Origin of the sequence: Cellulomonas sp. GbtcB1, assembly GCF_019091725.1 — a bacterium.
Classification (GTDB): domain Bacteria; phylum Actinomycetota; class Actinomycetes; order Actinomycetales; family Cellulomonadaceae; genus Cellulomonas.
In genome coordinates, this window is the sequence record NZ_JAGXJG010000017.1 from 1 (window position 1) to 53385 (window position 53385).

Sequence of the window (53385 nt, forward strand, 5' to 3'; positions counted from 1 at the left end):
GCCAACCAGGCGGTCGCTCCGGCGGCGGCGCCGCGTACGGCGGCGGTCGTTCCGGCGGCGGCGCCGGGTACGGCGGCGGTCGTTCCGGCGGTGCGGGCCAGGGCGGCGGGCGGTCGGGCGCGGGCTCGTCCGGCGGCTACGGCGGGCGCTCCGGGTCCGGCGGTCAGGGCGGTGGCTACGGCGGGGGCCGTCCCGGCTCGGGCGGCCAGGGCGGTGGCTTCGGCGGCGGCTCCGGCCGGCCGTCCTCCGGCGGTCGTCCCGCCGCGGGTCGCCCGGGCGCGGCGTCCGGTCGCCCCGGCGCCTCCTCTGCCGGCCGCCCCGGCGGCTCCTCGTCCGGCCGGGTCGCGGGCGTGGGCCGTCCCGGCGGCGGCACCCGTTCCGGCGCCCCCCGCGGCGCCGACACCGGCCGCCCGGGCTCGGCCTGGCCGTCCCGGCCGCCGCAGTCGTACCGCACGCCGCCGCGCGGTCCGCGGTCCACGGACCTCGACGTGCACGACCCCGAGGGCGTGCGCCTGCAGAAGGTGCTCGCGCAGGCCGGCCTCGGCTCGCGCCGCGCGTGCGAGGAGCTGATCGCGGCCGGCCGCGTGACGGTCGACGAGCAGGTGGTGCTGGAGCTCGGCGTGCGCGTCGACCCGCGCACCGCCGTGATCCACGTCGACGGCCTGCGCCTGCAGCTCGACAAGGACGTCATCACCCTGGCGCTGAACAAGCCCCTGGGCGTGGTGTCGACGATGCACGACCCCGAGGGCCGCCCGTCGCTCGAGCAGTTCGTGCAGAACCGCGAGGAGCGGCTGTTCCACGTCGGCCGGCTGGACGCCGACTCGGAGGGCCTGATCCTGCTGACCAACGACGGGGAGCTCGCCAACCGGCTCTCGCACCCGTCGCACGGCGTCTCCAAGACGTACCTCGCCACCGTCGAGGGCCGGGTCCCCGCCGGGGTCGGCGCGCGGCTGAAGAAGGGCGTCGAGCTCGAGGACGGCGTGGTGGCGGTGGACGCGTTCCGCGTCGTGGACGCCACGCCGCAGGCCAGCATGGTCGAGATCGTGATCCACGAGGGCCGCAACCGCGTCGTCCGCCGGCTGCTGGAGGAAGTGGGCCACCCGGTGACCCGCCTGCTGCGCACCCAGATCGGCCCGATCAAGCTCGGCGACCTGCGCCCGGGCCGCACCCGCGTGCTCGGGAAGGCGGAGGTCGGCTCGCTGATGACGTCGGTGGGCATGTGAGCACGAACGGCACGGCAGCGGTGGTGACCCGCGGCCCGGTCCGCGTGGTCGGCACCGGGCTGCTGGGCGCGTCGGTCGGCCTGGCGCTGACCGCGCGCGGCGTCGACGTGACGCTGCACGACCCGTCCCGCACGGCGCTGGCGCTGGCCCGCGACGTGGGGGCCGGGCGGCCCGCGGCGGACGGCGACCCGGAGCCGGCGCTGGTCGTCGTCGCCGCGCCGCCGGACGTGACGGCGGACGTCGTGCGGGCGGAGCTGGAAGCGCACCCGGACGCGGTCGTGACCGACGTGGCGAGCGTCAAGGGCTACGTGCTCAACGAGCTGCGGGCCGCGGGCGCGGACCTGTCCCGGTACGTCGGGTCGCACCCGATGGCCGGGCGGGAGCGCTCGGGGGCGGCCGCGGCGGTTCCGGACCTGTTCGTCGGGCGGCCGTGGGTCGTCGTCGACTCGGGGGAGTCCCGGCCGGACGCGCTGCTCGCGGTGCGGACGCTGGCGACCGACCTGGGCAGCCTGCCGGTGACGATGGACGCCGCGGAGCACGACGCCGCGGTGGCCGTCGTCTCGCACGTGCCGCAGGTCGCGGCCAGCCTGGTCGCGGCGCGGCTGCGCGGGGCCGAGCCGGACGCGCTCGGGCTCGCGGGCCAGGGCCTGCGGGACGTGACCCGGATCGCGTCGTCGGACCCGGCGCTGTGGACGTCGATCCTGGCGGCCAACGCGGCGGCCGTGCGCGGCGTGCTCGCCGGGCTGCGGGACGACCTGGACGAGGTCCTGGGCGCGCTGGACAGCGCCGCCCGGGCGAGCGGGCCGGAGGACGTCGAGCTCGGCGCGCTGGCCCGCGTGGCGCGGCTGATCGCGGACGGCAACGCCGGCGTGGCGCTCGTGCCCGGCAAGCACGGCGGCGCGCCGCGCTCGTACGCGGTGGTGACGGCCCTCGTGCCAGACCGGCCCGGCGAGCTCGCGCGGCTGCTGACCGACGTCGGCGCGGCCGGCGTGAACCTGGAGGACCTGCGGCTCGAGCACGCGGCGGGACGGCCCGTCGGCATGGCGTCGGTGTCGGTCGACCCCGCGCGCTCGGCGCACCTGGAGGCGGAGCTGACGGCCCGCGGTTGGAGGTTGATTCGGTGACTGCGCACGACGCGCCCCGTCCCGTGGTGGTGGCGATCGACGGGCCCTCGGGCTCGGGGAAGTCGACGGTGTCCCGGCGGGTCGCCGAGCGGCTCGGCCTGGCGTACCTGGACACCGGCGCGATGTACCGCGCGGCGACCTGGTGGGCGCTGCACCGCGGGGTGTCGCTGACCGACGCGGACGCGGTGGCGCAGCTCGTCCGGGAGATGCCGCTGGTGATGGGCGTCGACCCGCGCGACCCGGGCGTGCACGTGGACGGGCACGACGTCGGCGAGGCGATCCGCGACACCGCCATCTCCGCCGCGGTGAGCGCGGTGGCGACCAACCTCGAGGTGCGGGCCGAGCTCGGCCGCCGGCAGCGCGCGGAGATCGCGGCGCAGGCGGCGTCCTCGGCGTTCTCGGGCGGCCGCGGCATCGTCGCGGAGGGCCGGGACATCACCACGGTCATCGCGCCGGACGCCGATGTGCGGCTGCTGCTGACCGCGAGCGAGGAGGCCCGGCTCGCCCGGCGCGCCCGCGAGGTGCACGGCTCCGACGACGCCGACGCCGTCGAGGCGACCCGGGACCAGGTGGTCCGCCGGGACGCGGACGACTCGACGGTCTCGCAGTTCCTCGTCGCGGCCGACGGCGTGGTGACGGTGGACTCCTCGGAGCTCGACCTCGACCAGACCGTGCAGGCGGTGCTGGACGTGGTGGCCCGCACCGCGGACCTGCACGCGTGACGGGCCCGGGCGTGGCGTCCGCCCCGCGGGTGGCGGAGGCGCTGCCCGGCTCCCGCCCCGTGCCCGGGTGGGCGCGCGCCATCGGCGTGTTCCTCGCGCACGGCGTCTGGGACGCCCGGGTCGTCGGCGCCGAGCACGTGCCGGCGACCGGTCCGGTGGTGTTCGCCGCCAACCACACCAGCGTGATCGACGGGCCGCTGCTGCAGGGCATCACGCCGCGCCCGGTGCACATCCTGGTCAAGCACGAGATGTTCCGCGGCCCGATCGGTGCGGTGCTGCGGGGCGCGCAGCAGATCCCGGTGGATCGGTCCGGCGGGCGGGCGGCCCTGGTCGCGGCGCTGGCGGTGCTGCAGCGCGGCGACGCGGTCGGCGTGTTCCCCGAGGGGAACCGGGGGCGCGGCGACGCGTCGTCGGCGCGAGCCGGCGTCGCCTGGCTGGCCGTGCACGCGGGCGCGCCGGTCGTCCCGGTCGCGATCCTCGGGACCCGCCGCACGGGGGAGTCGGTCGGCCACGTCCCGGGGCTGCGCCGGCGGCTGCACGTCGAGCTCGGCGCGCCGCTGGACCTGTCGCCGGCCGACGGGCAGTCGCGGCGCGAGGCGATCGGGGAGGGGACGGAGACGGTCCGCGCGGCGCTCTCGGCGCTGGTCCGCGACGCCGCGGCCCGGACCGGCGCGGCGCTCCCGACGGACTGACCCGGGGGCGTCGTCGGGCGTGGTTCGTCCCGGGCCGCTCGGTCAGGGAGAATGGTGCCCATGCGTGACAGCGAGCCGGCCCAGCCGACCACCTCCGAGGACCCCGCCGTGGAGCTCGACGACCTCCAGGAGGGCCCCGCCGAGCCGTTCGACGGCACGGACGTGACCGCGGAGGCGGAGGACGACGAGGCGCGCGAGCGCGCCCTGCGGGCCGGGCTGGACGACTACGAGCTCGAGGACGACGACGTCGCCCTGCTCTCCGGCGACGAGGGCGCGTACGACGAGGACGGCTCGCACCTGGCGCTCCCCGTGCTCGCCGTGGTCGGCCGCCCGAACGTCGGCAAGTCGACGCTGGTCAACCGGATCCTGGGCCGGCGCGAGGCCGTCGTCGAGGACAAGCCGGGCGTGACGCGCGACCGCGTGTCCTACCCCGCCGAGTGGGCCGGTCGCCGGTTCACGCTGGTCGACACCGGCGGCTGGGAGGTCGACGTCGCGGGCATCGAGGCGCGCGTGGCCGAGCAGGCCGAGGTCGCGATCTCGCTGGCCGACGCCGTGCTGTTCGTCGTGGACGCCACGGTCGGCCCGACGGCCACCGACGAGCGGGTCGTGCGCCTGCTCCGCAAGTCCGGGAAGCCGGTCGTGCTGTGCGCCAACAAGGTCGACGGCCCGCGCGTCGAGGCCGACGCCGCCGAGCTGTGGAGCCTCGGCCTCGGCGAGCCGCACCCGGTCTCCGCCCTGCACGGCCGCGGCACGGGCGACCTGCTCGACGCCGCGATGGCGGCGCTGCCGACGGTCTCGCAGCACGCCACCGCCCGCCCCGGCGGCCCGCGCCGCGTCGCGCTGGTCGGCCGCCCGAACGTCGGCAAGTCGTCGCTGCTCAACAAGGTGCTCGGCACCGACCGCGTGGTCGTCGACGACACCGCCGGCACCACCCGCGACCCGGTCGACGAGCTCGTCGAGCTCAAGGGCGTGCCGTGGTGGTTCGTCGACACCGCCGGGATCCGCCGCCGCGTGCACCAGACCTCCGGTGCGGACTTCTACGCCTCCCTGCGCACGCAGGCCGCGATCGAGAAGGCCGAGGTCGCCGTCGTGCTCCTCGACGCGTCGCAGCCGCTCACCGAGCAGGACACCCGCGTCATCCAGCAGGTCATCGACGCCGGGCGCGCGCTGGTCATCGCGTACAACAAGTGGGACCTCATGGACGAGGACCGCCGGCCGTACCTCGAGCGCGAGATCGAGAAGGAGCTCGTGCAGATCCAGTGGGCGCCGCGGGTGAACATCTCCGCGCGGACCGGCTGGCACACCGACCGGCTCGTCCCCGCGCTCACGCGGTCGCTCGAGTCCTGGGACACCCGCATCCCCACCGGCAAGCTCAACGCGTTCCTGGGCGAGCTCGTCGCCGCGCACCCGCACCCGCTGCGCGGCGGCAAGCAGCCGCGCATCCTGTTCGCGACCCAGGCGTCGACCCGTCCGCCGCGGTTCGTCATCTTCGCGACCGGCTTCCTCGAGGCGGGCTACCGCCGGTTCATCGAGCGCCGGCTGCGCGAGACGTTCGGCTTCGAGGGCTCGCCGATCTCGATCTCGGTCCGCGTCCGGGAGAAGCGCAAGCGGTGACCCGCGGCGCGGAGGTCGAGCGGACGGGCGACCGGACGGCCGAGGCGGACCGGCACCACGTGCGGCGGCGGTCGCCGGTGCTCGTGCTGGGGCTGCCGCGCGACCCCGCCGGGCCGCGGCACGTCGCCGGGTTCCTCGCCGTCACGGTGCTGACCGTGCTGGTGACCCGGGGGCTGCTCGCGCTGACCGGGTTCCCGCAGCTGGGCGGCGACGGCCTGCACATCGCGCACGTCCTGTGGGGCGGGCTGCTGATGGCGGTCGCGGTCGTCGCGGTACTGTCCTGGGCCGGTCCCGTTGTCCGGCCGCTGGCCGCGCTGGTCGGCGGCATCGGGTTCGGGCTGTTCATCGACGAGATCGGCAAGTTCGTCACGTCGGACAACGACTACTTCTACGAGCCGACCGCGTCGCTCATCTACGTCGTGGTGGTCGTGCTGGTCCTGGTGGGCGAGGTGATCCACGGCCGGCGGCGCGACCCGCACGAGACGCTCGCGGCCGCCGCGGACCTCGCCGTCGCCGGTCTGGCGGGCGGGTTCTCGCCGCGAGCCCGGCGCCAGGCGCGGGAGCTCGTGGCCGGCGCCGGCGACGTCCGGGGCGCGGCCGAGGTCCGTGCCCTGCTCGACGTCGTCGAGGACGACGCGCGGGAGCTGCCCGACCCCATCAGCGCCGTGGCCCGCGCCGTCGTCACGGCGTCCCGGCGCGTGGTGCGCGTCCGGTGGCTGCCGCGGGTGACCGTCGGCGTGCTGGCGCTCGTCACGCTGTACACCGTGGTGCGGGGGACCGTGCTGGTCGCGACCGGGGCGGACCTGCCCTGGTGGGCGATGGTCGGGCTGCTCGCCAGCGGGGCCGCGTCCCTGGTGTGCTCCGTGGTGGGCCTGCGGCTGGTCGGCGACGACCGGGCGCGCGGGTACGAGTGGTTCCGGCGCGCGGTGCTCGTCAACCTGCTGCTGAGCCAGATCTTCCTGTTCCGGATCGACCAGTGGAGCGCGGTCACCGGCCTCGTGGTCGATCTGCTGCTGCTCGGCGTCGTGGCGGCGGAGCTCGACGTGCTGCGCGGCCGCTCGGGGGAGCACGACGTGGCGGGCGAGGCGGCGGAGGCCACGGCGCCGGCGCGCTGACCGCGACGCTGTCTCGGTGGCGGTCAGCGGATGTCGCACGACGCGCACTCCCCGCGTCCTCGGCACCCGGTGCCACCCGCGGTGGAGGTCGCGGGCGGCACCGGGCCCGTCGATGGAACGGGCCCTCAGCGTGCCGCGGTCAGGGAAGCCCAGGTGAGCGGTCCGACGACGCCGTCCGTGACGAGGCCGTGCGTCCGCTGCCACTCCCGCACAGCGGCGCGGGTCCGGGGGCCGAAGATCCCGTCGGGCGCGGTCCCGACGAGCCGCTGGATCGACACCACCGCCTGTCCGTGCGCGCCGAGCGCCACCCCGCGCGCGAGGACGGCCCGCGGGACGGAGAACGCCGTCGTGCCGGAGCCGCCGTTGGCGACGTCGACCAGCGCGGCCCAGGTGAGCGGGCCGACCACGCCGTCCGGGACCAGGCCGTGCGCGCGCTGGAACGCGCGCACGGCTGCGGCGGTCCTGGGTCCGAAGACGCCGTCGGGCGTCGCGCCGACCAGTCGCTGGATGAGCACCACCGACGCACCGGACGAGCCGCGGGCGATGCCACGCGCCACCTGCGCGGCGGGCACGGCGTCGGCGGTGAGGGCGGGCGTCGCGGGGGCGGCCGCGGGCGCCGGGACGGGGGCCGGGGACGGCGCGGGGGTGGTGGTCGGCGTCGGGGTGGTCGGGGTGGTGGGCGTCGGCGTCACGACCGGGCCGTCCACGTTGAACACCCAGCGGTACCAGACCGTGTTGCCCGCGGCGTCCGCGGCCCAGACCTCGACGGCGTGCGGGCCGGGTTCCAGCCCGGCGAACCGGAGCACGGCGTTCCGCGCGTCCGTGCCTGCGAAGGAGGCGCGCGGTGCGAGGTCGAGGCTGTACTCCCACAGCGCGATGTCCTCGTCCATGGTGAACCGGAACGTCCACGCGCCGTCCTCGAACGTGCGGGTCGTGTCGAGCACGAGCGGGGGGACCGTGTCCGGGCCGGCGGCCTCGACGACGAACGGGCGCTCGATCTCCGCGACCCCGCCCGATGTGCTCGTGGCCCGCACGACGAGCGTGTGCTCTCCGGGCTCCAGGCCGGACAGGCGCAGCTCCGCGTTCCAGCCGTCCAACCCGGCGAACGCGGTCGGCTCGCCGCCGTCGAGGGCGTACTCCCACCCGGCGATCTCCTCGTCCTGGCTGGCGAACCAAAACGACCAGCCGCCGTCGACCGGATCGGCGCCGTCGACGAGGAGGGGAGGCACGGGCGACGACGTGTCGTCGGCGAGGGCCTGCCGGGGCGCAGCCTCGGGCGCCTCGGGAGCCTGCGCCGCGACGACGGCCGGCTCGGGCTCGGCCGTGGTCGCGAGCGCGGGCGCCCCCAGTCCAGCGGTCAGCGCGGTGACCAGGACGGCGCTCGCCGCACCGGCGGCGAGCGGACGTGCCGGCGCCCAGGCGCGGCGGGGGCGGGTGGTGCGTGCGGACATCGACGTCTCTCTCTGCAGCGGGGTGGCGCTTCGCCGCGCGCACTGTCCCACCCCCGGCAGCTCGCGCGGGCGGGTTCAGGACACAGCCGGCACACAGCCGGGTGAGGTTCACCCGTTCGGCCCGCCGACGACTCGGCCGTCTCGCTCGCGCCGCGTTTGATTTCTGGGATGCGACTGAGATACATGTAGGAACCATGCAGTCCCCGGTCCCCACCCCAGCACCGCCCGCTGCCGAGGTCGCCTACCGGCACGTCAAGGACGCGCTGCTCTCCGGGCGGCTGTCCGCGGGGGAGATGGTCAGCGAGGGCGACGTCGCCGCCGAGCTCGCGATGAGCCGCACGCCCGTCCGCGAGGCGTTCCTGCGGCTGTCGACCGAGGGGTGGCTCCGGCTGTTCCCGAAGCGCGGCGCGCTGGTGGTGCCGGCCGCGCCCGGCGAGGCCGAGGCGGTCGTCGAGGCGCGGCTGCTGCTGGAGTCGCACGCCGTGGACGTCGTGGTCCGGTCCGCCGCGTCCCGCGACGCGCTCGCCGCCGAGCTGCGCGGTCTGGTCGCCCGGCAGCGGGAGGCCGTCGCCGCGGGCGACCCGGAGACCTACGCCGAGCACGACGCCGCGTTCCACCTCGCGGTCGTGGCGGCCGGCGGGAACGACCTGCTCACCGGGTTCTCGGTGACGCTGCGCGAGCGGCAGCGGCGGATGGTCGCGCTGTCGGTCGGCGCCGCGGGGGAGCGCGCGCCGGGGTTCGTCGAGGGGCACGAGGCGCTGGTCGCGGCGATCGAGGCGGGCGACGCGGCCGCGTTCCGGGACCGGCTGCGCGAGCACCTGCACGGCGCGCACCTGGCCGCCGCGCACCCGCGCACCGTCGGCGCGGTCGACCGGGACGGCGGAGCGGCCACCCGGCCGGACGACCCCGGCGCGCCGGGCGCAGGCGACCCGTCGGGTGCGGAGCGGGACGGTGGCGCGCGGTGACCGCCACCGGCACGACCGCCCCTGGCGCGACCGCCACCGGCACCACCCCCGCCCCCCGGGACCCGGTCGCCCCGGCCGCACCGGACCCGCGCGCGTGGCTCCGCGTCGCGGCGCTCATGTTCGCCGTCGCGTGGGGCGGCAACGAGTTCACGCCGCTGCTGGTGATGTACCGCGAGGTCAGCCACCTGTCGGCGCTCACCGTGAACGTCCTGCTCGGCGCGTACGTCCTCGGCATCGTCCCGGCGCTGCTGATCGGCGGGCCGCTGTCGGACCGGTTCGGCCGGCGACCGCTCCTGCTGCCCGCCGCGCCGCTGGGCGTCGTGGGGTCGCTCGTGCTCGCGCTCGGCCCGGCGTCCGTGCCGGCTCTCGCGGCGGGCCGGGTGCTGTCGGGCCTCGCCCTCGGGCTGGTGATGGCGGTCGGCACCACCTGGGTCGCGGAGCTGTGCGCGGCCACCGGGCAGCCGCAGGCGGGCGCGCGGCGGGCGTCGCTGGCGCTGACGTCGGGCTTCCTGCTCGGCGCGGGCGTCGCGGGGGCGCTGGCCCAGTGGGGGCCGTGGCGCACCGGGACCCCGTACCTGCTGCACGCCGCCGTGACCGTGCTCGCCCTGGTCGCCGTGCTGGCCGTCCCGGAGACGCACCCGGCCCGCCCGGCAGGCGCACGCACGCGGCTCCGCGACGACCTGCGGGTCCCGGCTGTCGGCCACCGGCGGTTCCTCCGGGTCGTGCTGCCGCTGGCACCGTGGGTGTTCGGCGCGGTGGGTTCGGCGTACGCGGTGCTCCCCGGACTGATGCGCGAGCACGCGGGCGGGATGCCGATCGCGTTCTCCGCGCTGCTCACCGTGGTCACGCTGGCGGTCGGCTTCGCGGTGCAGTCGGTCGCCCGGCTCGTCGACACCCGGCACAGCGCCCGCGCCTCGGTGGTGGCGCTGGCGATCCTCGTCGCCGGGATGGCGCTGGCGGCGCGGGCGGCGGCGACGCTGTCCCTGGCGGTCGTGCTGCTCGCCGCCGCGGTGCTGGGCGCGGGCTACGGGCTCGCCCTGGTCGCGGGACTGTCCGAGGTGCAGCGCATCGCCACGCCGGAGGACCTGGCCGGGCTGACGGCCGTCTACTACTCGGCGGCCTACGTCGGGTTCTTCGTGCCCGCGACGCTCGCCTGGCTGTCGACGCGCTGGACCTACCCGGAGATGTTCCTGGCCGGGCTGGGCGCCGCGGTCGTCTGCCTGGTGGTGGTGGCGACGGCGTGGCGCGCCCATCTGCCGGCGGGGGACGGCGGGACCGTCCGGATACGGTAGAGTTTCCGAGGCTCCTGCGGGGGCCGCCGAGGTCCTCTCGAGGACCATCGGGCTGTGGCGCAGCTTGGTAGCGCACTTGACTGGGGGTCAAGGGGTCGCAGGTTCAAATCCTGTCAGCCCGACGTGGAAGCCCTGGTGGGAGAGATCCCACCAGGGCTTCGTCGTTCCCCGGGCCTCAGCCGGACCAGCCGCCGCACGGCCGCCAACCCCTCGGGCGAGCCCGGCCAGTGCCGGTCGAGCGCTTCGGGCCCCGCCCGACGCACGACCGACCGCAGCACCAGGGCCACGACGAGCGCGTCGTCCGCCCAGCCGAGCACCGGGGCCACGTCCGGCACGAGGTCGACCGGCAGCGCCAGGTAGCCGAGCAGCAACCACAGCCGGATGCGCACCCCGCGCGGCAGCGCGCGGTCGGTCGCCAGCCGTCGGACCAGGCGCACCACGTCCGGCAGCAGCCGGAGCACCTCGCGCAGCCGCAGCTCGTCGGGGCGGGTCGCCCACAGCACGGCGACCAGCGCGAGCCACAGCAGCAGCACGCCTGCCAGGAGCCGACCAGCGTCCACGCCCAGTCCGGCACGGCCCGTCAGCAGCGGGTGCCGTCGCGGGAGCCGTCGCGCGCGTCCGCCATCGCGGGCCCTCCCGACGTCGTCGGCCGGGCGGTGCGCCCCGGCCACCGGTGACGGTACCCGCACGAACCGCGCTCCGCGGCGCCCGCTCACGCCCCGGTCAGCACCACCAGCCGCTGCGTCGCCCGGGTCATGCCGACGTACCGGTCCACGGCCCCGGTGACGCCGGCGCCCCAGCGCTCCGGGCAGACGAGCACGACGAGGTCGAACTCGAGCCCCTTCGCCGCGGCGGGCGACAGCGACCGGACCCGGGGCTCCCCGGCGACCTCCCGGTCGGCGCCGATCACGCACGCCACGCCCTCCGGGTGCTCGTCGAGCCACGACCCGAGGAGGGCGTCCAGCTCCCCGACGGTCCCGTACGCCACAGGCACCCCGGTGCTGCGGACCGACGTCGGCACGTTCGCGTCGGGGAGCGCGGCCCGGATCACCGGCTCGGCCGCCGCCATGACCTCGGCGGGCGTGCGGTAGTTGATCGACAGCGACGCCACCACCGGGTCGCCCAGCCCGACGCGACGCAGCCGTTCCGCCCAGGACTCCGTGAACCCGTGCCGCGCCTGCGCCCGGTCGCCGACGACGGTCAGACTGCGGGACGGGGACCGGCGCAGCAGCATCTGCCACTCGGCGTCGGACAGCTCCTGGGCCTCGTCGACGACCACGTGCGCGAACGGGCCGGCCAGCCGGTCGGTGTCGGTGCGGGTGTCCTCGGCGTCGCCGAGCAGCGCGTGCTCGAGGTCGGCGCCGCGGAGCATGTCGAGCATGCCCTCCTGCTCGCCGTCGCGGTCGGCGGCGATCAGGTCGTCCGCGACGCGCGCCCGGTACTCGCGCTCGGCCGCCGCCTCGGCCTGCCGGCGGTGCCGGCGCCGCGACGCCCCGGGGTCGCCGAGGCGGTGCCGGCCGGCGTCGAGCAGCGGCAGGTCGGCGTCGGTCCACGCCCGCGGGTCGCGGCGCTGCAGCAGGTCGACCTGCTCCGGTGCCAGGCCCGGCGCGCACAGCCGGAGGTACGCGGGGACGGACCAGAGGTCGGCCACCAGGTCCGCCGCGTCGAGGAGCGGCCACGCGCGGTTCAGCGCGGCGACCAGGTCCGCGTGCCGGTGCAGGGCGCGGCGGAGCAGGTCGTCGGGGATCTCGTCGTCCTGCTCGCGGGCCTGCTCCGCGAGCAGGTCCACCAGGGCCTCCTCGATCACGTCGCGGGCCTCGTTGTGCGGCGTGCCCGGGTCGGGCGCGCCGAACGCCTCGGCCCAGTCCTCGGGGCCGAGCCACAGGTCGGCCCACGGCGTCTCGACCAGCAGGCCGTCGACCGGGGGCCGCTCGGAGAACCGCACGGCGGGCTCGATCGCGCGGACCAGGTCGAGGGTGCCCTTGAGGCGCGCGACCTCGGGGTCGGGCTCCGGCACCGCGGTGGCACCCTCGGCGACGAGGTCGCGCAGCACGCAGGTCCGCGCGCCGTCCTCGCCGAGGTTCGGCAGCACGTCGGCGACGTAGTCGAGGTAGGGCCGGCTCGGGCCGACGACGAGGACGCCTCCCCGGCGCTGGTCCACCAGCGGGTCCGCGTAGAGCAGGTACGCGGCGCGGTGCAGGGCGACGACGGTCTTGCCGGTGCCGGGCCCGCCGTCGACGACGAGGGTCCCGCGCGAGCCCGCCCGCACGATCGCGTCCTGGTCCGCCTGGATGGTCCCGAGCACGTCGCGCATCCGCGCCGTGCGGCTCGCGCCCAGGCCGGCGATGAAGGCGGACTCGTCGTCGAGCGCGGCACGGGCGCCGTGCCCTGCGGCGCCGTCCCCGGCGAGCACCTCGTCCCAGTAGTCGGTGACCCGCCCGCCGGTCCACCGGTACCGGCGCCGCGCCGCGACGCCCATCGGCCGGGCCCGGGTCGCGGCGAAGTACGGCTCGGCGGCGGGGGACCGCCAGTCGACGAGCAGCCGGCGCCCGTCGGCGTCGGTGAGCCCGAGGCGGCCGACGTACACGGGCTCGCCGCCGTCGCGCGGGGTGAGGCGGCCCAGGCACAGGTCCAGCCCGAACCGCCGCAGCGCGCGCAGGCGGCTCGTGAGCCGACGGACCTCGGCGTCGCGCTCGAGGGTCTGCTGGCCCCGGCCCGCGGGCTGCCGGCGGACGGCGTCGAGCCGCTGCGCGAGGTCGGTCGTCGTGGCGTCGAGGGCGGCGGCGATCTCGGCGAACCGGCGCTCGTCGTCGGCGATCAGGGCGGGGTCGGCCTTGGCGGCGAGGCGGTCGGGCAGGTGGAAGGCGGGGGTGGCGGTGGCGGTCACGGGGCTCCTCCGGGGCGCGCTGCGGGGCGGTGCGCCGAGGATTCTGGGCCCGGGAGGGGGCCTTGCGGCAAGACCCCCGCCGCGCTATACGTTGAGAGTGGCGGAGGCGGCCCCCGCGACGATGGCCTAGGGTTCCCTGGGTCTCGCCTGTGTCTGCACCAGGCACCTCGCCCCCGGAAGGTCTCCCCGTGCGCTTGCCGTCCCTCGCCGTGCCCGCTGCCGCCCTCGTCCTCGCGCTCGGCCTCGCCGGCTGCTCCGCGGACCAGCCGAAGGAGAAGGACCGCGAGCCCGCCGCCGGCGCCTCGGCCGCCGCGGGAGAGGCCGAGACCGGCCCGCTCGAGGTCGACTACGAGGTCGAGGCGGTCGACTTCGGCGCCGCCGGTGCCGTCACCGCACCGGGCACGGCGCTCGCCCTCGGCCAGCCGGCGTGGCTGAACCAGACCGAGACCTACGGCGAGGACGAGGTCAGCGGCGGGGTTGGCGTGGCCGTGCTGCAGGTCAGCGAGCTCGACGCCGCGCTGTTCGACCAGTTCAGCAACGCGGAGGAGTTCGAGGGCTACACCCCGTACGCCGTGATCACGCAGCACCAGTGGCTGTACGACACCCCGGAGGGCTACGACCCCGCGACGGTCGACCTGTTCCCGCTCGACGCGACCGGCGCCGACACCGAGTACCTCACCAGCGGGTTCTCGCTGAACTCGCCCGGCGACTCGTGCGGCCTGCTGCTCCCCGAGTACGACGAGGAGAACCGGGTCCTGGTGTCGTGCTTCGTCGCGCTGGCCAAGGACGGCGCCGTCGTCACCTCGGCCGAGTACAACGGCGAGTCGTACCAGTCGTTCATCGCGTCGTCGGACAACCCCTACTTCCCGTCGCCCGTCACCTGGAAGTGACCGCCGAGGCGCGGCGGGGGACCGGCACCCGGCCGTAGCGTGAGGCCGTGACCTCCGCACCGGGACCCGCGACCCCGCCCGCCGCACCGCCCGCCCCGGGTGCGCTCCTCCTGACCGGCACCGTCGGCGCGGGGAAGAGCACGACCGCGCACCACGTCGGTGAGCTGCTCGCCGAGCGCGGGGTGCCGCACGCGGTGGTCGACCTGGACGAGCTCCGCCGGTCCTGGCCCGCCCCGCCCGGCGACCCGTTCCAGCAGGACCTGGAACTGGAGAACCTCCGGGCGGTCGCGGCGGTCTACCGGCGCCGGGGCGCGTCGCGTCTCGTGCTGGCCGGGGTCCTCGAGGACCGGGCGTCCCGCGCGGCGTACGAGGACGCCGTCGGGGTGCCGCTGACGGTGTGCCGGCTGCGGCTGCCGGTCCCGGCGGTCCGGGACCGGCTCGACGCGCGGCACGCCGGGTACCCGTCGGTGCTCGCGTGGCACCGGCACCGCGCGGGCGAGCTGCACGCGATCCTGGAGGGCGCGCGCGTCGAGGACGCCGTGGTCGACGTCGACGGCCTCGCGCCGGCCGAGGTCGCCGCGGCGGCGCTCCGGGCGGTGAGCTGGGACGTGTAGTCGGCCCGAGCCGCCGGGCGTCCTCGCCGTGCCGCCGCGCGCGCCGCGTGGTCGACTGGCCCGGACCGCACGTCGCCGCACGGGAGGACCGCACCATGGCCGAGCCGATCCACGTCGGGGACCGGGTGTCCTGGAACACGTCGCAGGGCCGCACGCACGGCACGGTCGTCGAGCGGCGCACCGCGGACTTCCAGCACGACGGCCAGAAGTTCACGGCGTCCGACGACGAGCCCGCCTACCTCGTCGAGTCCGAGAAGACCGGCGCGCGCGCGGCGCACAAGGGGTCGGCGCTGCGCCGGCTCGCCTCGGACTGACCCCGGTCAGCGCGACGCGAGCACCTGGGCGAGCCCGACCCCGGACTTCCCCGCGTACTCGACCCACACGGTGTACGCGCGGCCGGCGGCCTGGTCGCCGACCCAGCGCTGCACCGCCGGCAGGTCCGGCGCGGCGAAGATCCGGAACTCCTCGGTCGCCCCGTAGGCGCCGACGAAGTCGACCCGGTACGTCGGCCGGTCGTCGACCTCGACCGCGTACCGGGGGTCGGTGTGCTCCGTGCGCATCGCGTCCTCCTCGCGTCGTGGGCCGGCCTGCCCCGGGGACGGGGCACGTCGGCCGCGGTGGCGGCGCCGTTGCCGCCCGCTCCCGATGCTGCTCCTCGGCCGCGTCGCGCGGGCGGGCCGTTGGTCGCACGCGCGTGTGCGGTGCGTCACAGGACGTGCCTCCGTGGTCGCGGGGGCGGCTGCGCGGGATCCGCACAGGATCGGCACAGGGACGGGCGGCGCCCGACGCGGCGCCGCGCCTACCGTCGGCGTGGACGCCCTGGTGAGGGGCGCGGCAGACGGGAGGGGACCCATGCGGGCAGGTCGAGGGCGTGCGGCCGTCGGGGTCGTCGTGGGGACGGGGCTGCTCGCCCTCGCGGGCTGCGCCTCGGGCGCGGACATCGAGATCGTCAACCGCGCCGACGCGGACGTCACGGTGCGGCTCGGGGACGACGAGCAGACCGAGGTGACCGACGACGGCGGCGCCCTGCTGCTCGACGTCACGGAGTGCTACGCATCGCCGGTGGTGGTGACCTACTCCGACGGCCGGGTCGTGGAGCTCGACGACGACGTGTGCCCCGGCGACCTGCTCCGTGTGACGGACGACGACGTCGTGCTCGTCCGTGCGGCCGACCGCGTCGAGGCGGGTGCGTAGCGCGCGGGGCGTTCCTGCCGCCGCCCGCACGCGTCAGCGCCGCAGCCGCCGCAGCTGCGCCGCCACGTAGGCGCGCGCCCGGCGCTGGCCGCCCCGCTCGGCGATCGCCGCCGCGAGCGCGTCCAGCGACCGCTCGACCGCCGCCACGTCGGGCTCCCAGCCGCGGCGCGCGCACTCCTCGAGCCACTCGACGATCCCGCGGTGCCCGCGCTCGGCGTTGCACCGGCGGCAGGCCGGCACCTCGTTCTCGAGCCACGACGGGCCGCCCTTGGCGCGTGGCACCAAGTGCTCGCGGGTCGGCGGCACGAGCGGGCCGAACGCGCGCCCGCACCAGACGCACCGGGCGCCGTCCCGCTCGACCGCGAGGCGCAGCCGCTCGGTGCGCGGGGCGCGACGCGGGCCGGCGGTGGTCATGCGACCGACGGTACGTCCGGCGCGGCGCCGGGGCGCGGCCGCCCGCACGCGGGCGCTGGTCCCGGGGTCAGGGGCGGTCGGAGAGGCCGTGCACGATCGCGTGCACGGTCGCGGCCACCAGCGCCCGGTCGGTGGGCGCCGCGTCGAAGCTGCGGTGGATCGGCCAGCCCTCCACGAGCACGTCGAGCGCGCGGCAGACGTCCTCGGGGAAGTGCCGGGACAGGCTGTCGCGGCTCCGCAGCACCCAGTCCCGCGCGAGCGCCTGCACCTCCGGGTCGTGGTTGGCGTAGGCGTACATCTCGAAGATCAGCGTCATCTCCCGCTCGGACGCGTACGCCGGCCCGCAGATCAGCTCGACGACCGCGGCCTCCGCCTCGTCGCGGTCCCGCGCACTGACGAGCGTCCGGCCGTAGAACGCCGACATCGCGTCGACGAGCCGGGCGAAGGCCGCACCCAGGATGTCGTCGAGCCCGGAGAAGTAGTAGGTGAGCGAGCCGAGCGGGACGCCCGCGCGCGCCGCGATGCGCCGGTGGGTGGTGCCGTGCACGCCCGCCTCGGCGACGACGTCGAGCGCGGCGTCGAGGATGCGCTCCCGACGCCCCGGGTCGTTGGGGACCTCCCGCCGCGTGCCGCTCACCCGCCCATCTTCCCCGACGGGCGCGCATCCCGAAGTGTGTACGCTTGTACAGTCTCGCTCAGCCGCCCGAGGAGCCCCACCCGTGCCCGCCAGCCTCACCGCGCGCCGGAACGCCCTGTTCCTGCTGTTCTTCCTGCCCGGCCTCACGATCGCGTCCTGGGTCACCCGGACGCCGGACGTGCGCGACCTCGTCGGCGCCTCGACGGCCGAGATGGGGCTGATCCTGTTCGGGCTGTCCGCCGGGTCGATGGTCGGCATCCTGTCGTCCGGCGCCCTCGTCGCCCGGCGGGGGACCCGTCCCGTCATGCTCGCGGGCACCGTCTCCGTCGCGGTCGGCGCCGCCGTGATCGGCGTCGGGGCGGCGCTCGGCTCGGGTCCGCTCGTCGCGGCGGGGCTGGCGCTGTTCGGGCTCGGCATGGGCGGTGGGGAGATCGCGCTCAACGTCGAGGGTGCGGAGGTCGAGCGCGGGCTCGGGCGGTCCACGATGCCCGCGATGCACGGCTGCTTCAGCCTCGGGACGGTGGTCGGCGCCGTGGCCGGCATGGTCCTGACGGCGGTCGGGTTCCCGGTCGTCGCGCACCTGGCCGCGGTCGCAGTGGTCGTCGCGGTCGCGCTGGTGCCCGCGATCCGGGCGATCCCGGCGGGCGTCGGTGTGCGGGCGCCTGTGGCCGCCGTGCCCGCGGACGGGGCAGTCGTCGCGGCGCGGCGCCCCGTGTGGCGCGACACCCGGCTCGTCATGATCGGCGGCATCATCCTCGCGCTCGCGCTGGCCGAGGGCACCGCCAACGACTGGCTGCCGCTCGTCATGGTCGACGGCCACGGGTTCGACGCCGCCCTGGGCTCCGCGGTGTACGCGGCGTTCGCCGCGGCGATGACGCTCGGCCGGTTCGTCGGCGGCCGGTTCGTCGACCGGTTCGGGCGCGCCGCCGTCCTCGCCGTCAGCGCGGTCGTCGGCGCGGTCGGGCTGGCGCTCGTCATCTTCGTCGACCACCAGGCGGTGGCCGCGGCGGCCGCGGTGCTGTGGGGCCTCGGCGCGTCGCTCGGGTTCCCGGTCGCGCTGTCGGCGGCCGGCGACACCGCGGCGCCCGGTGAGGACGCGACCGCGCGCGTGTCCCTCGCAGCGACCATCGGCTACGTGGCGTTCCTCGTCGGACCGCCGGCGCTCGGCTTCCTCGGCGACCACTTCGGCCTGCGGCACGCGCTGATCCTGGTGCTCGTCCTGGTGGCCGCCGCGACCTTCCTGACCCCGGCGGCCCGGACCCGTGCCGCCCAGCACGGCGCCGACCCCGTGCCCGGCCGGCCGGCCGAGCGCGCCGACCTGCCGGCCTGAGCCACCCGCGAACCCGAGGAGCACCCCGTGACCAGCACGCACGTCCCTGGCGTCCCCTTCGCCCTCGAGCCCGTCGGCGACGTCCGGTGGCGCGTCGGGGACCACGCGGTCGCGGCGACCGCCGCCCCGCGGACCGACGTCTTCGCGGACCCGGCGGGCAGTCCGCCGGTCCTCAGCGCGGCGCGCCTGGTGGGCGAGCTGCCCGACGGCGACTTCCAGCTCCGCTGCCGCGTGACGGTCGACGTCAGGAGCACGTTCGACGCCGGGGTGCTGCTGCTCTGGTTCGACGACGCGCACTGGGCCAAGCTCTGCCTCGAGGGCGCACCGGGCGGGCAGCCGATGGTCGTGTCGGTGGTGAACCGCACCGTGTCCGACGACGCGAACGCGGTGGACGTCGCCGGGCGGTCGACCTGGCTCCGGGTGTCCCGGACCGGGTCGGTGTTCGCCTTCCACGCGTCCGTCGACGGCACCACCTGGCGGATGGTGCGGCTGTTCGCGCTCGACGTGCCCGGCGTGCGGCCGCGGCTCGGCTTCGAGGTGCAGTCCCCGACGGGCGACGGGTGCGAAGTCGCGTTCTCCGAGATCGAGTTCGCGGCCGTCACCCTCACGGATCCGCGGAACGGCTCCTGACGGCGGGCCGTGGCCGCTAGGGTCGCGACCATGACCAGGGGACTCGCCGCCCGCACCGGCGCCGCGCTCGTCGTCGTGCTGGCCGTCGCCGGCTGCTCGGGCCCGCCCGGGCCGTCGCAGGACGACGTCACCGCCTGGATGGACGCGCAGGACGACGCGGAGGTCGACGGGCTGCTCGGCAGCGCCACGGGTCGCGTCGACCCCGGCGACCCCGAGCCGTCGGACGCGACCACGGGGGAGATCACCCTGTCGTTCCCGGCCGCCGCGCGGCTCGACGGCGTGCGGCTGTCGTGCCTCGGCGACGGCGTCCTCGACTTCGACGTGTTCGTGACGACGGCCGCGGGCGCCGGTGCGACGCGGACCGAGGTGGTCGCGTTCCCCGACGTGCCCTGCGGGACGGACGCCCACGACGAGCAGATCACCGCGACCCACGTCGTGAGCGTCGGCGTCACGGGCTCCGGCGCGGAGCGCGCGGGGGCGTGGCACGCGCTCGTGCTGGGCTCGGCGCCGGCCTGACCCGCCCGGCAGCGGTCCTCAGGCGTCGGGGTGCGGCGCCGAGCCGGCGTACGCCGGGCGGCCGGCGGGCTCGTACGTCTGCACGGTGACGCCGCCGGGCGTCGTCCGGGACGCCACGAGCGTCAGCCGCAGGTCCGGGCCGTCCTGCGGGAACAGCCGCGTGCCCTGGCCGACGACGACCGGGTAGACCAGCAGGGTCATCCGGTCGACGAGGCCCTGCGCGAGCAGCCACCGGACCAGCACCCCGCTGCCCGGGACGAGCAGGTCGCCGTCGCCCTCGGCGCGCAGCCGGCCGACGGCCGCGGCGTGGTCCCCCGCCAGGACCGTCGTCCCGGACCAGGCCGGGTCGGTCAGCGTCGTCGAGGCGACGTACCGCGGCCGGTCGTGCAGCGCCGCGGCGATCGGGTGCGACCCGGGGTGGGTGAACGCGCCCCAGTACCCCGCGAAGTTCTCGTACGTCCGCCGCCCGAGCAGGAACGCCGCCGCCGCGCCGTACTCCTCGGCGACCAGGTCACCTACCGCCGGGTCGCCGGAGCCCAGCGCCCACCCGCCGCGCGTGAACCCGCCGCGGGTGTCCTCGCCGGAGCCGCCCATGCCCTGCATCACGCCGTCCAGGGAGACGTGCGTGCTCGTCGTCAGCCTCATCGTCGCGGCTCCTCCCGTGCTGCGGGCCGTCCCGCCGACTGTAGGCCTGCTCGGCTCGCCGACGCCGAGGTCGGTGGTTCCCGCCGAGGTCGGTGGTCGCAAGCACCGACCTCGGCCAGAAGCACCGCCCTCGGCGGCGGGCGTCCGTCGCCCGGACCCCGCACCGCCCTCGGTCGCCGGAGCCGGCCGCCCGCGCCACGATGCGGGCACGTGCTTCCGGAGCCGAGGAGACCGCCGTGACGTTCGACCCGTGGGGCCTGCTCAGCATCGTCGTCATCTTCGGGGTCGTCCTGCTGACGCGGGTCGTCGTGCGCCGCGCGACCGCGAGCCGACAGCCGGACTACCACGAAGAGGGGCGGCGCATCCGCGACATGACGCCGCTGGCGAAGGCGGTCGCGGTGCTCGCGGGCATCGCCCTCCTCGGCGTGGTGGTGACGCGGTCGCTCGACCCGGTGCCAGGGCTGTTCTGGGTGTGCGTGACCGTCGTGATCGGGTGCGGGGTGGTCGTCGGCATCAGCGAGCACCGTCGGGTGCGCCGTGACCCCGGCTGCCCGAGTACCGCGGGGAGCGCCCGCCGACCTGAGACGGCCCTGCGGGTGGTGGTCGCCCCCGCGGGCTACGGGATCTCGGGGTGCGCCGCGAGGTAGGCCTCGGCGACGGGGACGACGGCCCGCATGTGCGCGATCCGGGCCTCCAGCTCGTCGCGGAACAGCATCAGGACCGGTGCCTGCGCCGTGGCTTCCGCGTCCGCCATCCGGGGCACGAAGTCGACCTCGGTCTTGCACCGCACGTCCGTCACCGCGAGCGCGACGCTGTCCCGGTCCCACCGGCTGGTGGTCGCGCCCGCGACGGCGTAGCCGCTGTCGCCGCCCGCCGGCTCGAGACCGTGCCGCGCGAGGCACGCGGCCCAGTCGGCGACCGCGCTGCGGCTCTCCTCGGACGCCGCCGCGAGCTCGTGCGCCTGGAGCAGGGCGTCCGCGAGCTCGTAGCTCCCGTCGAGCTCCGGGCTCATCGCGCGCACGGCCTCCGTCCGACCGCACGCCTCCCACACGGCCATGGGCACGTCGGGGTCCACGGCGCCGGCGGCACGGCCGCCCTCCGGCGGCACCGCGTAGCCGTACGTCTGCGCCTCCTCGAGGTCCCACACGCCGAACGTCCTGTCGCTCGGCGGGTCGCCGGGGATCGCCGTCTCCCAGGCGATCGGCCGGCCGACCTCCGCCTCGGCGCAGCGCTTCATCTCCCAGCTCCTGGCCAGGCCCACCGTCGCCCACTCCTCGGCGGTCAGGTCGTACCGCGCCATCGGGAACGTGATCGTCCCCGCCTCCGGGTCGACCTGGGCGTGCAGGTCGGCGTCGGCAGGGCTGGGCGAGGGGGTCGACGTGCCAGCCGGCTGGAGGTCGCCGGGCGGCGCGTCGAGCGCGCGGACCCCGGACCACGCCCCGGCGACCGCGAGCGCCGTCGCCGCCACGACCGCGCCCCCGCGGGCAAGGCGTCGCCGCCGGCCCCCGCGGACCACCGCGGCGACGTCGACGGACATCGCGGGCACCTCGGCGTCGGCCCGTGCCCGGAGGCGGCGGGCGAGGTCGTCGTCCTGGGTGCTCATCGGTCGCTCCCGTCCCGGGCGGCGCCCGTGTCGGTCTGGTCCGGGGACTGGTCCGCGGAGAGGACGACGCGGAGCGCCGCCATCGCCCGGGAGGCGGTCGACTTCACGGTCCCCGCGCTGACGCCCAGGTCCTCGGCGACCTCGGCCTCGGACAGGTCGAGGAAGTGCCGTAGGACGACGACCCGGCGCTGGCGCGGCGTCAGCGTCGCGAGCGCCCGGACGAGCTGGTCGCGGTCGCCGGTGCGATCGCCCGGTGATCGGCCGTGCAGCGGGGTGCTCTCGGGCGAGACGTCGTCGGGTGCGACGAGCACCTCCCGCCGCCGACGGCGCCAGTGGTCGACGCGCAGGTTGGCGAGCACCCGGCGCGTGTACCCGAGCGGGTCGCGCTGCCGGACGTGGCCCCAGCGGCTGTAGGTGCGGACGAGCGCCTGCTGTACGAGCTCCTCGGCCTGGTGCCGGTCCCCGCAGAGCAGCCAGGCGGTGCGCAGCAGGTCGGTCTGGTGCTGCCGGACGAACTCGGTGAACTGCCGGTCGCGGTCCAGGGCGACGGGGGCGACCTCGTCGGCGGCGGAGCCGGGGGCGGCCGGTGCCGGTGGCGCGTGCCCGGCGGCCTCGAACCTCTCGCGCAGGAAGTCCACGCCGTCCGCGCTGCTCATCGTGGTCACACCGTAGAAGACGCAGCGGCGCGCGGTTCGGTTGCGTCGGGGCGCGCGCCTCGTCGCCGGGGGCGGCGGTCGTGCCTCGGACGTGGGGGCCAGCGCGGGGGTCTGCCGCGCCGGCGGTCAGGACGCGATGCGCGCGCCGCCGGCCACGAGGGCGGGCTCCTCGGTGCGGCGCAGCTCCGCCCACACCGCGTCGAGGGACAGCCCGAGCACCTCCGCCACCGCCGCGACCGTGGGGAACGCCGGGGTGGCGACCCGGCCGGACTCGATCTTGCGGAGCGTCTCGGGGGACACCCCGGCGTCCAGCGCGACGGCGAGGACCGTCCGCTCGCCGCGGGCCCGCCGCAGCAGCGCGCCGAGCCGGCGGCCGCGCTCGACGTCGTCCGGGGTGAGCGGGAGCCTGACCATGCCCGGGATTCTAGTACCGGGATAGTATGGACGGGATAGTTATCCGCAGGATGCTGGAAGGCCGCACCATGATCGAGATCCTCAGCCCCGCCGAGCTGGACCGCGCCCGCGCGACCGGCACCCTGGTGGCGTCCATCCTGCGCACCATGCAGGAGCGCAGCACCGTCGGGACGAACCTGCTGGAGATCGACCGGTGGACGAGGGCGATGATCGCCGACGCCGGGGCCGAGTCCTGCTACGTCGACTACGCGCCGTCGTTCGGGCGCGGGCCGTTCAGCCACTACATCTGCACCTCGGTCAACGACGCCGTGCTGCACGGGAAGCCGCACGACTACACGCTGGCCGACGGCGACCTGCTGACGCTCGACCTCGCGGTGTCGCTGGACGGGATCGTGGCCGACTCCGCCGTGAGCTTCGTCGTCGGGAAGACCCAGCCGGCCGAGAGCCTGGCGCTGATCGAGGCCACCGAGCGTGCGCTGGCCGCGGGCATCGCCGCCGCGGGGCCGGGTGCGCGCATCGGCGACCTCTCGCACGCGATCGGCACCGTCCTCACCGACGCCGGGTACACCGTGAACACCGAGTTCGGCGGGCACGGCGTCGGGTCGACGATGCACCAGGACCCGCACATCGCGAACACCGGCCGAGCAGGGCGCGGCTACACCCTCCGGCCGGGGCTGCTGCTGGCGATCGAGCCGTGGGTCATGGCCGACACCGACGAGCTGGTCACGGACGCCGACGGCTGGACGCTGCGCAGCGCGACGGGGGCACGGACCGCGCACAGCGAGCACACGGTGGCGATCACCGAGGACGGCGTCGAGGTCCTCACGCTGCGCTGACCCGCGCGGGTGCGAATTCGAAGCACCTAGGATGTCCGCATGACCGACCCCGCGACGCCCGGCCTGGACCCCGTCGAGCTCGGCGCGTACTTCGCGCTCATCGAGGTGAGCAGCCTCCTGCGGCACACCGTCGAGCAGCAGCTCCAGGAGGTCGGTGGCCTGAGCTACGTCCAGTTCCAGCTCCTGGCCACGCTCGGCGACGCCCCGGAGGGCAGCCGGCGGATGACGGACCTGGCCGACGGCGTCGTCTACAGCCGCAGCGGTCTGACGTACCAGGCCGGCCTGCTCGAGAAGGCCGGCCTGGTGACGCGTGCGCCGTCGCCGGACGACGAGCGCGGCGTCACGGTGACGATCACCGACGCGGGCCGCGACGTGCTCGCCCGGGTGTTCCCGGGCCACATCGGCGTCGTCCGCGAGCTGCTCGTGGACCCGCTGGACCGCACCGACGTCGAGTCCCTCGCACGGGTGCTGGGCACCGTGCGGGACCACCTGCGGGCGAACCCGCCGCGGTCGGCGGCGCCGCGCCGCCGTGGGCGGGCGTCCCAGGCCTGACACCGGGGCGGGCCGCCGACCGCGCGAGCCGTCGCCCCGCGGCGGCGCGGTCGCAGGGCGCCCGGCCGCGACCGGGCGCCCTGGGGGGACTCGTCAGGCCGCGGCGGTCGGGTAGTCCGTGTACCCCTCGGCGCCGGCGGCGTAGAACGTGGCCGGGTCCGGCGCGTTCTCGCCGAGGTCCCGCGCCCAGCGCGCGACGAGGTCCGGGTTCGCGATCGCCGCGCGGCCGACGGCGGCGAGGTCGACGACGCCGTCCTCGACCAGGCCGACCGCCTCGTCGCGGGTCGTGTTCACGGCGAAGCCCGAGTTGCCGATCAGCGGCGCGCCGACCCGGCGGCGGATGCCCTGGACCAGGTCGCCGCGCAGGTCGCGGTGCAGCACGTCCACGAACGCGAGCCCCAGCGGCGCGAGCCCGTCCGCGAGCGCCGCGTAGGTGGCCGCGGTGACCTCGGGGTCGGTCTCGACCGCGCCCTGGATGTCGTGCTCGGGCGACAGGCGGATCCCGGTCCGGTCGGCGCCGATCTCCGCGGCGACGGCGCTGACGACCTCGATCGCGAGCCGCGCCCGGCCCTCGGGGGTGCCGCCGTAGCCGTCGGCCCGCAGGTTGCTGGCGGGGGAGAGGAACTGGTGGATCAGGTAGCCGTTGGCGCCGTGCACCTCGACCGCGTCGAGCCCGGCGTCGACGGCCCGGCGCGCGCCGGCGACGAAGCCGCGGACGACCCCGGCGATCTCCTCGGTGCCGAGGGCGTGCGGCACGGGGTGCGCCGCCTTGCCGGTGGGCGTGCGGATCTCGCCGGGCGCGGCGACGGCGCTGGCCGAGACGACGCGGGCGGCGCCGGTGACGTCGGGGTGCGCGATGCGCCCGCCGTGCATGATCTGCATCGCGATGCGTCCGCCCGCGGCGTGCACGGCGTCGGCGACCCGGGCCCAGCCGGCGGCCTGCTCGGCGGTCTCGATGCCGGGCTGCCCGGTCCAGGTGCGGCCCTCGATCACGGGGTACGTGCCCTCGGTGAGGACGAGGCCCATGCCGGAGCGCTGGCGGTAGTGCTCGACGAGCAGGTCGCCCGGCACCGCCGACTCACCGGCACGGAGCCGGGTCAGCGGGGCCATGACGACGCGGTTGGCCAGCGCGACGCGGCCGACGGTGGTGGGGTCGAAGATCTTCACGCACGACCCAGCGCCCTGCGAGCGCGCGCTGTTCCGTGACGTGCGCCACCGGAAGGCGCCTCCGCGAGGTCCCGGGTCACTGGCCGACGCGACCGTCGATGCACTCGCGCAGCAGGTCGGCGTGCCCGCAGTGCCGGGCGTACTCCTCGATCCGGTGCACCTGCAGCTCGCGCACCGCGATGCCGCCGGCGCCCAGCCGCTCGCCCGGGTCGGGGTGCGCGGCGAGGGCGGCGTCGGTCGCTGCCTGCTCCCGCGCGAGGTCCGCGAACGCCGCCGTGACGAGCGACGGCTCGGGTGCAGCGCCCTCGAAGTCGCCGTCGGCGCCGCCGTACAGCCGAGGCGGCTCCGCGCCCGGCGTGATCCAGCCGCGCCAGTCCCGCTCCACCTCGGCCAGGTGCCGGACGAGGCCGAGCAGCGACAGCGTCGACGGCGGGACCGACCGGCGGGCGAGCTGCTCGGCGTCGAGGTCGTCGCACTTCATCAGCAGCGTCGCCCGGTACCGTCCGAGGTAGTCGACGAGCGTCGGCAGCTCCCCGTCGGGGCTCACGCCGTCGCTGTTCCGCGGGTCGTCGGCGGGGTCGACCCACATGTCGGGGTACACGGTCGCCCGGGTCCACCGGGTGGGGCGGTCCATGGCGCCATGGTCGTCCGGTCCGCCGCGGAGGTCGAGGTGTTTCCCCCGGGTCCCGGGCTCAGCCCTCGTCGCCCGCGGCGGCGAGCCGCGCCGCCCGCGCCTCGACCCACGCCGCGTCGTCGAGGTAGAGCCCGACGTGCCCGAGCAGCCGCGCGTCGCCGTCGGCGCGCTCGCGCGTGAACCGCGCGAGCTCCCGCAGCCGCACCGGGACGACCGGGACGACGTCGCGCGGCCGGATCTCGCCGTAGGCCCGGCACAGCAGCTCGAGCCGGCGCCGGCGCTCGGCGAGGGGGACGGGGACCGCGTCCGCGCCCGCCGGGCCGAGCGGGACCAGCCGGTAGGCGAGGTACGCGAGGTCCCAGGAGCGCGGTCCCGGCGCGGCGGTGTCCCAGTCGATCAGCGCCACCGGGCGCCCGTCCCGGAACACCATGTTGTCCGGCGAGGTGTCGCTGTGGCAGACCACCTCGGCGGGCTCGTGCTCCGGGAGCCGCCACGTGGCGCCGGTCCGGTCGAACGACGCCGACGCGTCGTGCACGCGCCGGAGCAGCGCGGCGGCGTCGGCGAGCACGTCGTCGTGCCACACCCACGCCGGCAGGGGGTAGGCGGGGACTTCGCCCGGGACGAGGCCGGTCACGTCCCGGCCCCGGTCGTCGACGCCGAGCGGCTCCGGCACCCCGGGGACCCCCGCCGCGCGCAGGTGCGCGAGCAGGCGCTGCACGGTCGGGGTCCAGGGGCCGCCGGCGCGCCGCACGGTGTCGCCCGCGCGGACGGCGCCGCCCATGCCGCCGCCGGGGAGCCGGGTCTCGGCGGTCGTCTGGTCCACGCCGCCATCGTTGCGCCGCCCGGACCTGCGCGGCCAGCGCATTCCCGCGGCCGGCCTCACGTAGCCGCGGCCGCGAGCGCCTCCTCGGCGCGCTCCGGGCTGCCCTCCGACAGCCCGCGGTCGATCGCCCGCCGGGTCGTCAGCAGCAGCACCGCCCCGGCCGCGAGGACCGCGACCTCCGTGACGGTCAGCGCCCAGATGATGCCCGGCAGCCCGAACCAGAGGTTGCCCAGCAGCACGACGGGCACGAACAGCACGCCCTGCGTCACGGACATGACCGTGGCCGCCAGCGCCTGGCCGGACGCCTGGAACAGCGAGGTGATGAGCCCGGTGAAGCCGTTGGCGATCATCGCGGTCAGCTGCGCCGCCAGGACCGTCCCGCCCAGCGCTTGCACGGAGCGGTCGGTGAGGAACGCGGCCAGCACCGTGTCGCGGAACAGGAACACCACCGCCGAGAACAGCAGGGCGACCCCGCCGACCGCGACGGCCGAGGTCCGCAGCGCCGCGGTGAGCCGCGCCCGGTCGCCCTTGCCGTAGGCGTAGGCGAGCAGCGGCAGCACCCCGAGCGTCACGCCCATGACCAGGAACTCCGGCACCTGGGCGATCCGCACCGCGACGCCCATCGCGGCGAGCGGCCCGTCGCCGTACCCGGCGGCGAGGTTGTTGAGCACGAGCGCGGTGACGATCAGGAACGCGGACTGCAGCAGGGTGCCGACGCCGACGCCGAGCACGGGCTTGAGCACGCTCGGGGCGAGGGTGAACCACCGCGGGGCCAGGCTCATCTGCGTGCTGTTCCGGGTGAGCCACACCGCGAAGTAGCCGACGGACACCAGGTTCGCGAGGCCGACGGCCAGCGCCGCCCCTGCCACGCCGAGGTGCAGGCCGAGGATGAACAGCGCGTCCAGCGCCACGTTGGCGACGGTCGAGGCGATCAGGCCCGTCATCACCTGCCGGGCGGCGCCCTCGGCGCGCACCAGCTGCTCGAGGCAGACGGCCGCGGCGAGGACGGGGACGAACGCGAGCAGGATCGCGACGAACGTCGTGGTCGCGTGCCGCGCCGCCTGGTCAGCCCCGAGCAGCGAGACCACCGGGTCGAGGAGCAGCAGCGCGGTCCCGCCGAGCAGGACGCCCGCGCCGACGGTGCCCCAGAGCGCGAACGCGGAGACGCGCCGGATCTCGTCGCCGTGGGCCCCGTCGTGCTCGGCGGCGCCGAGGAGTCGGGAGACCAGCGCACCGCCGCCGACGCCGAACACGTTCCCGATCGCCATGACCAGCGCGAGCACCGGGGAGCCCAGGGTCACGGCGGCGAGCAGGGCGTCGTCGTGCAGGGAGCCGATGAAGCCGGCGTTGACGACGTTGTACAGGGCGCCGACGATCATCGCCGCCGCCATCGGCACGCACAGGTGCACGAGGGCGCTGACGACGGGCGCCGAGGAGAGGAACCACCGGTCGGTGCCGGGGGCGTCTGCCGGGGTGGCGGCATCGGGGGTGGGGGTCGTGGTGCGCATGGCTGCTCCGTTTCAGGGCAGGGCGAAGCGCGCGGCGGACGCCGCGTGGGTGCGTGGGGGTGGGGGAGGGGGAGGCGCGCGAGGGCGCGGGGTGCCGCCGCGCGGACGGGCCGCGCGGTGGGGACGGGTCAGGGGGCTGTCAGTCCCGCGTCGGGCGGGGGAGTGCGGCCGTGACCTTCTGGAGCAGGGCGTGCAGGGCCGCACGCTCCTCGGGGTCGAGCGGGGCCAGGAGCGTGTCGTCGGCCGCCTCGACCGCGGCGGCGAAGCCCGCCACGAGCTCGGCGCCCTCGGGCGTGGCGTGCACGCGCTTGCTGCGCTCGTCGCCCGGCTCGGTGCGACGCTCGACCAGGCCGCGCGCCTCCAGGCCCTTGAGCAGGCTCGATACGCTCGCGGCGCTGGTCCGGGTGATCGCGGCGATGTCGCGCTGGATGGCCCCGGGGTTCTGCGCCAGGTAGCCGAGGACGAAGGCCTGCTCGTGGCTGAGCCCGCGGGTGCGGACCCAGTCCTCGCCGGCCTTGCGCTGGGCCCAGCCGATCCAGCGGACCAGGTCGAGGGTCGTGGTGAGCTCGGGCGCGTCCATGTGCAGAAACCTAAGTGTTAGGGCTCTAACTGTCAACCGTTGAACTGAAGGCGACTCAGGCGAGGTCGCGCGAGGACATCACCCGGTCGACCGCGACCCGCAGCACGACCCGCTCGACGGCGGGGTTCGGCGGGCGGTACCGCTGCTCGTAGCGGCGCAGCGCCTCGGCGATCTCGGCGGGGTCGTCGGCGACCTCCACCGTGCCCTCGAGCGTGAGCCACCGGCGGCCGTCGACCTGGCACAGCGCCGCGCGTCCCGGGCCGCCGGAGCCGCCGCGGCGCGCGTTCACGGCCTTCTGGGTCGTCGGCTTCGTGGTCACGCGCGCCACGCCCGCCTCCGCGTCCCAGGTGAACGCCACGGGCACGACGTGCGGGGTCCCGTCGGCACGCAGGGTGGTGAGCGTCGCGAGGTGGCGCTCCGTGACGAAAGCGAGCCGGGCGGGGGAGAGGCGGAGCACGCGGGGAAGCGTACGGGGCGGTCCCGGCCGCGGCGCGCCGGCGCCGGCCCGGCTAGTCGAGCACGACCCGGTCGTGCGGCTCCGCCGCGTACCGCCGCCCCGGGTAGCGCAGGCCGCGGAAGTACATCGTGGTGTGCGCGACGATCTGCTCCCCGGAGATCCGCACGCCGTCGTACTCCGCGTCGGTCGTCGTGTGCGCGTCGCTCACCAGGGTCACGTCGAACCCGCGGACGGCCGCCGACTGCGTGGTCGTGCGGATGCAGAAGTCGCTCTGCGCCCCCGCGACCACGAGGTGCGTCGCGCCCAGCCCCGCCAGCAGCTCGGCGAGGTCGGTGCCGGCGAACGAGTCGCGGTACGTCTTGCCCACCACCGGCTCGTCGTCGCGGCGCGCCAGCGGCGGGGCCAGCCGCCAGTCGGGGGAGCCGACCTCGAAGGCGCCGTGGTCCTGCACCCACACCACCGGGACGCCCTCGGTGCGGGCCCGGTCGACGAGCGCCGCGGTCCGGGAGAGGACGCCGGCGGCGTCGACGCAGCCGTCCAGGACGCCGGTCTGCAGGTCGATGACGAGGAGGACGGTGCGCGCGGTCACGCGGGCATGCTGCCAGACGCACGCCGCGGCCCGGGGGCACACTGGTCCGGTGGTGGACGAGGCGGGGTGGACGGCGGACGAGCTCGACCGCCTGGGGCGCGCCCAGGAGCTCGAGGTGGCGGCCGAGCGGCGCGACGGCACACACCGCCCCTGGACCCCGATCTGGCTCGTCGTCGCCGACGGGCACGTGTACGTGCGCACGTGGGTGCGCCGGGACACCGGGTGGTACGGCGCCGCGGTGGCGTCGGGCCGGGCTCGGGTGCGCGTCCCGGGGCTCACGGCGGACGTCGTGGTCGTCGACGTCGGCGCGAGGGCGCCCGAGGGTGTGACGGCGGCGTACCGCGCGAAGTACAGCGGGACCGGGGCGGACTCGGTCGTGACGCCCTCGGCCGTCGACAGCACGCTGCGCCTGGACCCGCGCCGCTGACCCGCTACCGCCCGAGCTGCTCCGAGCCCTCGGACAGGTCCGCGCTGCGCTCGGGGCGCGGCACGCACAGCTCCAGTGCCTGCGGGCGGACCGTCACGGTGAGCGTGCGACCCGGGTCGATGACGTCGCCGTCGACCTGGCGCCGCTCCTCCCGGTCGCTGACCACCCGGATCCGCTCAGCGCGCAGCACGTCCAGGTGCGCGACCCGGTGGGGGTGGCGCAGCACGCCCCAGGCGGTCTGGATCCAGTGCCCGATCGTGCGCGGGGCGAGGACCGCCACGTCCATCTGCCCGTTGTCGGGCTCGGCGTCCGCGAGCAGGCGGACGCCGCCCTGGAGCCGCCCGACGTTGCCGATCAGCACCGAGCGCGCGCGGCGGCGCACCGGGGGCCGGTCGTCGAGGTGGATCTCGACGTGCATGCTGCGGTCGCCCAGGTGCTTCAGCGCGGACAGCACGTAGGCCACCGGGCCGGCCTTGGCCTTGAGCGCGGTGGAGGCGTCGTCGAGCAGGGCGGCGTCGAACCCCATGCCGGCCATCACCGCGAAGGTCCGGCCGTCCGCCTCGCCGACGTCGATCCGCCGGCGCCCGTGCTCGGTGACGATCTGCACGGCCGCGGCAGGGTCGTCCGGCACGCCGAGGTTCGCGGCGAGCAGGTTGCCCGTCCCCGCGGGCAGCACCGCGAGCGCGACGCCCGTGCCCGCGAGCCCCTCGACGCAGGACCGCACCGTGCCGTCGCCGCCGCAGGCGAACACCACCTGCGCGCCGTCCTCGACCGCCCGGCGCGCCTGCCCGGCGCCCGGGTCCTCCGCGGTGGTCTCGACCCACTCGGGCAGCGGCCACCCCGCTGCGCTCAGCGCCGCCTCGACCGCGGCCCGGCGCTCCTCCAGCCCGTCGACCCGCACGGGGTTGTAGACGACGACCGAGCGCAGCGGCCCGGCGTCGCGGTCGAGCGACGCGTCGGCGGGGTAGCGGTCGCCCTCGCGCGCCTCGGGGGTCGCGTCGGCGGGGCCGGTGGTGCCGGTCGGGTTCATGGCGCTCTTTCTTCCGTGCAGCGGCGGGCGCGGGTCCCTGCCCGCGCGGTCACGACCGCAGTGCACCACGCCGGGCGGGTTCCGGCGCGTCGAGCCGCCGCGCCCCGGTCACGAGCGCGCCCCCGACGCGACTCAGGCCGCCAGGTGGAACGTCCGCGCGAACCGGTCGAGCAGGTCGCCCGGCCCCCGCAGCACCTCGACCACCCCGGACGCGATCGCACCGGCGGGGTCGAGCTCGCCCGAGATCAGCCGGCGGATCCCGGGACCCGTCGCGAACGCGAGGTCGGCCGACGCGGTGCCGTCGCCGGGCGCCACGGCCAGCGCCGGGCCGTCGACGCGCACGAGCAGGTCGGCGGGCCCGACGCGCGCGGCGTAGGCGGTCGGCGGCAGCGCCACGGCGACCTCTGGGCGGAACGCGGTACGGAGGGCGACCGTCAGGGAGTCGGGCGTGACGACCTGCCCCTCGCGCGGCTCGCCCAGCGCCTTGAAGCCCCACGCCCCGAGCGCGAGGACGACGGGCTCGAGCTCGCGCCCGTACGGCGTGAGCTCGTAGACGATCACCCGGGACCGGGGCGCCCGCCGGATCACCCCGGCCTCCTGCAGCTCCTTGAGCCGCGCCGCCAGGACGTTGCTCGGGATGCGGGGGAGCCCCGCGGCGAGCTCGCCGTAGCGGCGCGGCCCCACGAGCAGGTCGCGCACGACGAGCAGCGCCCAGCGCTCGCCCACGAGCTCCAGCCCCCGGGTGACGCCGCAGTACTGCCCGTAGTCGCGCGCGGCCATCGGCTCAGGCCTGCTGGTCCGCCACGGCCGCGGGGCCGTTCGCGGCGGCGACCGGGTCCATCCAGCCGAACTCGAGCAGGTTCCCGTCGGGGTCGGCGATCTGGCGCTGGTACATGAAGCCGTAGTCCGCGGCGGGCCGCTCCTCCACGCCGCCCGCGCCCTGGCCCCGGGCGATCGTGTCGTCCACCGCGGCGCGGCTGTCCAGGAAGATCGCGGTCGTCGCGGACACCGTCGTCGACGGGTCGCCGACCGGGCGGTCGCTGAACGTCTGGAAGTAGTCGCGGGTGACGAGCATGAAGTAGCCGTGGTCCTCCTCGACGACGACGCAGGCGGCGTTGTGGTCGGTGAACTGCGGGTTGACGGTGAACCCGAGCGCCTCGTAGAACGCCTTCGCGCGCTCGAGGTCGGTCACCGGCAGGTTGACGAAGATCGCGGACATGGTGCTCTCCCTCGGACGCGGCTGACTGTGACCCGCACCACACTTGCAAAAAGCAAGTGCGGCGTCAAGGGCGCGGCGCCCGGATCTCGGGTCGAGGACGGCCGGCCGTGCCAGGCTTCGTGCCGGGCGGGTCGGACGCCCGCGGACGGGGGAGACGTGCTGCTGCAGGACACGGTGCTGGGCGTCGTCGGGATGAACGCGCTCGCCCTGCTGCTCGTGGTCGCGCGGGCGCCGCTGTTCCGGACGCGGCTGTACCGGCCGATGCTGCTGAACATCGGCCTGTCGATCGCGCCGGTCGTCGTCCTCGGGGCGGGCGTCCTGGCGGTGGCGCTGCTGCTCGCCGCCGGTGCACCCCGGGCCGTGGGCGTGGCCGCGGAGGTCGCGGTCGTCCTGGTGTGGCTGCTCCTGCTGCCCAACGCCGGGTACCTCGTGACCGAGCTGAACCAGTCGCACCGCAAGCCGGGGGAGCGCGTCCCCGAGTGGTACGACATCCTCCTCGTGCTGTCGCTGGCGATGTCCGGCGTGCTGAACATGCTGATCAACGTCTTCTTCGTCCAGCTCGCGTACGTGGCGCTGCGGTTCGACGACGTGGACGGGCTGCAGTCCGCCGAGGTGCGCTGGCTGACGGTCGCGGTGCTGCTTCTCGCGGCCTTCGGCATCTACCTGGGCCGGAACATCCGGGTGAACAGCTGGGACGTCCTGCGGCCGTGGCGGCTCGTGGCGCGGGTCGTGACGCACCTGCGGTCGCCCGGGCGGCTCGTCGAGGCGACCGGGTTCACCCTCGTCTGCGGGGCGTTCTTCGGGCTGATGCACCTGGTCGTCGTCGGCCCGCTGGTCGGCGCGGTCGTCGCCCTGGGCTAGGCGGCCGCCGGTATTGGCGTTGACCTCGCTCGGTACGGTCGCGGGATGCACCTCGACGAGCTCCCGCTGGCCGGCCGCACCGCGCTCGTGACGGGCGTGTCCCGCCGCCAGGGCATCGGGTACGCCGTCGCCCGTGAGCTGGGACGCCTCGGCGCCAGCGTCTTCACGCACGACTACGCGCCGCACGACGCGGACCAGCCCTGGGGCGGCGACGACCTCGACGCGGTGGCCGCGGGCGTCCGGGACGCCCTCCGGGGCGGGGCCGTCGCGGGGCACGCGAGCGCGGACCTCCGGGACCCCGCCGAGGTGGTCGCGCTGTTCGCCGCCGCCCGCGGCCTGACCGGCACCGTCGACGTGCTGGTGTGCAACCACGCGCGCAGCGGCGGGGACGGCTCGATCCTCGACATGACGCCGGAGGCGCTCGACGCGTTCTGGCAGACGAACACCCGGTCGACGATCCAGCTCACGCAGCGGTTCGCGCGCCAGTTCGCGGCGCCGTCCGCGGGCACGCGCCCGGGCGAGCGGCACGCGCAGCAGGCGCCGACCGACCCCGAGCGCGCCCCGAAGGTCGTCTGGATGACCTCCGGGCAGCAGCACGGGCCCATGCGCGGCGAGGTGGCGTACGCGGCGTCCAAGGCCGCGCTCGCCGGGGTGACGGCCACGGTCGCGGCCGAGCTGCTGGACCTCGGGATCGTGCTCAACACGGTGAACCCCGGGCCGGTGAACACGGGGTACCTCGATCCCGGGTCGACCGACCGCCCGCTGGCGGAGCTCGACGCGCTCCGCGCGGCGACGCCGTTCGGGCGGTGGGGCGAGCCCACCGACCCCGCGCGGCTCATCGGCTGGCTCGTGAGCCCGGCGGGGTCCTGGGTCGTCGGGCAGGTGCTGACGTCGGACGGCGGCTTCGGGCTCCGGTGACGGTGTCGGCGCCGGCCGGTACGGTGCGCCGGTGAACGTCGTCGAGCACGGGACCGGGACGCCGCTCGTCCTCCTGCACGGCTTCGGCCTCGACCACCGCGTGCTGCTGCCGCTCGACCCCGTCCTCGACGCGGCCGGCGGGTGGCGGCGGCTCTACCTGGACCTGCCCGGCGCCGGCAGGACACGCGTCGGGGACGTCGCGAGCACGCAGGACGTGGTCGCGGCCGTCGAGGACGAGCTGGAGCGCCGGATCGGCGACGAGCCGTTCGCGGTCCTCGGGCAGTCGTTCGGCGGCATGGTCGCGCGGCAGGTCGCGCACGACCTCCGACCCCGGGTGCTCGGGCTGGCGACCGTCGCGGGCGTGTTCGTCGCGGAGCACGCCCGCCGGGACGTCCCGCCGGCCACCGTGCTGCGCGCCGACCCGGCCGCGCTCGCGCTGGCCGGCGACGCCGCGGCGGACTACGTCGAGGGAGCCGTCGTGCAGTCCGAGGCGCACGTCCGGGCGTTCCTCGAGCACGTCCGGCCGGGGCTGCTCGCCGCCGACACGCGGGCGCTCGCGCGGATCGCCGCGCGGTACGCCCTGGACCGCGAGCCGGAGGACGCGGACCCGGAGCCGTTCACGGCACCGGGCCTGGTCCTGACCGCGCGGCAGGACCACGTCGTCGGCTACGAGGACGCCTGGGCGCGCCGGTCGCACTACCCGAGGACGACGTTCGTCGTGCTCGACGGGGCGGGGCACGACGTGGAGCTGGAGCAGCCCGCGCTCACGGCCGCGCTCGTCGCCGACTGGCTCGCGCGGGTGCGGGCCGACGCGGGCTGACCCGCGTCAACCCCGGCGCAGGTCCTGCGCGAGCATCACGATGATGCCGCTCGGCCCGCGCACGTAGGTCAGCCGGTAGGCGTCCTCGTACGTCGCGACCCCGCGCAACGGGTGGCAGCCGTGCCGCGCGGCTGTCGCCAGCGCGGCGTCGAGGTCGTCGACCGAGAACGCGACCCGGTGCATCCCGATCTCGTTCGGGAGCGTCGGCTCGGTCTCGATCGCGTCCGGGTGCACGTACTCGAACAGCTCGAGCCGCCCGTGGCCGTCCGGGGTGCCGAGCATCGCGATCCGGGCGTGGTTCCCGTCGAGCCCGACGGCGGTGTCCGCCCAGTCGCCGCTGACCTCGTCCCGGCCGAGCACCTCCAGACCCAGGTCGGTGAAGAAGGCGATCGTCGCGTCCAGGTCCCGGACGGCGATCCCGACGTTCTCGAGCGCGATCGGCATGCGCCGCACGGTACGCCCGTGCGGCGCACGCCGGTGGTTCAGCCGCGCGCGACCGCGGCCACGAACCGCGCGCTGTGCTCCTGCACCGCCGCGACCCGCCGGGCGACCGCCGCGGCGGCGTCGTCCCCGGCCTCGACGATCGTCGGCCGGCGGCGGGCGTTGCGGGAGCACGCGAAGTCGGCGCAGATCAGGGTGCCGACGGTGTCGCCGTTCCGCCCGGCCGGTCCGGCCAGCTTCGCGACGAACAGGGCGACCTCGTTGGTCGCGACGACGTCCTCGCACCAGGTGCACACCGCGCTGCGGCGGGTGGCGCCGTCGGAGGCGCGCAGCACCATGCCGGTCGGGCGGTCGTCGACGCGGGTGACGACGTAGGCGCGGCGGGGGTTCTTGGGGTCCGTCCAGCCCAGGTAGTCCAGGCGGTCCCAGTCGAGGGACGCCAGGTCGGGCAGCACGGCCTGCGCCGCGTCGCGGCGGGAGCAGTTGACGAAGGACGCACGGATCTCGGGCACGGTCAGGGCACGCATGGTGGAGCTCGCTCTCGGTGAGGGGGAGCGCCCGGCGCGGTCAGGGTCGCGCGGGCACGGGGCAGCGCCGTCGCGGGGGACCGGGACGCGCACCCGTGCGGGTGGGTCGGTCCGGCGCGACGGCGGGGGACCCGTCACACAAGGTGGCCGTGGCGGCCGACCTCGTTCCCTGCGGACATCCGCTGGCTCCTCGTGCTCCTGCGGCCGCGGCGGTTCGCGCGGCGCACTCCCACTGAGCATGCACCACGGAGCGCGGGATCGTCGCGCCCTTTTCTCGGCAGGGCCCCGCCACCGAGCCGGGGCGCCGCCCGGACCGCGACCCCCACGGCGGGTCCGACACGCACGTCGTGAGGACCGGATGACGGGGCCGACCAGGCGTGTTGTGATGTCGTGAAACGAGAGAGGCACCCATGAACGACTGGAACGCGAGCATCATCGCGGAGTTCCGCGCCCACGACGGCAAGGTCGGCGGCCGGTTCGAGGGCGCCCCGCTGCTCCTGCTGCACACCACCGGCGCGAGGTCGGGCCAGGAGCGCGTGAACCCGGTGATGTACCGGGACCTCGGCGGGGGCAGCGTGGCCGTGTTCGCCTCGTACGCCGGGCTCGACGTGAACCCGGCGTGGTTCCACAACCTCGTGGCGGAGCCGCGCGTCTCGGCCGAGATCGGCACCACGACGCGGGAGTTCCTGGCGCGGGTGGCCTCCGGCGAGGAGCGCGCGGTCATCTGGGAGCAGCAGAAGGCCGAGTACCCCGGGTTCGCCGGGTACGAGGCGAAGACGGCCCGCGAGATCCCGGTCGTGGTGCTCGAACCGCGCTGACCGCCGGCCGTCACGCCGTCGCCAGGGCCCCGACCTCCACCGCGGTCCGCCGGACGTCCGTGGCGGTCGCCGGCCAGGCCTCGGGGTCGACGCCCAGCCGCGTGCGCAGCCACGCGGTGGTCACGCGCTGCACCAGCCGGACCCGCTCCGGGCTGGCGTCGGTGGTCTCGGCCACCTCGTGCCCGACGATCCCGCCGAGCGAGTGCTCGCCGCCGGTCAGGGTCAGCAGCGCGTCCGCCCCGGGGCTGAGGTGGTAGGCGTCGGTGAACCAGTCGGGTCCGCGGGTGGACAGCGCCGACCGGTCGGCGTCACCGGCGACCACGAGCGTCGGCGTCGTCAGGTGCGCGTACGCGGGACGCATGAACGGCAGGTGCTCCGCGGCGAACGGCGTGAGGCTGTCCCCGGTTCCGGTCGCCGCGAGCAGCACCCCGGCCCGCACCCGCGGGTCCGCGAACTGCTCCTCGGCGGCGCCGTCGGGGCTGAGCACGCCGGCGCCGAGCAGGGCGCCCGCGCTCTGCGCGCCCCAGGAGTGCCCCGCGACGGCGATCCGCTCCCGGTCGACCCGGCCGGCGAGCCCCGGCACCGCGGCCACGATCGCGTCGAGGTGGTCCAGCACCGCCGTGAGGTCCGCGATCCGCCACCGCCAGATGTCCGCGAATCCGGGGTCGTCGTGACCGAGGCCCCGGGAGCGCGAGTCGAGGTGCGTGGGCTGGACGACGACGAAGCCCTCGCCGGCCCAGTGCTCGGCGAGCGGTGCGTAGCCGTCCATCGACCAGCCGTTGCCGTGGGACAGGACGACGACGGGGAGGCGGTCGCCGCGCAGGGGAGCGGTGACCCGGACGAGCAGGGGAGCGGGTCGCCCGTCGACCGGGACCTCGATCGGCTTGACCGAGCTGATGGGCGTCGTGGGGATCGTGCTGGTGGTCACGGCGATGGCCTTTCGACGGGGACGACGATCTGGCACACTGGGCCATACGGAACAGTGTTCCGGTAGACCATATGGAACCGTGTTCCGTTTAGCAAGCAGCGTGAGGTGACCCCGCACATGGCCGAGACTGAGGCGACCCCGGGCCGGGGACGGCGCCGCGCGGACGCCGAGCGCAACGTCGCCGCGCTGCTGGACGCGGCAGCCACGGAGTTCGTGCGGGCCGGCGTCGACGTGCCGGTGCGCGACGTCGCCGCGCGGGCCGGCGTCGGCGTCGCCACGATCTACCGGCATTTCCCGACGCGCGCCGACCTGGTCGTCGCCGTCTACCGGCACCAGATCGACGCGCTGGCGCGCCTCGGGCCGGATCTGCTCGCCGCGGGCGGGACGCCGTCGGCGGCGCTGGCGACGTGGATCGACGGGTTCGTGGACTTCCTCGTCACCAAGCACGGGCTCGCAGGGGCGCTGCGCTCGACGGACCCGGGGTTCGAGGCGCTGCATGGGCTGTTCGTCAGCCGGCTCGTGCCGGTGTGCGGCGAGCTGCTGGCCGCGGCACGGAGCGCCGGTGAGATCAACGACGCGCTAGGCGCCTACGGGCTGATGCGGTCCGTCGGGAACCTGTGCATCGGCGCCGAGTCGGACGAGCGGTACGACGCGCGCGCCGCCGTGGCGGTGCTGCTGGCGGGGCTGCGCGCCGGGTCGCGCTGACGGCGGCCCGTCCCGTGCGCACCCGGGGGACGCGGCGGCGTTCGCGCACCTCCGAGACCGACCGGGTGCCATGATCACGGCATGACGGTCCGGTGGTGGCGCCTGCTGCTCGTGTGGCCTCTGGCCTTCGCGCTGTCGGTCGCCGCGACCGTCCTGGCCCTGCTCCTGGCCCTGCTCCTGGCCGCCGTCGCGCACACGGGTGAGACCGGCGCGTGGGGTGATCTCGGGTACGTCGCGCTCTGGGTCCCAGCGCTCGCCGTCGTGCCGGCCGCGGTGATCGGCGTCCCGCTGCTGGTGATCACCGCGGTGAGCCTGCGCGAGGCAGGGCTCGGGTGGCAGGTGCTGACGGTCGGCTGGTTCGCCGCGGGAGCCGCCGCCGTCGGCGCGGCGTTCCTCCTGAGCCCGTGGGGGCCGTTCGGCTGGCGGTCCATCGACACGACCGCGCCGTACGACGGGATGTTCGCGGTGTTCGCGGGGTTCGCGGCCGGGATCGCCGCCGTCACGTGGGGCCTGGGGACCGCCGCGGCCTGGGCCGTCGTCCGGCCGGTGGGTCCGATCCGGCGGGTGCTCACGTAACGCCGATAATGCACGTTATGTCAGACCCTCGTCTGCGTATTGCATCTGATGTACGACGCCGCCGGCACCGTCCCTCCTCGACGCACGAGCCGGCCCTCTCCCCGGGCAGCACGAACGTGACGGTGCGCTGGTCGCACCGTGTGGTGCTCGTCAGTGCTGCTTGCGTCGCCGGTCGGCTTCGAGCGCCTGTCGGTACTCCCCGGTGGTGCGGATGCGCGGTGCGAACAGAAGTGCGACGAGGTACGCGACGACGAGCAGTCCTCCACTGAACAGGCCCAGGACGACCGCGATGCTGCGCAGCCAGTCGACGCGGACATCGGCACGGGTCGCGAGGCCGAGGCAGAGGCCACTGATCTGCTTCCCTTCGACGATCCGGCAGAGGAACGGAGCGCGTGCTGCGGGTGCGGCTTCGCCGTCCGGGGAGATGGGACCGAACTGCTCCAGAACGCGCGTCGTCACGCTCCTGTCGATCTGACCTCCGTCGTCGAGGATGCGCCGGAGCTGATCGCCGATCGCTGCCTCGACGTCGCGGACGGTCTCGTCGCCGGCAGGACTGGCTCCCATCGCCGTGCGCGCCTGCGCGAGGTACTCGAGGATCAGCACCCTCGCCTCCGCACTCATCGGGAACGCACCGCCATGTCCGGCGAGAGCGAGATCAGTCATGGTCATCGTCCTATCGAGTCGAGTGCCGTCGCGAGGGTGTGGATGTATGTGCGGAACTCCCCGAGCTGTTGCCGGCCGAGGTCGGAGATCGCCAGGTACTTCCTGGGCGGACCCGTGGGCGACTCGCGCCACTCGTGCGTGACGAGCCCCTCTCGTCGCAGCCGGCTGATCAGAGGGTGAAGCGTCCCGTCCTGGACCGGGAACCCTGAGGCTCGAAGGGTCTCCGCGATCTCCCCCGCATACCGCTGTTCGTGCTCGACGACGGCGAGGACGGCCGGCTCGAGCATTCCCCGGCGTAGTGCAGCCAGCTTCGCTTCCACATAGGTACCTTATTGCAACCCGGTACCTAGCACAAGCAAGGGTCGCACCCGCAACAGTCCCCTCCACGTCCGCGTCACCGTCATCCTGCGTCGCCGAACGCCCGAGGCCGGAGTGCCGCAGCCGCTCCCCCTCCTGGACGTCGGCTCCCCCGGATCCGTCGCCGTCCCGGCCAGCACACTTGACCGAGTTCTCAGCCAGCCGGGTGAGGGGGCAGTTCGCCGGACTTCGCATCTGGCGCGGAGTGGCTGCGGGACGCAGGCGTAGCGATCCACGAGCTGAGGATGCGGAGCTTGTCTTCGCTCGCGGAGCCGGGTTCCGGCGACCAGACGGTGACGTGCTGGTCCGGGTTGCCGGTCCAGTAGTAGCTGTCCCAGTCGAAGGTGAAAGCGCCGAGATCGGGGTGGTTGATGGTCTTGCGCCCGTACTCCTGCACGTGGACGCGCCGGTCGGCCCACCACTGCCGGAAGAGCGGGGAGCTGATCGACAGCTCGCCGACGAGCTCGGCGAGCCGGAGGTCGCGCGGGTTGTCGATGGTCTGCATGCGCAGCAGGGCGACGCCGGCGCGGGCCATTGCCTCCCAGTCGTCGTAGAAGTCCTGCATGCGCGGGTCGGTGAACAGCATCCGCACGTAGTTGCGTTCACGACGTGGGATCGCGTCGAGGTCGAGCAGGAGGGCTCCGGCGAGCGGGTTCCAGGCGAGGTAGTCCAGGTGCTTGCCGACGACGAACGCGGGCGTGAGGGTCAGGTGGTCGAGCAGGCGCTGGATCTGCGGGCGCGTCGGGCATCTGCTCCTTCACCGAGGTGAACGAGCCCTGGACGATGACCGCCGGGTAGCTCTTCGCCTCGTCGAAGTCGGCGGGGGTGAACAGGTGACCCTGCAGGGTCAGGGTGTCGCGGTCGAAGCTGACGTTCCGCTTCATGAGTTGGGCTCCTCAGTGCTGTGGCTGATGCCTCGTGCGACACCGTGGTCCGGGTCGACGCGAGGGGTGGAGAGTTCGGCAAGGGCGTGGAGCACCTGGGCATGCTCGTCGGCCAGCGGCATGTTGTCCGGGTCCCACCAGCAGTCCGCGGTCCGCGGATCGTCGGCCTCGAGGGCGGCGAACAACGGGTCGAGCTCGTCCTGCGCCGGCCCGACCTCGGCCACGAGATCGAAGGTCTTGCCCTTCGACTCGGGACTCGACAACGCGCCGACCAGGACCCGCGCGATCTGCTGACGCCCGACGACACCCACGTCCGGGGTCATGGACCAGCGCTGCTCCCCCTGGAACAGGTGCAGGGACTGGTGGTCCGCGCTCTGCATGTCGAACCACCCGGGCCGCGCGATCGTGAAGTCGTGGCCGCTGGCACGCACCAGCCGCTCCCCTCGACGCTTCCAGTCCAGCAGGTCCCCCTGACCGACGTTGGCCACGCCGATGGCCGACATGATCACCAGGTGCACCCTGCGGTCACGGATCGCGCGCAGCACGCGCAGCATCCCGCCGAAGTCGACCAGCCGCGCATCACCGTCGAGCGTCGCGACGATCGCCTCGACGTCGCGGACCGCCTCAGCGATCCCCGCACCCGTCGTCAGGTCACCCTCGACGAACCGCACCTCGCTCGGCAGGACAGCTCGTGCCCGGTCGACGTCGCGGACCAGCGCGACGACCTCGTGGCCGGCCTCCAAGGCCTCTGTCACCACCCACCTGCCAACACTTCCTGTGCCACCCAGGGCCAGTACTCGCACTGCACTCCTTCTCGTCCGAGCCGCCGTCCGCGGCTCCGGTACGAGCATGTCTCGCCCTGTCCGGGCTCAACCGGGGAGAGATCTTTCCCAGGCACGGTCGATACCGCGGCTGCGGTGGCCGCCCTCGGGCTCGCAGGCCTGCCGGCGAGCCGGTCCGCTCCCAGGTGCGTGCCGAGGCGCGCTCCCTGCTGTAGCCCCGTGACGCGCGACCGCTACGGAGTACGACCGATCCTGAGATGCAGGGGTGCCAGTAACAGCTGCGTTCCCCCAAGATGGGGCCCGCGGCTTCCCGGTCTGCATGGCCTACTGCAACGTGACCGCGTAGGGTCCTCCGACCGCGATCTTCGGCGAGGGTGACGCTCCTGGACCATCGCTCGCCAGGATGACGCTGTAGACGTACATGGTGTACGACCCGGATGGGACGGTCTCGTAGCTGCCGCTGTCCGGGCATGACGCGAACCACTGGTAGACCTCGGCGGGGAACGACTCTCCCGCGCCGACGTCGAAGGTCGCGCCGGAGTCGTAGTCCTGCCGCGTCGGGTCGTACACCTGGCTGACGACGGTGCCATCGTGATCCACGAGCACCGCGTGCAGCGTCTGCGGCACGGTGCCGACGAGTCTGCCCTCCGGGGTCGTCGCCGTCACCGTCGCGCGAGCGCTCAGGCCCCCACGGAGATCGTCGAGGCCGGCGCTCGACTCGAGGGCGACGTCGAAGTCCGCGGTCACGCGTCCGGCGATCAGGTCGTCGGGAGCGGCGCGCCCGCACGTCGGTACCAGGCTGGGCCACTGCCCGGCCTGCTGGCCGGCTCCGAGCTCGAAGCTGACGGGCGCGAGCTGGACGACGTCGCTGCGGCCCGTTCTCGGATCCGTGCCGACGGCGTAGGTGCGGTACGTACCGTCGAGAGGTGCATCCGTGCGGCAGTCGGCCGCGTCGTAGAGCCCGTCGACGGCGGTCGCCCCGCTGCCGTCGGTCGCCTCGAACTCGAGCTGCTGGGCCTGATCGCTACGGAAGGCAACGGTCCCGCCGGAATCGACCAGGACAGTCGTCACCGCGGAGCGGTCGGGCGCACCGAGCGGACCGGACGGGCCGTCGGGCTCGACGAACACGTCGACGTACAGCGCATCACCTGTCGAGGTCCCCTGGAACGACCCGTTGCGCTCGTCGACCACTCCCACGGCGACCGAGCCGTGCACGGTGAAGTCCACGTGGTCCGCAGCGCTTAGCACGAACTCCTCCCCGCACGTCGGAACGCGTGGAGCGGGTGTGCTGGGCAGGGCTGGTCGGTGATCCTCGGGCAGACCGTCTGCGAGCAGTCCGACTCCCGTGCCCACCGCCCCGATCACGGCCACTCCCCCGATGCACTGGAGGGTGACGCGGCGCGCACGGCGCCGGTGCATGCGGGTCTGGATGCGCCGCACGTCCACTGGGTGCGCGACCCGCTCTGCCTCGGTGGTGAGGTCTCGCAGCGCCCTGCCGAAGTCCATGCTCATCGCCCGTCTCCCTCGTCGACCAGGACGGTCCGCGCCGCCGCCGGGGCGGCGAGCGGCCCCAGCACGCTCTCGAGGCGCCGGACCGCAATGCTCAGGTAGCGCTTGACGGTGCCGTCAGCGAGGCCCATCCGATCGGCGATCTCGCCCACGGTGAGGTCGTCGTAGTACCGCAGTACCACGCACGCCCGCTGCTGCGGAGGCAGACGGCCGAGCGCGGTCCGCACGTCCGCACGGGCCTCCACCTCGTCGGTGCGGCTCTCCAGGCGCTCGTCGCGGACCAGCAGGTGACGGACTCGCTCCCACTGCCGGCGCCGACGATACGAGTCGATCCAGGTGGTGAGAATCGCGGTGCGGACGTACCCCTCGGCCGAGGCGAGCTCGACGTGCCGCCCGCGGACGAACGTCTTGACCAGCGCATCCTGGACCAGGTCCTCGGCGTCGCGAAGATTGCCGGTGAGCAGGGAGGCATAGGCGTGCAGCGCCGGTCCACGGTCGCGTGCCAGGGCAACCATCACGTCGTCGCTGTGTCGACGGCGGTCGTCCATCGCGGCCCCCTCGCCAGTGGTGTGCATCTTCTACCACCAGGGACGGGGAGCACGCGCGAAACGTTGCACGGAGCGACCGATCGTCGCTGGTGAACCATCAGCGACGATCGTGCGACGCCTGCGCTCGCCCGATCCAGTCAGCCCGCAGACGGTGATCTCGGCTCGCAACAAGAAACGGACAGGACGACCAACCCTGGTACGCACAGGTGCCCTGAGACCCCTGCACATCGTGCTTCCCTGAGGTCTCGTCGTGCTGCGCTGTTCGACCGGGGCGCGATCCGGCGGGCGCGAGCCGGCGTTCAGCGTCGACGGATCCCGCTCGCCCGGGTCAGCGGTGCACGACGACGCGCACTCGCCACCCGATCGCCGCCGTGACAGCCGCCACCAGGAGCAGCGCGAGCCCGCGGACCAGCGCCTCGTGCGCGTGCGCGACCATCGCGTTGCCCCAGTCCACGTCGGACCGGGCGAACTGAGTGGCCACGTACCAGCGATTCCCCCACCGGAACCCGTCCGCGACGGCGAGCACGAGGGCCAGCACGGCGACGACCTTCGCCGCTGCCTGGAGCCGAACCCGTGCCATCTGCCCCTGCACCACCGACACCACGCCCCCGTCTCGTCGGGCCGGCGCCCGAACGCTCTCGGCACGCTAGCGGGAGAGCGCCGCCGACGTCCGGGTTTCGGTCGCCGAACAGCTCGATCGTCGTCGCAGGAGACAGTTTCGTCCGACGAGTGTGATCGACCTCGATGCGCAGTGGCCCCCGCGACGCGGCCTCCGTGGCGTAGCCCCTCCCCCAGTGCTTGCGCGCCACGACGGAGCCGACGTCGCCGCTCAGGTCGTCGCGGTGGCGCGCAGCAGCGCGCGGACGCGATCGCCCTCCGGGTCGTCCTGGACGCGGTAGACCTCGACGCGCTGGTCGGGGCGGTCGGCCTGGGCCCACAGCTGGAAGTCGACGGTGATGTCGCCGGCGGTCGGGTGGTGCAGCCGCTTGGACCCGGCGACGCACTCGTGCACCCGGCCCGAGGCCCACAGCGCGGCGAACGCGTCGTCCCGCACGCACAGCTCCCCGACCATGCGGGTCAGCTCCTCGTCGCCCGGGTACTTGCCGCTGACCAGGCGCAGGTAGGCGACGTAGTCCGCTGCCTCGTCCTGCCAGTCCCGGTACAGCTCGCGCGCGGCGGGGTCGAGGAAGACCAGGCGCGGCATCGACGGTCGGGTCTCCGGCGACCGGGGTGCGTCGAAGGCCAGGTGCGGGGCGATCAGCGCGTGCCCGAGCCGGTTCCACGCGAGCACGTCGTTGCGGCGGCCCAGGATCACCGCCGGGGCCGCGAGCGAGGCCAGCAGCGCCTGCCCGCTGTCGCTGACGTGCTCCGGTCCGTCCGCGGACACCGTCGCGTGCTTGCCGCGGGCGAGGTCCAGCAGGTGCTCGGTCTCCGTGACCGAGAGGCGCAGCGCGTTCGCGATCGACAGCAGCACCTCGTCCGAGGCGCGCTTGGAGTGCCCCTGCTCCAGGCGCGTGTAGTACGCGACGGACATCCCGGCGAGCTGGGCGACCCCCCCGCGCCGCAGCCCCGGCACGCGGCGCCGCTGACCGAACGCGGGCAGCGGCGTGGCGGCCGGGTGCACCTCTGCGCGCTTGGCGCGCAGGAAGACGGCGAGCTCCCCGGGATCGGACATGCCTCCACGCTACGTCCGGGACGTCGATCCGATCCTGCCCCAATCGTTGATACTCACGCCCAGGGGTGGAACACCTGGGATCTGGTACCGCCCGCTGACCGCGCGGACGCTCGTCGGCGTGCCTCTACCGATCCTCGCTCTTGCTCTGACCGCGTTCGCGCTCGGCACCGCCGAGTTCGTCCCGAACGGACTGCTCCCGCTCATCAGCTCCGACCTCGACATCTCCGTCGCCCGGGCCGGGCTCGTCACCACGACCTTCGCCCTCGGCGCCATGCTCGGCGGTCCCGTCGTCGCGGCCGCGACGCTCAAGGTCCCGCGCCGCCCGCTGGTGCTGGTCCTCACGGCGGTGTTCCTGGTCGCGAACGCCCTGACCTCCCTGACGCACTCGCTCGCCGTCATCGGCGTGCTGCGCGCCCTGGCCGGCGCGATGCTCGGCGGCTTCCTCGGCACCGCGATCACGATGTCCACCGGCCTCGTCGCCGCCCAGCGGCGCGCCACCGCGATCGCGGTGGTCTTCACCGGCCTGACCGCCTCCAACGTCGTCGCCGTCCCGATCGGCAACATTCTGGGCCGCGCGATCGGCTGGCAGGCTGCGTTCTGGGTGATCTCCGCCCTGGCCGCCCTCGGCCTCGTCGCCATGGCACTCGTCGTGCCGAGGGCCCGCCCCGGCGAGCAGGAGCACGGCGACTCCGGGCTCGGCGTCCTGCGCAACGGGCGGCTGTGGGTCTCGTTCCTGGCGATCGCTCTCGGCTACGGCGGCCTGTTCGTCGCGTTCACCTACATCGCCCCGTTCCTCACCGACGTCTCCGGCATCGCGTCCGGCTCGGTCACCTGGGTCCTGCTCCTGTTCGGCGTCGGCCTCATCGGCGGCAACGTCCTCGGCGGTCACCTGGCCGACCGGTCCATCACCGCCGCGGTCCTGCTGTTCCTGATCGTCCTGATCGTCGGGCTGGTCGCGCTGTGGGCACTCGGTCCCGTCGCCACCGCGGTGATGGTGCTGCTGGTGGTCGTCGGCGCCGCCGGGTTCGGCATGGTCCCGCCGCTGCAGTCCTACGTGCTCCAGGTCGCCGGCACCGCCTCCGCGGTCGTCTCCGCCCTGGCGGCGGCGTCGTTCAACGCCGGCGTCGCCGTCGGATCCGGCGTCGGCGGTGCGTTCCTCGAGCAGGTCGCCGCCTACCGGCTGCTGCCGCTCGTCGGAGCAGCGATGACCGTGCTCGGGCTCGCGATCTTCCTGCTCACCCGCCGCAGCCACGCACCGGCTCCCACGCCGGAGACCCCGGAGGAAGCCCTCGTCTCGCTGCCCTGACGCACCCGCCACCGCCGGGTGGGGGCACCTGCGCGGTGGCCCCACCCGACCGTGTCCGACCGGGGTCCCGGCGCGCACGGTCACGCTGTCGACCTGACCACCCCTCCCCCGTGACCTAGCCTCACGAGAGCCGGCGGCGCCCCGTCGTCGCCACGAACTCAGGAGCAGCTATGCGCGTTCTCGTCATCGGCGGCAGCGGCCACATCGGGACGTACCTCGTCCCGCGTCTCGTCCGTGCCGGCCACGACGTCATCTCGATGAGCCGCGGCACCCGCGAGGCCTACGCGGTCGGGCCGGAGTGGCAGCAGGTGGCGCAGGTCGCCGTCGACCGGTCGCAGCAGGACGCCGAGGGCACGTTCGGCGCGACGGTGCTCGGGCTGGAACCGCAGGTGGTCATCGATCTGCTCGGCTTCACCCTGGAGAGCACCACCTCGCTCGTCGAGGCGATCCGCGGCCGCGTCGAGCACCTGGTGCACTGCGGATCGCTGTGGCGGTACGGCCCCAGCCTCAAGCTGCCGATCAGCGAGGGGCAGGGCACCCCGGCGATCGACGAGTACGGGACGCAGAAGGAGCTGATCGCCCGGTACCTCGCGCGCGAGACCGCAGCTGGTGGGCTGGTGACGACCTCCGTCCACCCAGGGCACATCGTCGGCCCCGGCTGGCACCCCACCGGCGTCCTCGGCAACAACGACCCCGCGACGTGGACCGCGCTCTCGGCAGGGCGGACGCTGCGCGTCCCCGGGAGCGGCGCCGAGTCGATGCACCACGTGCACGCCGACGACGTCGCCCAGGTGTTCGAGCTCGCCGTCGCGCGTCGCGACCAGGCCGCGGGTGAGGACTTCCACGCGGTCGCGCCCCACGCCCTCACGGTGCACGGCTACGCCACGATCGCCGCCGGCTGGTTCGGCCGGACCGCCCGGCTCGAGCCGGTGACGTGGGAGGAGTTCCGGACCCTCACCACCTCCGAGCTCGCGGAGAGCTCCTGGGGTCACCTGCAGCGCAACCACGTGCTGTCCATCGAGAAGTCCCGCGACCTGCTGGGGTACGCACCGGCGTGGGAGCCCGAGGACGCGATCCTGGAGTCGGTGCGCTGGCTCGTCGAGCACGGGCAGCTGAGCGTCGAGAACCCGCTGACCGTGTAGTCGTCGTCGCGTCACAGCCCCCGCAGCGGTGTCCAGCCGAGGGGAAGCGGACCACGCACGTCGGCGCGTCGGCGGTCCTCGTCGGCCGACCACCCCTGCACCGACCCGGGGTCGCGCGTCGGCACTGCACCCCGTGCGACGCGGAACCCGACGTCCTCGATCACGGCGTCGGGGGCGCTGCCGCGTCGCACCGAGGCACGGACGCTCCACGTCGCGTCCGCCCACCCTCCACCGCGCAGCACGCGGTAGTCCCCGTAGCGGGCGGTGTCGGCGAAGTCCCAGCACCATTCCCAGACGTTGCCGAGCATGTCGTGCAGACCCCATGCGTTGGCGGCCTTGGAACCCACCGGCTGCGGGCCGTCCACGTCGTCCAGCGACGTCCAGGCCGTGGTCGCGAGCGGTCCGTACGTGGCCGCCGTGGTGCCGGCCCGGCACGCGAACTCCCACTCCGCCTCGGTCGGGAGCCGGTAGCCCGACGCGGTGACGTCCCACCGCACGAGCCGGCCGCCGAGCTCGTAGGCCGGGGTCAGGCCGGCGCGGACGGACGCCGCGTTGCACCACTCCACGGCATCGAGCCAGCGCACTCCGTGCACCGGAGCAGCGGGAGACGCGTCCGGGACCCCCGACTCGCCGGTCACGGCGACGTACTCGGCCGCCGTGACCGGGCGCGTGCCGATCTCGAAGTCGCAGAGCGAGACCTGGCGAGAGGTCCCGCGACGGGCATCGGACATCTCGATCACGCCGCCGGGGACGTCGGTCATCGGGGGTAGGGTCACGCGACCCGACGCTAGTCGCCGGCTCGCTCGCCGGACGGCGCAGGTCGCCCGAGAACCGCGGTCAGCTGCGCGAGGTCGCGGAGCTCGAGGTCCGGGCGCGTCTCGTCAGCCGTCCGCTGCTGCAGGTGCGCCCAGGGTCCGCGTCGCAGCCACGCCGTCCGCAGGCCTGCGGCAGCTGCCGGGCGGACGTCGTTGTCCAGGCGGTCGCCGACGTAGAGGACGCGGTGAGCGTCGACCTGGGTCTCGTCCACCACCCGTCGGAAGAACTCGGGCGACGGCTTCGCGACCCCCCACGTGGCGGAGGCGGCCACGAAGTCGACGTCGACACCGGCCGCTCTGAGTGCGGCTTCCGCTCCTCGGGGCTGGTTCCCCGCCACCCCCACCACGAGACCCGCCGCGCGTGCCGAGCGGAGGCACTCGAGCGCGTCCGGATAGAGGTCGCCCGATTCGATGTCAGGTGCCGAGGCCGGCGGCGCCACCCCGAGCAAGGTCCACGCCTCGCGGTGGTCGCGTCCCCGGCTGATCACCGATCCGATCGCGGCCATGAGACTGAACGGGGTGACACCCGCCGTCCGAGCCTGCTCGCCCCACGCCCTCGACTCGTCGACCAGGGTCTCCCCCACGTCGAAGACGACGGCACGCAGGCTCCCGGGCCCGAGCTCCGCCATCGGCGCGTCCGGGACGGCCGGCCTCGAGGCCCCGGCGTCGGCGGCGACCTCGTAGACGATCTCCAGGCCGTCCTCGTCGTCCCACTGCTCCCCCACGGCGGTGAACCCGTACTGCACCGCCAGGTCACAGGACGCGGTGTTCCCCGGAGCGATGGTGACGCGCACCCGGTGCACGGCCGGCTCATCCCGAGCTCGCCGGAGCAGCGCCTCGAGCGCCGCACGAGCGTAGCCACGGCGACGGTGCGCGGGATCGACCGCGTACCCGATCTCCACCGTGCCGTCGGCGTCCGGTGGTCCGTGGAACCCCGCGCGACCCGCGGGCAGGGACTGGTCCTCGTCCCAGATGACGCCGGTGACCCAGGCCGTGCTGGCGGGGTCCCGACGAGCCTGCTCGCTCCGCCTCGCCCACGTGCTCCGCCAGTCGGGCCCGGCGAAGTACGCGGTCAACCGGACGGGGCTGCACGCGTTCGCGCGGGCGAGGTCACCGGCGGCGAGCGCGTCGAACACCGCGCCCGTCAGATGGACGATGCGGACCCGGGGGCGCTCGGGTCGGTCCTCGGGTGAGGTCTCGTCGCTGACGTCGTCCCCGCTCGCAGCGCGCAGGCGGTCAGCCAGGGCCCGGACGTGCTCCCGGAGCTCGGCCGGACCTTCGACGACGAGATCGCGGCCGAGCCCGGCGAGGTACGGAGCCACCCAGTCCAGCCGCTCGGCGCGCAGGTGGACGCGGGTCCACGGCCCCGCGTCGGACGAGGCCGGTCCCTGCGTCGCCAGGCCGGCGGGGAGCTGCGTGCGGAGGTCCTCGACGGTGCCGGCGACGCGGACCGACACCTCGTGGCGCCACGGCGTGGCGGCGAGGCTCGCCAGCACGGTGGCGCTCGCGTCGAAGTCGCCGGGCACGTGGAACGAGCCGGGCAGCGCCACCGGGTCGCTGATCCGGTCGACGCGGAACGTCCGGACCTCGCCGGTCCGCGACTCGTGGCCTGTGACGTACCAGCGCCCGGACCGCGCGACCACGCCGTACGGCAGGATCGTGCGCCGGCTCGCCGTCCCGTCGGTTCGGACGTAGCCGATCTGGACGGGGTGGCGATCGCGAGCGGCCTCGGCGAGGACCAGCAGCACCTCCGGGTCGGTGCCGCCAGCGGCCTCCGTGGCCGACGGCGCGGACGGGCCGAGGAGTGCCAGGTCCGCGGAGGAGAGCAGCGCGTCGAGCCGCGCCGCCGTCCGTCGCGGCAGCACGCGACGCAGCTTGCCGACCGCACCCTCGACGGTGTCGTCGTCGACCGGCAGCCCGCCGCCGCGACGGCCGATGATCAGGCCCAGGAGCAGGGTGAGCGCCTCGTCGTCGGTCAGCATGAGGGGTGGCATCCGGTAGCCGGGGGCGATGCGGTACCCGCCGTGCCGTCCCCGGATCGACTCGACCGGCACCTCCATCTCGACCAGCTGCGCGACGTAGCGCCGCACGGTCCGCTCGTCGACGCCCAGCCGGGTCGCGAGCGCGGCGACGGGCTGGACCCCGCCCGCCTGGAGGAGCTCCAGGAGCGTGAGCACGCGAGCGGTCGAGCGGGCCATGCCCACAGATTCCCACGGATACCAGACAAGTTCCGCCCGGTATCGGTCCTAGCGTCACGTCCATGACCCAGTCACCTGGCCCCGCCTTCGTCTCGATCCGCCTCATCACCGACGACCTCGACGCGATGGTCGCCTTCTACGAGCAGCTGACCGGCACCACAGCCCTGCGCCCCGCCCCGGTCTTCGCCGAGATCGTCACCCCGACCGCGACCCTCGCGATCGGCAGCACCGCCACGGTGCCGCTGTTCGCCCCCGGCTCCGCCGAGGCGGCGGCCAACCGGTCGGCGATCCTCGAGCTCCTCGTCGACGACGTCGACGCCGAGTACGCGCGCCTGGCCGCCCTCGGCACGGAGTTCGTCGCCGGGCCGGCGCTCATGCCGTGGGGCAACCGGGTCTTCTTCCTGCGTGACCCCGACCAGAACCTCGTGGGCGTGTTCAGCCCGGTGAGTGCGGAAGCCGTCGAGCGGTTCGCCGGCCGCTACGGCCGTTGAGCGCTCGCGGGGCTCCTGGCGGCTCCCTGGTGCGCACGGAGGTGCCGCGCGATCACTCCCCTGCGTCGCGCGCCCCGTACGCGCGCATGAACGCGCGCGCGCCGTCGGTCATGATCCGCCGGACGTGCGCGCCCTCGGCGCGCCGGCGCGCCGGCGCGTTGAGCACGCGCAGCGCGGTCAGGGCGTGGAAGTGCGCGGCGGCGAGCCCCGGGTCCTCGGCGTCGAGCAGGCCGGCGCGGGCGAAGCGGCCGACACGCTCGCTGAGCACCTGCGCGTGGGCCTCGTCGAGCGGGTGGTCGTCGAGCTCCGGCAGCAGCGCCTCGTTCTCGTTGATCAGCCGGACCGCGGCGAGGTAGTCCGACGACTGCAGGAGCGAGCGGCCGAGGTCGGCGGCGAGCGCGCTGAGCGCCTCGTCGAGCTGGGCGACGTCCGTGATGCCCGCGTCGTCGAGGTGCTGCGCGACCAGCCCGCGGAGCGTGGCCAGCGCGCGCTCCCCCGCGTCCTCCACGACGCCGAGCAGCAGGCGCCGCTTGTCCCCGTAGTAGTCGTAGACGGTCCGCTTCGACACCCCGGCGAGCGCGGCCACCGCGTCCATGCTCGTGCGCTCTACGCCCGTCCGCACGAACAGCTCCCTGGCGGCGGCCAGGATCGCCGCACGCTTGTGCGCCTGGCCCTCGCGCACGGGCTTGTCGCCCACCGTCGTCATCGCTCTCCTCCGTCGTGCTCCCGCTCGATGCTACACCGGGCGGTGTAGATCTACACGACACGGTGTAGTGTCGCGACCCATGCAGATCATGAACCCGGTGACCTTGCAGGCGCACGCCCTGCGGAAGCGATACGGGCACCTCACCGCCGTCGACGGCCTGTCCTTCGCCGTGAGGCCCGGCGTCGTGACCGGCTTCCTCGGCCCCAACGGGGCGGGGAAGTCCACGACGCTGCGGATGTTCCTCGGGCTGGACAAGCCCACCAGCGGTGCGGCGACGGTGGGCGGCCTGCGGCTCGCGGAGACACCGCACCCGATGCGCGTCGTCGGCGCGATGCTCGACGCCCGCGGCGTCCACCCGCGCCGTGCGGCCGCGGACCACCTCGCGGCGGTGGCGCGCGCCGGAGGCGTAGCCAGGTCCCGGGTGTCCGAGATGCTGGAGCTGGTGGGGCTGGGAGGCGTCGGGAACCGCCCCGCCGGTGACTTCTCACTCGGGATGAAGCAGCGGCTGGGCATCGCGACGGCCTTGATCGGCGACCCGGCCGTCGTGATCTTCGACGAGCCGCTCAACGGCCTCGATCCCGAGGGGATCCGGTGGGCGCGCTCGCTGATGCGCGACCTCGCGGCCGAGGGCCGCACGGTCCTGTTCTCGAGCCACCTCATGGGCGAGATGGAGCTGACGGCAGACCACCTCGTCGTCATCCACCGCGGGCGGCTGCTGGCCGATCAGCCCCTGGCCGCCTTCATCGCCGACCACACCACCGAGCACGTCCGCGCGCGCACGCCGGACCGGCCCGGACTCCTCGAGGCGCTGGCCCGCGAAGGCCTGCGGGCCACAGCCGACACCGCCGGCGCGGACGGGGTCGACGTCGAGGGGGCCGCGACCGACCACGTCGGCCGCGTCGCCGCTGCCGCCGGCATCGAGCTGTCCGAGCTGACCGCGGTCCGCGACTCGCTCGAGGACGTCTTCCTCACCATGACCTCAACCCAGAAGGACGCCGCCTGACATGGACCTCCTCGCCTCGGAGTGGATCAAGACCCGCAGCATCCGCACCACCTGGATCCTCGCGGCCGGCACCGTCCTGGTCACCGTGGTCGTGAGCCTGCTCGGCATCAGCGGCCTCGCGGCCGACTGGCAGGCCGACCTGCCCGCGGACTTCGACCCGACCGGCGTCAGCTTCAAGGGCATCCTCGTCGGGCAGATCCTCGTCGCGACGCTGGGTGCCCAGGCGTTCACCAGCGAGTACGCCACCGGTCAGATCGTCACG

64 protein-coding genes and 1 tRNA gene (1 of these 65 only partly in view) are annotated in these 53385 nt (G+C 75.2%); 31 read left to right on the top strand and 34 right to left on the bottom strand.

Going from position 1 to position 53385, the window contains the following annotated elements:
- The 6 genes from KVT14_RS22950 to KVT14_RS08200 all read left to right on the top strand — a co-directional run.
- Positions 1–1223, top strand: a 1223-nt coding sequence (locus tag KVT14_RS22950) for a pseudouridine synthase (RefSeq protein WP_256447984.1), incomplete at its 5' end; no start/stop codon positions are given.
- Positions 1220–2347, top strand: coding sequence for a prephenate dehydrogenase (locus KVT14_RS08180; RefSeq protein WP_308160965.1), 1128 nt, complete (start codon positions 1220–1222; stop codon positions 2345–2347). The genes KVT14_RS22950 and KVT14_RS08180, both read left to right, overlap by 4 nt.
- A complete protein-coding gene (cmk, locus tag KVT14_RS08185) occupies positions 2344–3069 on the top strand; it encodes a (d)CMP kinase (protein ID WP_308160966.1) in 726 nt (241 codons plus the stop codon). Before KVT14_RS08180 ends, cmk begins: the two co-directional genes overlap by 4 nt.
- An 11-nt stretch (positions 3070–3080) precedes the next feature.
- A complete protein-coding gene (locus tag KVT14_RS08190) occupies positions 3081–3761 on the top strand; it encodes a lysophospholipid acyltransferase family protein (RefSeq protein ID WP_308160967.1) in 681 nt (226 codons plus the stop codon).
- 60 nt (positions 3762–3821) lie between these two features.
- On the top strand, positions 3822–5375 hold the full coding sequence (gene der, locus KVT14_RS08195) for a ribosome biogenesis GTPase Der (RefSeq protein WP_217615200.1): 1554 nt from the start codon (positions 3822–3824) through the stop codon (positions 5373–5375).
- Positions 5372–6490: a hypothetical protein gene (locus KVT14_RS08200; protein ID WP_308160968.1), complete on the top strand. Its 1119-nt coding sequence runs from the start codon at positions 5372–5374 to the stop codon at positions 6488–6490. Before der ends, KVT14_RS08200 begins: the two co-directional genes overlap by 4 nt.
- Positions 6491–6615: 125 nt before the next feature.
- On the opposite strand, the gene KVT14_RS08205 is transcribed toward KVT14_RS08200, so the two are convergent.
- Complete coding sequence (locus KVT14_RS08205) at positions 6616–7941, bottom strand: peptidoglycan-binding protein (protein ID WP_217615201.1); 1326 nt, start codon at positions 7939–7941, stop codon at positions 6616–6618.
- Positions 7942–8135: 194 nt separating this feature from the next.
- Here KVT14_RS08205 and KVT14_RS08210 point away from each other — a divergent pair, with 194 nt between their 5' ends.
- The 3 genes from KVT14_RS08210 (at position 8136) to KVT14_RS08220 (ending at position 10320) form a co-directional block, all read left to right on the top strand.
- Positions 8136–8906 carry a GntR family transcriptional regulator gene (locus KVT14_RS08210; protein ID WP_217615202.1) on the top strand — a complete coding sequence of 257 codons (771 nt, stop codon included), beginning with the start codon at positions 8136–8138 and terminating at the stop codon, positions 8904–8906.
- Positions 8903–10198 (top strand): MFS transporter, encoded by a 1296-nt coding sequence (locus KVT14_RS08215; RefSeq protein ID WP_308160969.1) that lies wholly within the window; start codon positions 8903–8905, stop codon positions 10196–10198. The genes KVT14_RS08210 and KVT14_RS08215 overlap by 4 nt, the downstream gene beginning before the upstream one ends.
- 48 nt (positions 10199–10246) lie before the next feature.
- Positions 10247–10320, top strand: a tRNA-Pro gene (locus KVT14_RS08220).
- On the opposite strand, the gene KVT14_RS08225 is transcribed toward KVT14_RS08220, so the two are convergent.
- Together KVT14_RS08225 and helR are read right to left on the bottom strand one after the other, a co-directional pair.
- The gene (locus KVT14_RS08225; protein WP_308160970.1) at positions 10312–10731 is read right to left on the bottom strand and encodes a YkvA family protein; all 420 of its coding nucleotides are present in this window, start codon (positions 10729–10731) and stop codon (positions 10312–10314) included. The two genes, KVT14_RS08220 and KVT14_RS08225, sit on opposite strands and share 9 nt — an antisense overlap.
- 179 nt (positions 10732–10910) lie before the next feature.
- Positions 10911–13085: an RNA polymerase recycling motor ATPase HelR gene (helR, locus tag KVT14_RS08230; RefSeq protein WP_217615203.1), complete on the bottom strand. Its 2175-nt coding sequence runs from the start codon at positions 13083–13085 to the stop codon at positions 10911–10913.
- Between the two features lie 188 nt (positions 13086–13273).
- Here helR and KVT14_RS08235 point away from each other — a divergent pair, with 188 nt between their 5' ends.
- The 3 genes from KVT14_RS08235 to KVT14_RS08245 all read left to right on the top strand — a co-directional run bounded on the left by KVT14_RS08235 (position 13274) and on the right by KVT14_RS08245 (position 14903).
- On the top strand, positions 13274–13975 hold the full coding sequence (locus KVT14_RS08235) for a hypothetical protein (RefSeq protein WP_217615204.1): 702 nt from the start codon (positions 13274–13276) through the stop codon (positions 13973–13975).
- A gap of 47 nt (positions 13976–14022) precedes the next feature.
- Positions 14023–14589 (top strand): adenylyl-sulfate kinase, encoded by a 567-nt coding sequence (locus KVT14_RS08240; protein ID WP_217615205.1) that lies wholly within the window; start codon positions 14023–14025, stop codon positions 14587–14589.
- Positions 14590–14684: 95 nt separating this feature from the next.
- Positions 14685–14903: a DUF2945 domain-containing protein gene (locus tag KVT14_RS08245; RefSeq protein WP_147796654.1), complete on the top strand. Its 219-nt coding sequence runs from the start codon at positions 14685–14687 to the stop codon at positions 14901–14903.
- Positions 14904–14909: 6 nt separating this feature from the next.
- Here the strand turns inward: KVT14_RS08245 and KVT14_RS08250 are convergent, their stop codons facing one another.
- Complete coding sequence (locus tag KVT14_RS08250; RefSeq protein ID WP_147796655.1) at positions 14910–15149, bottom strand: hypothetical protein; 240 nt, start codon at positions 15147–15149, stop codon at positions 14910–14912.
- A 292-nt stretch (positions 15150–15441) separates the two neighbouring features.
- Between KVT14_RS08250 and KVT14_RS08255 the strand changes: the two genes are divergently transcribed.
- Entirely contained in the window at positions 15442–15783 is a 342-nt protein-coding gene (locus KVT14_RS08255; protein WP_217615206.1) for a hypothetical protein, read from the top strand.
- A 33-nt stretch (positions 15784–15816) separates the two neighbouring features.
- Here the strand turns inward: KVT14_RS08255 and KVT14_RS08260 are convergent, their stop codons facing one another.
- Together KVT14_RS08260 and KVT14_RS08265 are read right to left on the bottom strand one after the other, a co-directional pair.
- Positions 15817–16197, bottom strand: coding sequence for an HNH endonuclease (locus KVT14_RS08260; RefSeq protein ID WP_217615207.1), 381 nt, complete (start codon positions 16195–16197; stop codon positions 15817–15819).
- Positions 16198–16264: 67 nt separating this feature from the next.
- Complete coding sequence (locus KVT14_RS08265; protein ID WP_217615208.1) at positions 16265–16834, bottom strand: TetR/AcrR family transcriptional regulator; 570 nt, start codon at positions 16832–16834, stop codon at positions 16265–16267.
- 82 nt (positions 16835–16916) lie between these two features.
- Between KVT14_RS08265 and KVT14_RS08270 the strand changes: the two genes are divergently transcribed.
- Genes KVT14_RS08270 through KVT14_RS08280 form a run of 3 tightly spaced genes read left to right on the top strand, consistent with a single transcriptional unit; the run spans position 16917 to position 19310 of the window.
- Positions 16917–18164 (top strand): MFS transporter, encoded by a 1248-nt coding sequence (locus tag KVT14_RS08270; RefSeq protein ID WP_308160971.1) that lies wholly within the window; start codon positions 16917–16919, stop codon positions 18162–18164.
- A 27-nt stretch (positions 18165–18191) separates the two neighbouring features.
- Positions 18192–18794: a DUF1349 domain-containing protein gene (locus KVT14_RS08275; RefSeq protein WP_217615210.1), complete on the top strand. Its 603-nt coding sequence runs from the start codon at positions 18192–18194 to the stop codon at positions 18792–18794.
- Positions 18795–18824: 30 nt separating this feature from the next.
- Positions 18825–19310: a hypothetical protein gene (locus KVT14_RS08280; protein WP_217615211.1), complete on the top strand. Its 486-nt coding sequence runs from the start codon at positions 18825–18827 to the stop codon at positions 19308–19310.
- Between the two features lie 18 nt (positions 19311–19328).
- On the opposite strand, the gene KVT14_RS08285 is transcribed toward KVT14_RS08280, so the two are convergent.
- Complete coding sequence (locus KVT14_RS08285; RefSeq protein ID WP_217615212.1) at positions 19329–19955, bottom strand: dihydrofolate reductase family protein; 627 nt, start codon at positions 19953–19955, stop codon at positions 19329–19331.
- A 236-nt stretch (positions 19956–20191) separates the two neighbouring features.
- Here KVT14_RS08285 and KVT14_RS08290 point away from each other — a divergent pair, with 236 nt between their 5' ends.
- Positions 20192–20602: a hypothetical protein gene (locus KVT14_RS08290; RefSeq protein ID WP_217615213.1), complete on the top strand. Its 411-nt coding sequence runs from the start codon at positions 20192–20194 to the stop codon at positions 20600–20602.
- Here the strand turns inward: KVT14_RS08290 and KVT14_RS08295 are convergent.
- The 3 genes from KVT14_RS08295 to KVT14_RS08305 form a co-directional block, all read right to left on the bottom strand.
- Positions 20572–21558 carry a hypothetical protein gene (locus KVT14_RS08295; protein WP_217615214.1) on the bottom strand — a complete coding sequence of 329 codons (987 nt, stop codon included), beginning with the start codon at positions 21556–21558 and terminating at the stop codon, positions 20572–20574. The genes KVT14_RS08290 and KVT14_RS08295 overlap by 31 nt on opposite strands.
- On the bottom strand, positions 21555–22214 hold the full coding sequence (locus KVT14_RS08300) for a SigE family RNA polymerase sigma factor (protein WP_217615215.1): 660 nt from the start codon (positions 22212–22214) through the stop codon (positions 21555–21557). The genes KVT14_RS08295 and KVT14_RS08300 overlap by 4 nt, the downstream gene beginning before the upstream one ends.
- 126 nt (positions 22215–22340) lie before the next feature.
- The gene (locus KVT14_RS08305) at positions 22341–22628 is read right to left on the bottom strand and encodes a helix-turn-helix transcriptional regulator (RefSeq protein ID WP_217615216.1); all 288 of its coding nucleotides are present in this window, start codon (positions 22626–22628) and stop codon (positions 22341–22343) included.
- Positions 22629–22696: 68 nt separating this feature from the next.
- On the opposite strand from KVT14_RS08305, the gene map reads away from it, so the two are divergent.
- Positions 22697–23464 carry a type I methionyl aminopeptidase gene (gene map / locus KVT14_RS08310; RefSeq protein WP_217615272.1) on the top strand — a complete coding sequence of 256 codons (768 nt, stop codon included), beginning with the start codon at positions 22697–22699 and terminating at the stop codon, positions 23462–23464.
- Between the two features lie 39 nt (positions 23465–23503).
- Positions 23504–24016 (top strand): MarR family winged helix-turn-helix transcriptional regulator, encoded by a 513-nt coding sequence (locus KVT14_RS08315; protein WP_217615217.1) that lies wholly within the window; start codon positions 23504–23506, stop codon positions 24014–24016.
- Positions 24017–24109: 93 nt separating this feature from the next.
- On the opposite strand, the gene KVT14_RS08320 is transcribed toward KVT14_RS08315, so the two are convergent.
- The 7 genes from KVT14_RS08320 to KVT14_RS08350 all read right to left on the bottom strand — a co-directional run bounded on the left by KVT14_RS08320 (position 24110) and on the right by KVT14_RS08350 (position 29774).
- Positions 24110–25183 carry an alkene reductase gene (locus KVT14_RS08320; RefSeq protein ID WP_217615218.1) on the bottom strand — a complete coding sequence of 358 codons (1074 nt, stop codon included), beginning with the start codon at positions 25181–25183 and terminating at the stop codon, positions 24110–24112.
- 76 nt (positions 25184–25259) lie between these two features.
- Entirely contained in the window at positions 25260–25817 is a 558-nt protein-coding gene (locus KVT14_RS08325; protein ID WP_254630601.1) for a DUF664 domain-containing protein, read from the bottom strand.
- Between the two features lie 58 nt (positions 25818–25875).
- Positions 25876–26640, bottom strand: coding sequence for a phosphotransferase (locus KVT14_RS08330; protein WP_217615219.1), 765 nt, complete (start codon positions 26638–26640; stop codon positions 25876–25878).
- 56 nt (positions 26641–26696) lie between these two features.
- The gene (locus KVT14_RS08335; RefSeq protein ID WP_217615220.1) at positions 26697–28148 is read right to left on the bottom strand and encodes an MATE family efflux transporter; all 1452 of its coding nucleotides are present in this window, start codon (positions 28146–28148) and stop codon (positions 26697–26699) included.
- A 139-nt stretch (positions 28149–28287) separates the two neighbouring features.
- Complete coding sequence (locus tag KVT14_RS08340) at positions 28288–28728, bottom strand: MarR family winged helix-turn-helix transcriptional regulator (RefSeq protein WP_217615221.1); 441 nt, start codon at positions 28726–28728, stop codon at positions 28288–28290.
- A 55-nt stretch (positions 28729–28783) separates the two neighbouring features.
- The gene (locus tag KVT14_RS08345; protein ID WP_217615222.1) at positions 28784–29185 is read right to left on the bottom strand and encodes a pyridoxamine 5'-phosphate oxidase family protein; all 402 of its coding nucleotides are present in this window, start codon (positions 29183–29185) and stop codon (positions 28784–28786) included.
- A 52-nt stretch (positions 29186–29237) separates the two neighbouring features.
- Positions 29238–29774, bottom strand: coding sequence for a cysteine hydrolase family protein (locus tag KVT14_RS08350; protein ID WP_217615223.1), 537 nt, complete (start codon positions 29772–29774; stop codon positions 29238–29240).
- A gap of 49 nt (positions 29775–29823) precedes the next feature.
- Here KVT14_RS08350 and KVT14_RS08355 point away from each other — a divergent pair, with 49 nt between their 5' ends.
- Entirely contained in the window at positions 29824–30201 is a 378-nt protein-coding gene (locus tag KVT14_RS08355; protein WP_217615224.1) for a DUF2255 family protein, read from the top strand.
- Between the two features lie 4 nt (positions 30202–30205).
- Here KVT14_RS08355 and KVT14_RS08360 read toward each other — a convergent pair whose 3' ends face one another.
- From KVT14_RS08360 to KVT14_RS08370, 3 genes are all read right to left on the bottom strand, one after another.
- Positions 30206–31231: a diacylglycerol kinase family protein gene (locus KVT14_RS08360; RefSeq protein ID WP_217615225.1), complete on the bottom strand. Its 1026-nt coding sequence runs from the start codon at positions 31229–31231 to the stop codon at positions 30206–30208.
- Between the two features lie 132 nt (positions 31232–31363).
- Complete coding sequence (locus tag KVT14_RS08365) at positions 31364–32011, bottom strand: helix-turn-helix domain-containing protein (protein ID WP_217615226.1); 648 nt, start codon at positions 32009–32011, stop codon at positions 31364–31366.
- Between the two features lie 4 nt (positions 32012–32015).
- Positions 32016–32450, bottom strand: coding sequence for a VOC family protein (locus tag KVT14_RS08370; RefSeq protein WP_217615227.1), 435 nt, complete (start codon positions 32448–32450; stop codon positions 32016–32018).
- A gap of 156 nt (positions 32451–32606) precedes the next feature.
- Here KVT14_RS08370 and KVT14_RS08375 point away from each other — a divergent pair, with 156 nt between their 5' ends.
- The 3 genes from KVT14_RS08375 to KVT14_RS08385 are packed head-to-tail and all read left to right on the top strand — an operon-like array spanning position 32607 to position 35049.
- The gene (locus KVT14_RS08375; protein WP_217615228.1) at positions 32607–33311 is read left to right on the top strand and encodes a DUF1361 domain-containing protein; all 705 of its coding nucleotides are present in this window, start codon (positions 32607–32609) and stop codon (positions 33309–33311) included.
- A 45-nt stretch (positions 33312–33356) separates the two neighbouring features.
- Positions 33357–34229: an SDR family oxidoreductase gene (locus tag KVT14_RS08380; RefSeq protein WP_217615229.1), complete on the top strand. Its 873-nt coding sequence runs from the start codon at positions 33357–33359 to the stop codon at positions 34227–34229.
- Positions 34230–34260: 31 nt separating this feature from the next.
- Positions 34261–35049 carry an alpha/beta fold hydrolase gene (locus KVT14_RS08385; protein WP_217615230.1) on the top strand — a complete coding sequence of 263 codons (789 nt, stop codon included), beginning with the start codon at positions 34261–34263 and terminating at the stop codon, positions 35047–35049.
- Between the two features lie 6 nt (positions 35050–35055).
- On the opposite strand, the gene KVT14_RS08390 is transcribed toward KVT14_RS08385, so the two are convergent.
- Both KVT14_RS08390 and KVT14_RS08395 read right to left on the bottom strand, forming a co-directional pair.
- On the bottom strand, positions 35056–35493 hold the full coding sequence (locus KVT14_RS08390; protein ID WP_217615231.1) for a VOC family protein: 438 nt from the start codon (positions 35491–35493) through the stop codon (positions 35056–35058).
- A 38-nt stretch (positions 35494–35531) separates the two neighbouring features.
- A complete protein-coding gene (locus KVT14_RS08395) occupies positions 35532–36017 on the bottom strand; it encodes an FBP domain-containing protein (RefSeq protein WP_217615232.1) in 486 nt (161 codons plus the stop codon).
- A 410-nt stretch (positions 36018–36427) separates the two neighbouring features.
- Here KVT14_RS08395 and KVT14_RS08400 point away from each other — a divergent pair, with 410 nt between their 5' ends.
- On the top strand, positions 36428–36835 hold the full coding sequence (locus tag KVT14_RS08400) for a nitroreductase family deazaflavin-dependent oxidoreductase (RefSeq protein ID WP_217615233.1): 408 nt from the start codon (positions 36428–36430) through the stop codon (positions 36833–36835).
- 10 nt (positions 36836–36845) lie between these two features.
- Here the strand turns inward: KVT14_RS08400 and KVT14_RS08405 are convergent, their stop codons facing one another.
- Positions 36846–37763 (bottom strand): chlorophyllase, encoded by a 918-nt coding sequence (locus KVT14_RS08405; protein ID WP_308160972.1) that lies wholly within the window; start codon positions 37761–37763, stop codon positions 36846–36848.
- Positions 37764–37880: 117 nt separating this feature from the next.
- On the opposite strand from KVT14_RS08405, the gene KVT14_RS08410 reads away from it, so the two are divergent.
- On the top strand, positions 37881–38468 hold the full coding sequence (locus KVT14_RS08410) for a TetR/AcrR family transcriptional regulator (RefSeq protein WP_217615234.1): 588 nt from the start codon (positions 37881–37883) through the stop codon (positions 38466–38468).
- A gap of 81 nt (positions 38469–38549) precedes the next feature.
- Positions 38550–39044, top strand: coding sequence for a hypothetical protein (locus KVT14_RS08415; protein ID WP_217615235.1), 495 nt, complete (start codon positions 38550–38552; stop codon positions 39042–39044).
- Between the two features lie 150 nt (positions 39045–39194).
- Here KVT14_RS08415 and KVT14_RS08420 read toward each other — a convergent pair whose 3' ends face one another.
- The 8 genes from KVT14_RS08420 to KVT14_RS08455 all read right to left on the bottom strand — a co-directional run bounded on the left by KVT14_RS08420 (position 39195) and on the right by KVT14_RS08455 (position 45462).
- Positions 39195–39707 (bottom strand): PspC domain-containing protein, encoded by a 513-nt coding sequence (locus tag KVT14_RS08420; RefSeq protein WP_217615236.1) that lies wholly within the window; start codon positions 39705–39707, stop codon positions 39195–39197.
- 2 nt (positions 39708–39709) lie between these two features.
- Positions 39710–40027, bottom strand: a complete 318-nt coding sequence (locus KVT14_RS08425; protein ID WP_308160973.1) for a PadR family transcriptional regulator — start codon at positions 40025–40027, stop codon at positions 39710–39712.
- Positions 40028–40218: 191 nt separating this feature from the next.
- Entirely contained in the window at positions 40219–40794 is a 576-nt protein-coding gene (locus KVT14_RS08430) for a hypothetical protein (RefSeq protein WP_217615276.1), read from the bottom strand.
- A gap of 150 nt (positions 40795–40944) precedes the next feature.
- Positions 40945–41799, bottom strand: a complete 855-nt coding sequence (locus KVT14_RS08435; RefSeq protein WP_254630603.1) for an SDR family oxidoreductase — start codon at positions 41797–41799, stop codon at positions 40945–40947.
- A 255-nt stretch (positions 41800–42054) separates the two neighbouring features.
- Complete coding sequence (locus tag KVT14_RS08440) at positions 42055–43242, bottom strand: hypothetical protein (protein WP_217615238.1); 1188 nt, start codon at positions 43240–43242, stop codon at positions 42055–42057.
- Complete coding sequence (locus KVT14_RS08445) at positions 43239–43787, bottom strand: sigma-70 family RNA polymerase sigma factor (RefSeq protein WP_217615239.1); 549 nt, start codon at positions 43785–43787, stop codon at positions 43239–43241. Before KVT14_RS08445 ends, KVT14_RS08440 begins: the two co-directional genes overlap by 4 nt.
- A gap of 328 nt (positions 43788–44115) precedes the next feature.
- On the bottom strand, positions 44116–44367 hold the full coding sequence (locus KVT14_RS08450) for a hypothetical protein (RefSeq protein ID WP_217615240.1): 252 nt from the start codon (positions 44365–44367) through the stop codon (positions 44116–44118).
- A gap of 249 nt (positions 44368–44616) precedes the next feature.
- Positions 44617–45462: a helix-turn-helix domain-containing protein gene (locus KVT14_RS08455; protein WP_217615241.1), complete on the bottom strand. Its 846-nt coding sequence runs from the start codon at positions 45460–45462 to the stop codon at positions 44617–44619.
- A gap of 118 nt (positions 45463–45580) precedes the next feature.
- On the opposite strand from KVT14_RS08455, the gene KVT14_RS08460 reads away from it, so the two are divergent.
- Both KVT14_RS08460 and KVT14_RS08465 read left to right on the top strand, forming a co-directional pair.
- Positions 45581–46768 (top strand): MFS transporter, encoded by a 1188-nt coding sequence (locus KVT14_RS08460; RefSeq protein WP_217615242.1) that lies wholly within the window; start codon positions 45581–45583, stop codon positions 46766–46768.
- Between the two features lie 170 nt (positions 46769–46938).
- Entirely contained in the window at positions 46939–47910 is a 972-nt protein-coding gene (locus tag KVT14_RS08465) for an NAD(P)-dependent oxidoreductase (protein WP_217615243.1), read from the top strand.
- An 11-nt stretch (positions 47911–47921) separates the two neighbouring features.
- Here the strand turns inward: KVT14_RS08465 and KVT14_RS08470 are convergent, their stop codons facing one another.
- Positions 47922–48671 (bottom strand): formylglycine-generating enzyme family protein, encoded by a 750-nt coding sequence (locus tag KVT14_RS08470; protein WP_217615244.1) that lies wholly within the window; start codon positions 48669–48671, stop codon positions 47922–47924.
- Positions 48672–48697: 26 nt separating this feature from the next.
- Positions 48698–50923, bottom strand: coding sequence for a GNAT family N-acetyltransferase (locus KVT14_RS22325; RefSeq protein ID WP_254630605.1), 2226 nt, complete (start codon positions 50921–50923; stop codon positions 48698–48700).
- Between the two features lie 62 nt (positions 50924–50985).
- Here KVT14_RS22325 and KVT14_RS08490 point away from each other — a divergent pair, with 62 nt between their 5' ends.
- The gene (locus tag KVT14_RS08490; protein ID WP_217615245.1) at positions 50986–51414 is read left to right on the top strand and encodes a VOC family protein; all 429 of its coding nucleotides are present in this window, start codon (positions 50986–50988) and stop codon (positions 51412–51414) included.
- A gap of 52 nt (positions 51415–51466) precedes the next feature.
- Here KVT14_RS08490 and KVT14_RS08495 read toward each other — a convergent pair whose 3' ends face one another.
- Complete coding sequence (locus KVT14_RS08495; protein WP_217615246.1) at positions 51467–52120, bottom strand: TetR/AcrR family transcriptional regulator; 654 nt, start codon at positions 52118–52120, stop codon at positions 51467–51469.
- A 79-nt stretch (positions 52121–52199) separates the two neighbouring features.
- On the opposite strand from KVT14_RS08495, the gene KVT14_RS08500 reads away from it, so the two are divergent.
- Together KVT14_RS08500 and KVT14_RS08505 are read left to right on the top strand one after the other, a co-directional pair.
- The gene (locus KVT14_RS08500) at positions 52200–53123 is read left to right on the top strand and encodes an ABC transporter ATP-binding protein (RefSeq protein WP_217615247.1); all 924 of its coding nucleotides are present in this window, start codon (positions 52200–52202) and stop codon (positions 53121–53123) included.
- 1 nt (position 53124) lies between these two features.
- Positions 53125–53385: the beginning of an ABC transporter permease gene (locus tag KVT14_RS08505; RefSeq protein WP_217615248.1), read on the top strand. 495 nt of this gene lie beyond the right edge of the window; only the first 261 of its 756 coding nucleotides appear in the window; its start codon is at positions 53125–53127; the stop codon falls past the right edge of the window.

Bases quoted from the DNA above. Each gene is read 5' to 3' on its own strand.
- der (WP_217615200.1), top strand. From the start codon at position 3,822: ATGCGTGACAGCGAGCCGGCCCAGCCGACCACCTCCGAGGACCCCGCC.
- KVT14_RS08205 (WP_217615201.1), bottom strand. From the start codon at position 7,941: ATGTCCGCACGCACCACCCGCCCCCGCCGCGCCTGGGCGCCGGCACGT.
- KVT14_RS08210 (WP_217615202.1), top strand. From the start codon at position 8,136: ATGCAGTCCCCGGTCCCCACCCCAGCACCGCCCGCTGCCGAGGTCGCC.
- KVT14_RS08245 (WP_147796654.1), top strand. From the start codon at position 14,685: ATGGCCGAGCCGATCCACGTCGGGGACCGGGTGTCCTGGAACACGTCG.
- KVT14_RS08250 (WP_147796655.1), bottom strand. From the start codon at position 15,149: ATGCGCACGGAGCACACCGACCCCCGGTACGCGGTCGAGGTCGACGAC.
- KVT14_RS08255 (WP_217615206.1), top strand. From the start codon at position 15,442: ATGCGGGCAGGTCGAGGGCGTGCGGCCGTCGGGGTCGTCGTGGGGACG.
- KVT14_RS08260 (WP_217615207.1), bottom strand. From the start codon at position 16,197: ATGACCACCGCCGGCCCGCGTCGCGCCCCGCGCACCGAGCGGCTGCGC.
- KVT14_RS08280 (WP_217615211.1), top strand. From the start codon at position 18,825: ATGACCAGGGGACTCGCCGCCCGCACCGGCGCCGCGCTCGTCGTCGTG.
- KVT14_RS08285 (WP_217615212.1), bottom strand. From the start codon at position 19,955: ATGAGGCTGACGACGAGCACGCACGTCTCCCTGGACGGCGTGATGCAG.
- KVT14_RS08295 (WP_217615214.1), bottom strand. From the start codon at position 21,558: ATGAGCACCCAGGACGACGACCTCGCCCGCCGCCTCCGGGCACGGGCC.
- KVT14_RS08300 (WP_217615215.1), bottom strand. From the start codon at position 22,214: ATGAGCAGCGCGGACGGCGTGGACTTCCTGCGCGAGAGGTTCGAGGCC.
- KVT14_RS08305 (WP_217615216.1), bottom strand. From the start codon at position 22,628: ATGGTCAGGCTCCCGCTCACCCCGGACGACGTCGAGCGCGGCCGCCGG.
- map (WP_217615272.1), top strand. From the start codon at position 22,697: ATGATCGAGATCCTCAGCCCCGCCGAGCTGGACCGCGCCCGCGCGACC.
- KVT14_RS08315 (WP_217615217.1), top strand. From the start codon at position 23,504: ATGACCGACCCCGCGACGCCCGGCCTGGACCCCGTCGAGCTCGGCGCG.
- KVT14_RS08325 (WP_254630601.1), bottom strand. From the start codon at position 25,817: ATGGACCGCCCCACCCGGTGGACCCGGGCGACCGTGTACCCCGACATG.
- KVT14_RS08335 (WP_217615220.1), bottom strand. From the start codon at position 28,148: ATGCGCACCACGACCCCCACCCCCGATGCCGCCACCCCGGCAGACGCC.
- KVT14_RS08340 (WP_217615221.1), bottom strand. From the start codon at position 28,728: ATGGACGCGCCCGAGCTCACCACGACCCTCGACCTGGTCCGCTGGATC.
- KVT14_RS08360 (WP_217615225.1), bottom strand. From the start codon at position 31,231: ATGAACCCGACCGGCACCACCGGCCCCGCCGACGCGACCCCCGAGGCG.
- KVT14_RS08365 (WP_217615226.1), bottom strand. From the start codon at position 32,011: ATGGCCGCGCGCGACTACGGGCAGTACTGCGGCGTCACCCGGGGGCTG.
- KVT14_RS08370 (WP_217615227.1), bottom strand. From the start codon at position 32,450: ATGTCCGCGATCTTCGTCAACCTGCCGGTGACCGACCTCGAGCGCGCG.
- KVT14_RS08380 (WP_217615229.1), top strand. From the start codon at position 33,357: ATGCACCTCGACGAGCTCCCGCTGGCCGGCCGCACCGCGCTCGTGACG.
- KVT14_RS08390 (WP_217615231.1), bottom strand. From the start codon at position 35,493: ATGCCGATCGCGCTCGAGAACGTCGGGATCGCCGTCCGGGACCTGGAC.
- KVT14_RS08395 (WP_217615232.1), bottom strand. From the start codon at position 36,017: ATGCGTGCCCTGACCGTGCCCGAGATCCGTGCGTCCTTCGTCAACTGC.
- KVT14_RS08400 (WP_217615233.1), top strand. From the start codon at position 36,428: ATGAACGACTGGAACGCGAGCATCATCGCGGAGTTCCGCGCCCACGAC.
- KVT14_RS08410 (WP_217615234.1), top strand. From the start codon at position 37,881: ATGGCCGAGACTGAGGCGACCCCGGGCCGGGGACGGCGCCGCGCGGAC.
- KVT14_RS08415 (WP_217615235.1), top strand. From the start codon at position 38,550: ATGACGGTCCGGTGGTGGCGCCTGCTGCTCGTGTGGCCTCTGGCCTTC.
- KVT14_RS08420 (WP_217615236.1), bottom strand. From the start codon at position 39,707: ATGACTGATCTCGCTCTCGCCGGACATGGCGGTGCGTTCCCGATGAGT.
- KVT14_RS08435 (WP_254630603.1), bottom strand. From the start codon at position 41,799: ATGCTCGTACCGGAGCCGCGGACGGCGGCTCGGACGAGAAGGAGTGCA.
- KVT14_RS08440 (WP_217615238.1), bottom strand. From the start codon at position 43,242: ATGAGCATGGACTTCGGCAGGGCGCTGCGAGACCTCACCACCGAGGCA.
- KVT14_RS08445 (WP_217615239.1), bottom strand. From the start codon at position 43,787: ATGGACGACCGCCGTCGACACAGCGACGACGTGATGGTTGCCCTGGCA.
- KVT14_RS08450 (WP_217615240.1), bottom strand. From the start codon at position 44,367: ATGGCACGGGTTCGGCTCCAGGCAGCGGCGAAGGTCGTCGCCGTGCTG.
- KVT14_RS08455 (WP_217615241.1), bottom strand. From the start codon at position 45,462: ATGTCCGATCCCGGGGAGCTCGCCGTCTTCCTGCGCGCCAAGCGCGCA.
- KVT14_RS08465 (WP_217615243.1), top strand. From the start codon at position 46,939: ATGCGCGTTCTCGTCATCGGCGGCAGCGGCCACATCGGGACGTACCTC.
- KVT14_RS08470 (WP_217615244.1), bottom strand. From the start codon at position 48,671: ATGACCGACGTCCCCGGCGGCGTGATCGAGATGTCCGATGCCCGTCGC.
- KVT14_RS22325 (WP_254630605.1), bottom strand. From the start codon at position 50,923: ATGGCCCGCTCGACCGCTCGCGTGCTCACGCTCCTGGAGCTCCTCCAG.
- KVT14_RS08490 (WP_217615245.1), top strand. From the start codon at position 50,986: ATGACCCAGTCACCTGGCCCCGCCTTCGTCTCGATCCGCCTCATCACC.
- KVT14_RS08495 (WP_217615246.1), bottom strand. From the start codon at position 52,120: ATGACGACGGTGGGCGACAAGCCCGTGCGCGAGGGCCAGGCGCACAAG.
- KVT14_RS08500 (WP_217615247.1), top strand. From the start codon at position 52,200: ATGCAGATCATGAACCCGGTGACCTTGCAGGCGCACGCCCTGCGGAAG.